The following is a 55711-nucleotide window of genomic DNA, read 5'->3' on the forward strand; positions in this document are numbered from 1 at the left end:
CGGAGCGGCGGATCGTCATTGACATGCCTGTAAAGTGTTTTTACATTCGGATGTAAAGTTACTTTACACAAACGGGAGCCCAGATGGAAGCGGATCATGACAGCCTGGTGCGGATCGGCGCGCTCGAACTGCATTTCAAGGTCGACGAGAGCAACCCGCTCGCCGATGTCACGGTGTTCGAATTCGTCGTGCCACCCGAAGCCCGCGTGCCGGCGCCACACCATCATGTTGGCGTCGATGAATTCATCTACGGCCTGGCCGGCACCATGACCTCGACGGTCAACGGTGTGACGCATGAGATCAGGGCGGGCGAGTCGCTGTTCATCCCGCGCGGCAACACGCATCACCACGCCAACCGGCATGCCGAGACCGCGCGCGTGCTTTCGGTGCTGACACCGGGTTCGATCGGCAAACGCTATTTCGAGGAGATCGCCGAGGTGATGAATGCCGGCGGTAAGCCGGATATCGAGAAGGTAAAGGCGATCATGCTGCGGCACGGGCTGGTGCCCGCGTAAGGATGTGCAGCACGGTTCACGGCACCGTCTGCGTAATCTCCGGCACGGCGAAATCGAAATCGCAGCCGCTATCGGCCTGGGTCACGCTGTCGAAATAGAGTTTTTCATAGCCGCGCCGGCCGTCGCCCGAGGGCAGCGGCGGCAGGGCCGCGCGGCGCTTCTGTAATTCGGCATCACTCACCAGCAGGTCGATGCGGCGGCCGGTCGTGTCGAGCCGGATGTGGTCGCCGGTTTGCACCAAGGCCAACGGTCCGCCGGCCGCAGACTCCGGCGCGATATGCAGAACGATGGTGCCATAGGCCGTGCCGCTCATGCGCGCGTCCGAGATGCGCACCATGTCCTTCACGCCCTGTAACGCCAGTTTCTTGGGGATCGGGATATAGCCGGCCTCGGGCATGCCGGGCGCGCCCTTCGGCCCGGCATTGCGCAGCACCAGAATGTCGTCGGCCGTCACGTCGAGATCGGGCGAGTCGAGACGCGCTGCCAGGTCGGGCAGGCCGTCGAACACCACGGCGCGGCCTTCATGCTGCAAGAGGCTCTGCGTCGCTGCCGCCTGCTTGATGATGGCGCCATCGGGGGCGAGGTTGCCGCGCAGCACCGCCATCGCGCCATTGGCATAAACTGGATTCCCAAGCGGCCGGATCACGTCCTGCTGCCAGGAGGGCGGTGCGGCGTCGATAGTCTCGCCCAGCGTCTGGCCCGTCACGGTGAGGCAGGAGCGGTCGATCAGGCTGCCCAGCTCGCGCAAAATCGGCGTCAGGCCGCCGGCCTTGTAGAGGTCTTCCATGTAATGCTGGCCGGTGGGTTTCAGGTCGACCAGCACCGGCGTCTCGCGGCCGAGTTTATCGAAGCCTTCGAGGTCGATGCCGATGCCTAACCGCCCCGCCATGGCAGTCAGATGAATCAGCGCGTTCGTGCTGCCGCCCACGGCGAGCAGAACGCGCAGCGCGTTCCTGAACGCGGCCGGCGTCATGATCCTGTCGGGCGTCAGGCCCTCGGCCGCCATCGATACGGCGCGCGCGCCGGTCTGTTCGGCCAGGCGGCGGCGTTCGGCATGCACGGCCGGCACGGCCGCGCCGCCGGGCAGCATCATGCCCATGGCCTCCACGGTCAGCGCCATGGTGCTGGCCGTGCCCATCACGCCGCAGGTGCCGATGGTGGGCGCCAGTTCGGCATTCACCTCATTGATCTCGGCGTCCGTCATCTCGCCGGCGCGATAACGCGCCCAGAAGCGGCGGCAATCGGTGCAGGCGCCGAGTTTTTCGCCGCGCCAGCTTCCCGCCAGCATCGGGCCGGTGACCAGCATGATGGCCGGCACGTTGGCGCTGGCCGCGCCCATGAGCAAAGCTGGCACGGTCTTGTCGCAGCCGCCGAGCAGGATCACGGCATCCATCGGCTGGGCGCGGATCATCTCTTCCGCGTCCATCGCCATCAGGTTGCGCAGATACATGCTGGTGGGATTGGCGAAACTTTCCTGGATCGAGATCACGGGGAAGGGCACGGGGATGCCGCCGGCCAGCATCACGCCGCGCGAGGCGGCCTCGATCAGGTCGGGCACGTTGCGGTGGCAGGCATTGTAGCCCGAGGCCGTGTCGACGATGCCGATGATCGGGCGCGACAGCGCCTCGTCGGTATAACCCAGCGCCTTGATGAAGGCCTTGCGCAGGAAAACGGAAAAGCCGGCATCGCCGTAATTGGCGAGGTTGCGCTGCATGCCTTTAGGTGCGGGCTTCGACATCGGGGACTCCTGTGGGACGGGCAGGATCGGAACAACCGTTGCTGCCTGTCAATCTTTTGAGGGCCGATTGGTCCGTTTGGTTCGTCCCGCCTGTGGCTTGCGGGAAACCCAAACCTGCCGCTAGGTTTGCAACTCATATATCAGTTCCATACATCAGTTGCCGGGAGGAGACCATGGCCGTCGAGATCGTGCAGACCACCGCGATGCCGCCGGCGATCCAGCAGGTGCTGGACCGCGAATTCCACGTGCACCGCCTGTGGGAGGCGAGCGATCGCAATGCGCTGCTGAAACAGGTGGCCCCCAACGTGCGCGGCATGGTCACCTCGGGCGGCGTGGGCGCCAACCGCGCGCTGATCGAGGCTTTGCCCAGGCTGGAGATGATTTCCAGCTTCGGCGTGGGGTATGACTCCATCGATATCGATTGCGCGAAAGAGCGCGGCGTGACGGTGACCAACACGCCCGACGTGCTGACCGACGACGTGGCCGACACCGCCATGGCCCTGCTGCTGGCGATGATGCGCCGCATTCCGCAGGGCGACCAGTTCGTGCGCCAGGGGCAATGGCCGAAGGCGAAATTCCCGCTCACCGACAAGCTGGGCGGCAAGAAGATGGGCGTGCTGGGACTGGGCCGCATCGGCCAGGCGATCGCGCGCCGCGCCGAGCCCTTCAATGTCGAGATCAGTTATTTCGGTCCGCGCAGGAAGGCCGACATTCCCTGGCGCTATTACGACAACCTGGTGGCGATGGCGAAAGACGTCGACATCCTGATGATCGCCTGCCCGGGCGGCAAGGAGACCGAGGGCCTGGTGAATCAGGCGGTGATCGACGCGCTGGGGCCGAAGGGCTATGTGGTCAACATCGCGCGCGGCTCGGTGGTGGTAGAGCCGGCGCTGGTGACGGCGCTGGTGGAGGGCAAGCTGGCCGGAGCGGGGCTGGACGTGTTCGCCGACGAGCCGAATGTGCCCGAGGCCTTGTGGAAACTCGACAGCGTGACGCTGGCGCCGCATGTGGGGTCGGCCACCCATGCCACGCGGCAGGCGATGGGCGATCTGGTGCTGAAGAATATCCTGGCGTTCTTCGCCGGCCAGCCGGTGCTGACCAAAGTGGTGTAAGCCGGGGTGGTGTGAGGCTTACCAGCTGCTGTCGGTGTCGCCGCTGCGGCCGAAGGCGTTGGTGCGGCTGAGCATCATCTTGTGCAGCATTTCCATCGCCATCATCTTCACGCTGGCATCGGTGAGGCGGCGCTGCTCGTCGAGCTGGCTCTGCAGGGATGACTGGCCGCCGTTGCTGCGCGCGATGGTGGCGGCATCGTCCAGCGGCACGGCCTCCAGGCCGGTGGCCTTGCTGTCCAGCTTGGTCTTGAAGAAGGCGTAGATCTCGCCCAGCGAGCGCGCCTTGCCCTCGGCGGTATAGAACACGCCCTGATTGGCGGCGGCGGCCTCGGGCAGCAGGCTGGCGGCATTCTGCGCCGGATTGTCCTTCAGGCCGGCGAGGAATTTGGTGGCGCCATTGGCGCCGAGGAAATGGCCGAGATAGAGATCGACCTTCTGCGTATCCACGCCGAATTCACGCGACAGGATCTGCTGGTTGCTGCGGGCATATTCGGCCGCCATCGCGGCGGCGACGCGCGGATCGTCGCGCAGGGCCAGGATGGATTTGCGGGTATCGGCATCGGCCACGCGCGGGCGGCCGTCGCTGCCGGTGGAAATCTGGCCGGCCTGTTCGGTCAGGCCGTATTTGGCGCCGTGGTCGCGCACCAGTTCCAGCCAGGTGCTTTCGATGAACTGGAACAGGCCGCGGGCCGAGCTGGTCTTCGCCTGGGCATCGGCGCGAAAGCCGCTTTCCTGTCCGGCCTGCGCGACCAGATAGGCAAAATCGACGCCCGTGCGGCTGCTGGCCTGCTTCAGCGTGCTGAGCAGCTCGTAGCTCACCTGATGGCCGCCGACGCGGTAGCTGTCGGCGCGGGCTGAGTTGAGGGCGGCGGAGAAGGGCGGCAGCGGGGCCATGATTCCGGAAAGCCTGTTTTGATCGCTTCCTGCTTATAAGATGTGGGGCAAAGATTCCGTTAACATCTGGGTAACGGATATTCTATTGTTGTGTCAGTACGTTAGGCGTGGATCAGATCCGGCGGCAGGCGGGGACGGCAGGTGGTGGATCGTTTCGCCCAGATTTGGGCCCAGGTTTTGGCAGGCGTCGACTGGCCGGCGCATGGCCCATGGCTGGCCATGCTGCTGATCCTGGTCAGCGGCATCGGCCTGCCGGCCGGGCTCTATGCGCTGTTCGACCGCTGGGCCGCCCGTCGCCTCGCCATCGATACCGTGGCGCTGGCCACGCGCTATGGCGGCTTCATGAATTCCTGGGCGGTGTTCGGCCGCCATGCCAGCGAATACCGCGACCTGCATCCGCTGTTCCCCGAGGCGCTGGCCGCCGAACTGGCGCGTTTCCATGATGGCACGGCCTGCATCGCGGCGCGCTTCCGCTCGGCGCGCGCGGCCGAGCAGGCCGCCGACCTGCGCTTCGCCAATTTTGCCTCCGCCGGCGTCGAATATGCCGATGCGGGCATCTCGTTCCAGACCGGCGGCGCCAAGACCGCGTCCGGCGGATATGCGCGCGGCCAGTGGCTGCTGATCGGCGACACGCTGTTCGCTTTCTATGGCCCGCACAGCGAAGCCCTGACCCAGCGCCGCCGCGCCACGCCGGCCCTGCGCGCGCGGCGTTTTCCCGGGCCGCTGCGCCTGCTGCACAGCCGCATCGGGCAGGGCGTCGTTGCCCTGCTCTGGGTGGCGCTGCATCTGGCGGTGGCGAGCCTGTGCCTGGAGCGGGCCGCTTTCCGCAGCGGCAATGCGGTGCCGGTGGAACTGGCCGAGCTGCGCGAGCGGCTGGAGGACCTGAACTCGGCCGGCCTGCGCATCGAGGCGCAGTATGATCCGCGCAGCGGCCGCCTGCTGCTGGCCGGCCATGCCGCCGATCTGCGCCGGCAGGACCTCGATCGACTGGCCGGCCGCGACTGGATCACCGGGCTCGATCTCGCCTTCGATTCCGAACGCAGCGTCGTCAATGTCTTGCTGGTGATCGGGCGGCCCGATGCCGCGCGCGAACTGGGCCAGGCGCCAGCCGCGCCGGAGCGCTGGCGCGGCAACACGCTGCTGATCGAAGACAACGATGCGCTGATGGCCGCCGTGCAGAACACCGTGATCGAGTCAGGCTGGGCCTGGCAGCCGCGCCTGTGGCATCAGCATCTCAGCCTGGGGTGGGCATGGTCTGATCTTGGCGGCTGACCTATAGTCGGCGCATCGAATACGGAGGAAACATGATGCGCAAAGGCTACCAGGCCCTGGTGGCGGAAGCGATGGCGGAGATCGTCACGCTCACGCCGCAGCAGGCCGCCGCGAAACTCAGCGATCCGAACGTGGTGTTTGTCGATATCCGCGATCCGCGCGAGCTGGAGCGCGATGGCCTGATCCCCAACGCGCTGCATGCCACCCGCGGCATGCTGGAATTCTGGATCGATCCGGAGAGCCCGTATCACCGCAAGACCTTCGCCGAGGACAAGGAATTCATCTTCTACTGCGCCGGCGGCCTGCGCTCGGCCCTGGCCACCAAGACGGCGAAGGATATGGGGCTGGAGAAGCTCGCCCATATCGAGGGCGGCTTCGGCGAGTGGAAGAAGCAGGGCCTGCCGGTGATTGCATGGCAGCCGAAGAGCCACGGAGACAAGAAATGAGTGGTCCGCTCTCCGGTTTGAAGGTGATCGAGATGCCGGCGATCGGCCCGGTGCCGTTCTGTGGCATGCTGCTGGCCGATCTGGGCGCCGACGTGCTGCGCATCGACCGCACCGGCGATGTCGATCTCGGTTTGCCCATCGAACCGAAATACGAACTGCTCGGGCGCGGCAAACGCTCGCTGGCGCTCGACCTGAAGGATGCCAAGGCCATCGGACTGACGCTCGATCTGATGGCGAAGGCCGATGTGGTGCTGGAAGGATTCCGTCCCGGCGTGATGGAACGCCTGGGCCTGGGTCCCGACGTGGCGCTGCAGCGCAATCCGAAACTGGTCTATGGCCGCATGACCGGCTGGGGCCAGGAGGGCCCGATGGCGCCGGCCGCCGGCCACGACATCAACTACATCGCGCTGACCGGCGCGCTGCATGCGATTGGAAACGTCGGCCAGCCGGTGCCGCCGCTCAATCTGGTGGGCGATTTCGGCGGCGGTTCGCTGTATCTCGCCATGGGCGTGCTGGCGGCCTTGTATGAGCGCCAGCAATCCGGCCGGGGCCAGGTGGTGGATGCCGCCATGGTGGACGGCGCGGCGTCGCTGATGACCATGTTCTATGGCATGAAGGCGGCCGGCCTGTGGAGCGACAATCGCGGCACCAACATGCTGGATGGCGGCGCGCCGTGGTACGGCACCTTCGAGTGCAAGGATGGTCGCTTCGTCGCCATCGGCTCCATCGAGGGCAAGTTCTATGCCGAGCTGATCCAGAAGCTCGGCCTCGATCCGGCCATCCTGCCCAAGCAGCATGACCGCAAGCGCTGGCCCTCGCTGCAGGCGGCCATCGCCGCCACCTTCCGCACGAAAACGCGCGACGAATGGTGCGCCATCATGGAAGGCAGCGATATCTGCTTCGCCCCGGTGCTGAGCCTGGAGGAAGCGCCGAAGCACGCGCATATGGCGGCGCGGCAGAGTTTCGTGGCGCCTGACGGCGTGACGCAGCCGGCGCCGGCGCCACGATTCTCGCGCACGCCGGGCACGATCCGCAACGCGCCGCCCAAACGCGGCGAGGGCGGCGAGGCGGCCCTGCGCGACTGGGGCCTTGCTGCGAAGGACGCCTGACATGCCACGCCTGGACAGCAAGGTGGCGCTGATCACCGGCGCGGCATCGGGCTTCGGCCGTGCCGCCGCCGCGCTGTTCGTGACCGAGGGCGCGCAGGTGATCCTCACCGACCGCAGCGACGGCGCGGCTGCTGCCGCGGCGCTGGGGCCCAGGGCCCGTTTCCTGCCGCTGGACGTGACCAGGGAAGAGCAGTGGCAGTCCGTGGTCGCCGATGTGGCGGCACGGGAAGGCCGGCTGGACGTGCTGGTAAACAATGCCGGCATCGGCCTGCATCGCAACGTCACCGAGATGACGCTGGAGGAATGGCGGCTGGTGCAGGCGGTGAATTCCGACGGCGTCTTCCTCGGCTGCAAGCATGCCATTCCGCTCATGCGCCAGTCCGCATCCGATAAACCGGGCGGCGGCGGCTCCATCGTCAACGTGGCATCCGTGGCCGGCAAGGTCGGCGCGCCGCAGATGGCCGCCTATTGCGCCTCGAAAGGCGCGGTCACGCTGTTCACCAAGGCGCTGGCGATGGAGGCGGCTTACGGCCGCTGGAACATCCGCGTCAATTCGGTGCATCCGGCCTATGTCGAGACCGCGCTGGTGCAGGGCCACATCAATGGCTCGCGCGAACCGGAAAAGACCCGCCGCTTCCTCGAAAGCCTGCATCCCATCGGGCATATGGGCGCGGTGGAGGATGTGGCGCAGGCCATCCTCTATCTGGCCAGCGATGAATCCAAATTCACCACCGGTTCCGAGCTGCTGGTCGATGGCGGCCTGACGGCCCAGTAGTTGCCGCACTGGTACGGTAACGCTATCTGTTGAGCGGTTTAATTCGCCCGATCATCAGGAGAACGAGTCATGGATTTCGGCATCAGGGGCCGCAACGCGCTGGTCTGCGCCGCCAGCAAGGGGCTGGGGCTGGGTTGCGCGGTGGCGCTGGCGAAGGAAGGCGTGAATGTCACCATCACGGCGCGCGGCGCCGAGGTGCTGGAACAGGCGGCGGCGAAGATCCGCGCCGAGGCGCCGGGCGTGACGGTGAAGACCGTGGCCGGCGACATCACCACCGAGGCCGGCCGCCAGCAGGCGCTCGACGCCGCAGGCCAGATCGACATCCTGGTCAACAATGCCGGCGGCCCGCCGCCGGGCAATTTCCGCGACTGGGGCCGCGAGGACTGGATCAAGGCGGTGGACGCCAACATGATCACGCCGATCCTGCTGATCAAGGCGGTGGTGGATGGCATGGCGGCGCGCAAGTTCGGCCGCATCGTCAACATCACCTCCAGCGCGGTGAAGGCGCCGATCCCGATCCTGGGGCTTTCGAATGGCGCGCGCTCGGGCCTGCATGGCTTCGTCGCCGGCGCGTCGCGCCAGGTGACCAAGGACGGCGTCACCATCAACAACCTGCTGCCCGGCCGTTTCCTGACCGACCGACTGAAACAGACCATCGGCGCGCAGACCGGCAAGGCCGGCGCGGAACTGGAAGCCGAATTCGAGAAACAGGCCGCCAGCATCCCGGCCGGCCGGTTCGGCACGGCCGAGGAATTCGGCCAGGTCTGCGCTTTCCTCTGCTCGGTGCAGGCGGCCTACATGACCGGCCAGAACGTGCTGCTGGATGGCGGCAATTATCCAGGCAGTTTCTGAATTGAGGACAACGGAGAAGGGGCCGCCGGGCCCCTTTTTCTTTGGCCTTGTCATAATTAGACCAGTCTATATAATTCGGGCATGGCCAGATCAGCCGCCGCCAAATCGCCCCGCAGCTCCGCCCGCGAGCGCTTCGTCGCCATGACGGCGAAGCTGATGTCGCGGCGCGGCTATGCCGGCACCGGCCTGAACGAGATCGTCGAGAAGAGCGGCGCACCGAAAGGCTCGCTCTATCACTATTTCCCGGCAGGCAAGGAGCAGCTGGCCGCTGCCGCCGTAGCCTGGGCGTCGGCGCGTTTCATGGCCACGCTGCGGGATGAACTGGCCGGCAGCGCCACCGTGGCCGAAGCCATGGGCAACCTGGCCGAGACCATCGCCGGCTGGCTGGAGGCATCGAAATTCCGCGACGGCTCGCCGCTCACCATCGTCGCCGTCGAGACCGGACCATTCATCGAACCGCTGCGCCTGGCCTGCGACGCCGGCTATCGCGACTGGGCGGATGCGATTGCCGATGCCCTACGCGCCGAGGGTCGCAAGCCGGCCGAGGCCGCTGATCTGGCGCTGCTGGCCGTCACATCGCTGGAAGGCGCCGTGATCCTGGCGCGGACGCAGCATTCCGCCGAACCGCTGCGGCAGATCGGCCGCCTGCTGAAAAGGAGCCTGAAATGACCGGAGCCGCGACGAGCCATCCCGCGACGGCCAATCCCAATCCCGAACTGACCCGCGCCCATCTGGAGCAGGCGATCAGGATCAGCCCCTTCACCAACTGGGTCGGCACCAGGCTGGTGGATTTCGCGCCGGGCGAAGTGAAGATCGCCATCGATGTGCGGCCCGACATGACGCAGCATCATGGTTTCGCCCATGGCGCCATCGTCGGCTACATGGCCGATACGGTCTGCGCCTGGGCGGCAGCCTCGGTGGTGGGCGATGTGGTGACGTCGGAATACAAGCTCAACCTGCTGGCGCCGGCGGTGGGCGACAGCCTCACTGCTACCGGTACGGTCGTGAAGGCCGGCAAGCGCCAGGTGGTGACGCGCGCCGATGTCTTTGCCGTGAAGGACGGGCAGGCGCGGATCGTCGCCACGGCACTGGCGACGATCGCGCGGGTCTGAAACATACAATGCGTCATCCTCGGGCTTGACCCGAGGATCTCTTGCAAGGCGGAGGAAGATGCCCGGGTCAGGCCCGGGCATGACGCGTTGTATTCACGGTAACGGGTCTGATCACGCCACCGCCTTGTCCTTGGCATCCACCGGATGCGAGGCGCGGAAGCCGACCTGCAGGCGGTTCCACACGTTGATCGCGCCAATCAGCAGGGTGAGCTGCACCTGTTCGGCTTCCGAGAACTGCGCCTTGACCAGCTCGTAATCGGCATCCGGCGCGCCGGTCTGCGGCAGCAGGGTGAGCGCCTCGGTCCAGGCCAGGGCGGCCCGTTCGCGGTCGCTGTAGAGCGGGCTTTCGCGCCAGGCATTCAGCATGTAAAGCCGCATCTCGCTGTCGCCATGCTTGCGGGCGTCGGTGGTGTGCATGTGGATGCAGAAGGCGCAGCCATTGATCTGCGAGGCGCGCAGCTTCACCAGATGACGCAGGCTTTCTTCCAGGCCGCTTTTCTCGAAACTGGCTTCCAGGGCCATCATGGCCTTGATGCCGTCGGGGGCGGATTTGTGCGGGTTCTTCAGTCGGGGGATCATCGCTTTTCTCCGGCGCGCACCATGCGCGTTCAGGACAAAGACGGGGCAGGGGCGGCCGGTGTGACAGCCGGCCAGGGCAAATCGCGTCCTTCCGCCCCGTTAAGCTTTGGGGACAGGCTGCTCCGGGGCCATTCCGGCCATTGTGCCGGCCTGCGGGCGGCGTTAGACTCCATCGCTTTCCAGTGCCAAGAGGCCAAAAAACATGAGCTGGGAAGCCGAGATCGCCGAGTTGCGGCGGCGTGAAGACCTGGCCCGCCGGATGGGCGGGCCCGACAAGATCAAGCGCCAGCATGACGGCGGCAAGCTGACGGTGCGCGAACGCATCGAGCGCCTGCTCGATCCGGGCTCCTTCCATGAAATCGGTGCCATTGCCGGCCGGGCCGTCTACGACGCCCAGGGCCAGTTGCAGGATTTCTCGCCCACCAACTTCGTGTTCGGGCGCGGCAAGGTCGAAGCGCGGCCCGTGGTGGTGGGCGGCGACGATTTCACCGTGCGCGGCGGCGCGGCCGATGCCGCCATCTGGCAGAAGCAGGTGATGGCCGAACAGATGGCGCATGAACTGCGCATCCCGATGATCCGCCTGGTGGACGGCACCGGCGGCGGCGGCTCGGTCAAGTCGCTGGAGATGGAAGGCCGCACCTACGTTCCGCTGCTGCCTGGCTGGGAACATGCGGTGACGAACCTGAGTACCGTGCCAGTGGTGGCGCTGGCGTTGGGCTCGGTGGCGGGCCTGGGGGCTGCGCGCACGGTCACCAGCCATTTCTCGGTGATGGTGGAAGGCATCTCGCAGATGTTCATCGCCGGGCCCCCAGTTGTGGCGCGCACCGGCGTGGAGATGACCAAGGAGGAACTGGGCGGCAGCGACATCCATGCGCGCGCCGGCGCCATCGATCTGGCGGTGGCCAGCGAGGAGGAGGCTTTCGCCGCGGCGAAGCGTTTCCTGTCGTATCTGCCGCAATCGGTTTACGACCTGCCGCCGCGTGTCGCGCCGCAGGACGATCCGCAGCGCCGGGTCGAGAAACTGCTCTCCGTCATCCCGCGCGACCGCCGCCGCGTCTACAAGACGCGCGAGATTCTGGATGCGGTGCTGGACGAAGGCAGCTTCTTCGAGATGGGACGGCTGTATGGCCGTTCGGTGATCACCGGCCTGGCGCGGCTGGATGGCTGGCCGGTCGCCATCCTCGCCAGCGATCCGTATCATTATGGCGGCGGCTGGACGGCCGATGCCTCACACAAGATCACGCGGTTCGTCGATCTGGCCGAAACCTTCCATCTGCCGGTGGTGCATTTCGTCGACATCCCCGGTTTCCTGATCGGTCCCGAAGCCGAGCAGAGCGGCACCATCCGCCATGGCGCGCGTGCCCTGACGGCGGTGTATCAGGCCAGCGTGCCCTGGTGTTCGATTATCCTGCGCAAGGCTTTCGGCGTTGCCGGCGCGGCCCATTCCAATCACACCCGGCTGCGCTACCGTTATGCCTGGCCGTCGGGCGACTGGGGCAGCCTGCCGCTGGAAGGCGGCATCGAAGCGGCCTATCGCGCCGATCTGGAGAAGGCCGCGGATCCTGCCGCGTTGCTGAAGGATATCGAGGAACGGCTGAACCGCGTGCGCTCGCCGTTCCGCACGGCAGAGGCCTTCCTGGTGGAAGAAATCATCGATCCGCGCGACACACGGCCGCTGCTGTGCGAATTCGCCAACCTTGCCGCGCCATTGCGTAAAACAGGTCCCTCTAGCTTTGGGTACAGACCATGAGTACGACCGATATCCCCAATATCCCGAACGAAAAGAAATCGGCGCCGAAATCCATCGTGCTGACCTCGCACCCGAGCAGCACGGCGGGTTCCAAGCCCCTGCCGGTCGAATGGGGCGCCGCCGATCCGCAACAGCGCGGTCCGGTGGTTGCCACGCTGAAGAATCCCGGCGGCAAGAATGCCATCGGCACGCATTCGGGCGCCTATTCGCTGTATCGCGCCTTGGCGATTGCGGCGGGCCAGCTCAAGGCCGAGCACAAGCCGGACCTGACCAACACTGCGCCGGCCGAACCGATCGGTCCGTTTCCGCAATGGGCCGACCCGGAGAAGATCGTCTCGCTCGATCCCTGGGGGCATATGACCACCGAGGTCTTCTCCCGCGAGATCGCCGCCGGCTGGGATATCCGCCCGACCATTGCGGTGACCAAGGCGCATATCAACATGCCGGAGCTGCAGCAGGCGATCCAGGCCGGCCGCCTGAAGCCGGACGGCGATATCCTGGCCGCCAACGGCGATGTGAAAGTCACCAAGATGGCGGTCGAGCCGGTCTGGTGGCTGCCCGGCGTGGCGAAGCGGTTCGGCATCAGCGAGACCGAGTTGCGCCGCGGCCTGTTCGAACAGACCGGCGGCATGTTCCCCGAACTGGTGACGCGACCCGACCTGAAGGTGTTCCTGCCGCCGATCGGCGGCATGACCGTCTACCTGTTCGGCGAAGTATCGAAGCTGGGCAAGACGCAGACCAAGATCGCCTGCCGCATTCATGATGAATGCAACGGCTCGGACGTGTTCGGTTCGGATATCTGCACCTGCCGGCCGTATCTGGCGCATGGCATCGAGGTCTGCATCGAGACGGCGCAGCAGGGCGGGGTGGGCGTGATCGTCTATAACCGCAAGGAAGGCCGCGCCCTGGGCGAGGTGACGAAGTTCCTCGTCTACAACGCGCGCAAACGCCAGGAAATGGGCGACCGTGCCGAGACCTATTTCCAGCGCACCGAATGCGTCGCCGGCGTGCAGGACATGCGGTTCCAGGAACTGATGCCGGATATCCTGCACTGGCTGGGCATCAGCCGGATCGACCGGCTGGTCTCGATGAGCAACATGAAATACGAACCCATCGTCGCCAGCGGCATCCAGGTGGTCGAGCGCGTGCCGATCCCCGACGAGTTGATCCCGGCCGATGCCAAGGTTGAAATGGATGCCAAGAAGGCAGCCGGCTATTTCACCGACAAGGTGCCGGATGAAGATGAATTGAAAAAGGCCAAGGGTCGTGGTCTTGAAGAATAATGGGTCTTGAGGAGTAAGTCGCGTGGGTAACCTGAACGATCCGGCCCAGGCCGTTGCCTGGCTGCGTACGCCGCAGGCGGTGCGCGCACGCTGCAACCAGCTGTTCCTGCTGGCCGAGCGCGATGCACTGCCGAATTTCAACCTGCATCTCGATGCCATGCCGGCAACCGCCCAGTATGTGGCGCAGGTGATCCGCGAGAATTATCCGACCCTGCAGATTCCCTATCACGCGCGCTGGCGCCATTTCGCAGCCAACGGTGTCGACCGCTGGGGCCAGCTTGCCGCCACGCTGAAGGGCGTGGATGCCGACGAGATCGCCCGCATCCGCTTCGACCTGTGCGTGGTGAGCGTGCTGCTGGATGCCGGCGCCGGGGCAAAGTGGGCCTTCACGGAAGAAGGGCGCAAGATCGCCCGTTCCGAAGGCCTGGCCGTGGCCAGCCTGCACGCCTTCAGGGCCGGGCTGTTCTCAGGCGACAAGGCTCAGCCCCTGCGCGCCGATGCGGCCGGACTGATGCCGCTGGCGCCGAACGCCATCGCCCATGCCTTCCAGGCCGACGATGCCAATCCGCTGCTGGGGCTGGATGGCCGCGCGGCGCTGATGCGCAACCTGGGCGCGGCCCTGAAGGCCCGGCCCGACCTGTTCGGACCGCAGGCCCGCATCGGTGGCCTGTATGATTATCTCAAGACGCAGGCCAAGGGCGGCAAGCTGCCGGCCAGCACCATCCTGGCGGCGGTGCTGGAAGGACTGGGTCCGATCTGGCCGTCGCGCATGACGCTGGATGGCGTCAATCTGGGCGATGTGTGGCGCCACCGCGGCATCGTCAGCGGCGACCTCACCTCCGGGCTGGTGCCGTTCCACAAGCTGTCGCAATGGCTCAGCTACTCGCTGGTGGAAATCTTCGAGGATGCCGGCATCGCGGTGACCGGCCTGGACGAGCTGACCGGCCTGCCGGAATACCGCAACGGCGGCCTGTTCATCGACATGGGCGTGCTGAGCGTGCGGCACGAGGCGCTGCTGAAATACCCGATCCCGGTCGAGGACGAGGCGGTGGTGGAATGGCGCGCGCTGACCGTGGCCCTGCTGGACCGCATTGCCGATCCGGTGCGTGCCATCCTGGGCAAGACCGCGGCCGAGATGCCGCTGGCCCGCATCCTGGAGGGCGGCACCTGGGCGGCCGGCCGCAGGATCGCCAAAGAGAAGCGCGTCGATGGCGGCCCGCCGCTCACCATTGCCAGCGACGGCACGGTTTTCTGATTTCCGACACGATTTCCTGATTCCGATTGGGGGAAGACACACAATGAACGCCTTTCCGAATGCCACCGTGGTCGGCCATCCGCTGGTGCAGCACAAGCTCACCCTGCTGCGCCGCAAGGAGGTCTCGACCGCCGAATTCCGCCGGCTGGTGCGCGAGCTGAGCCTGCTGCTCTGCTACGAGGTCACCCGCGACCTGCCGCTGGAGAAGGTTTCCATCGAGACACCGCTGGAGCAGATGCAGGCACCGATCCTAGCCGGCAAGAAGCTGTGCTTCGTGTCGATCCTGCGCGCGGGCAACGGCATCCTGGACGGCATGCTCGACCTGGTGCCCTCGGCCCGCGTCGGCCATGTCGGGCTTTACCGCGACCCGCAGACGCTGGTGCCGGTGGAGTATTACCTCAAATTGCCCGAAGACGTGCGGGAGCGCCTGGTGATCGTGGTCGACCCCATGCTGGCGACCGGCCACTCGGCGGCGGCGGCGGTCAGCCGCCTGAAGGAGGCCGGCGCCACGCAGATCAAGTTTGTCTGCCTGCTGACGGTTCCCGAGGGGCTGCGCGTCATGCGGGACGAGCATCCCGACGTGATGGTCTATACCTGCGCCATCGACCGCCAGCTCGACGACCATGGCTACATCCGGCCTGGTCTGGGCGATGCCGGCGACCGTATCTACGGCACCAAATAGCCCGAAGGCCTGTCGCCGCGCGCAGCTTCGTAGCTGCCGTCACAGTTTCCGGGCTGGCATCCCGCTGCGGGGATACCAGATGGGTTGCAGACTATCTGCAACCCGTCACAACCCCGGAGCCGTGTCATGGCTGTCGTCTTCCGTCGCGCCCTCCGCGTCACATTCACCCTGGCTGCCGCCGCTGCGGCAGGTCTGGCTGCCAGCAGTTGGGCCGCCGATAGCCGTGCGGCGTCGGAGCGGATCGAGCTGGCGGCCGAGCTTCCGGCCGTGCCGGTGGCTGCCGTTGGCTCGGTCGCCAAGGTGGTGGGCCAGGAAAGTCGCCGCGGCCAGCCGGTCACCCTGGGCAGCCGTATCGTCAGTGGCCCAGGCTCGGGGATCAAGTTCGCCCTCAACGACCAGAGCGTGGTGATCATCGGTCCCAACAGCGCCATCAGCGTCGAGGAATTCGCCGCCGACCGGGTCGTGCTGCGGCTCGAGCGCGGCAGCTTCCACCTCGATTCGGCCAATCCGGGCAGCGTCTATGTGGTGTTCCCGACCGGCAGCGTGACGGTGAAAAGCGCCGTCGTGGCCGGCCGGCTGGGGCCCGACAGCGCCGAAATCGCCCTGCTGAGCGCCGGTCGCGCCGAGGTGAGCGGCTTCGGCGGCCAGAGCGTGCGGCTGGAAAAGATCGGCGATGCCACCCGCATCCTCGGGCTGGGCGCGCCGAGCCAGCCGGCCCAGCTTTCACCGCAGCATCTGCAGGACATGATCGGCCTGACCAGCCAGATCGCCGCTCGCTGACTCGCCTGCGCGCGGGAGAGACTCGTCGCGGCGACGCCCCGCTGAAGAGCGCGGCGAGGCCCGCAGCAGACATGGCGCAGAGGAAGGTTATTGTTTTTTTATCACACTGCCGCTCGCCGCCGATCTGGGGCCGCGCCGAAGTCTGAGTGAGGAAAAGCCGCATTTCATGCGGCTTTTTTGTTTGTCGCTGCGACGCTGCGCGCGCGTGGCGGAGCGGCCGCCCGCCGGCGCCGCGGAAAAAATTTTGGCCGGCCCGCGATTTCCTATTGCAATGGGGGGGGGATGTTGTAAATAGCGCTTCAACGACGCACCCGCACGTGCCGATGGCCCCTGGCAGGTTATGCAACGACGAACGCGTCCTTTTTGGTCGCACAGCGTGAGCTGTGCCGGTTCAAAGCCGGTCCGAGAGGGAGGTTTCGATGCTTGCAGCCGCTGGCCGCACCAACACCCGTCTGCGACGTTCTTCGTCCAAGTCGCGTATTGAGCCGGGTCAACTCACCCCGAAGATGCAGAAGTTCCTCGCCGAGGCGAAGGACTCCGAGCCGTTCCTGGTGGTCGACGTCGATATCGTCGAACACAACTACCGCGAACTGCGCCGCCTGCTGCCGCTGGCCAAGGTCTACTACGCCATCAAGGCGAACCCGGCCCCGGAAATCCTGCGCCGCCTGCGCTCGCTCGGCTCCTGCTTCGACACGGCCTCGGCCAACGAAATCCAGCAGTGCCTGAACCAGGGCGTCTCGCCGGACCGCATTTCCTTCGGCAACACCATCAAGAAGAAGCGCGACATCGCCTGGGCCTTTGAGCAGGGCGTGCGCCTCTATGCCTTCGACTCGCTGTGCGAGCTGGAGAAGCTGGCCGAGGCCGCGCCCGGTTCGCAGGTCTTCTGCCGCGTGCTGATGCAGTGCGAGGGCGCCGAATGGCCGCTGTCGCGCAAGTTCGGCTGCGCGCCGGAGATGGCCGCCGACCTGCTGGTGAAGGCCCGCGAACTGGGGCTCGACCCCTACGGCATCTCGTTCCATGTCGGCTCGCAGCAGACCGACCTGTCCCAGTGGGACAAGGCGGTGGCCCAGGTCGCCCAGATGTTCACCGTGCTGCAGCAGGCCGATGTCGATCTGCGCATGATCAACCTAGGCGGCGGCTTCCCGGCGCGCTATCGCTCCGACATCCCGATGCTGGAAGCCTATGCCCAGGCCGTCAGCCAGGCGATGACCAAGCATTTCGGCAACAACCTGCCGGAAATGATCATCGAGCCGGGCCGCAGCCTGGTGGGCGATGCCGGCGTGATCCAGGCCGAGGTCGTGCTGATCTCGCGGAAGGATTACGAAGAGGACCGCCGCTGGGTTTACCTGGATATCGGCAAGTTCTCGGGTCTGGCCGAAACCATGGACGAGGCGATCAAGTACCGCATCGTGACCCCGCGCGACGGCGGCCCGACCGGGCCGGTGTCGCTGGCCGGTCCGAGCTGCGACAGCGCCGATATCCTGTACGAGAAGAACGCCTACGAGATGCCGCTGGCTCTCGAGGTGGGCGACAAGATCCAGATCCTGTCCACCGGCGCCTACACGACGACCTATTCGTCGGTCGGCTTCAACGGCTTTCCGCCGCTGAAGAGCTACTGCATTTGACGTAGCAAATCCGACGGTTCCGGTGGGAGCAAAAAGCCGGCCGCGCAAGCGGCCGGCTTTTTTATGGTCATTGCTACCTCTGTGCGCATCAGCCGCGGGCTTCGGCCAACCCGTATTTGCCTTAATCCATTGTCTAAACGCGGAAAGCCCGATTTCCAGTTGCGGCGGACGGCGGCCTGTGTGACAAATTTGCGCCCGGAAAACGCGTAAAACGATAAGAATTGGCTTAAACAGTCGGGAGGTTGCGGGAGGAGGCGGTTGCAGGACCGTCCTGGCCCCACCTTGAACGATTGTTCCGAACAGGCGCTCCAGACAGGGATGGCCGCGCGGCTGCGCTTTACGTGACCGGCAAGGGGGGTGAGGTGAGCGAACCGCCTTTTGGCGAGGACCGATTTCTGTCTTCTCTCGCGCGTCATCGCGAGGCGGCCGACGAGTCTCCGGCGGCCCCGGAAACGCCCAGCGAAGACTCTTTGCTGTATGCGGCCCTCGACACGATGGGCGAGGGTCTGGCGGTCTGGGATGCCGGCCCGAACCTGATCCATTTCAACCGCCGCCTGGCCGAGTTGTTCGGACTGCCCGACGATGCGCTCTGGCGCGGCCTGCCGGCCCGGGATTTCCTTGGGCTTCTGGTGTCGCGCGGCGCACTCACCATCCGCGCCGAAGAGGCGACGGCCTGGATCAATGCCTATATCGACGCCTCGACCAAGGCCGACCGCAAGCAGGAAGTCCGGCTCACCGACGGCACCTGGCTGAATTTCGATTGGCGCCGTCTGTCGCCAAATGTGAATGGGGGCGGAGGGTATGTCTCGGTCTTCACCGACATCACCCTGCGCAAGCGCGCCCAGATCCGCCTGCGGCAGGCCGAGGCGAAATACCGCCAGATCTTCGACAATGTGCATGAAGGCATCATCCAGGTGACGCCGGAGGGGCGTGTGCTGGCGGTCAACCGGGCCGGCGCGGCGATTTTCGGTTTCCATTCGCCGGAAGAGATGCTGGCCACGGTGACGCGCGCCGGCGAGCAGCTCTATGTGAACCCCGAACGCCGCCGCGAGATGATGCGCCATCTGGAGCGCTACGGCCTGGTTCGCGATTTCCGGTCCGAGATGCGCCGCCGTGACGGCAGCACGATCTGGGTTGCCAAGACGCTGCGGCGCGTGGCCGACGACCAGGGCAGCGTCGTCATGATCGAAGGCATGTTCCGCGATGTCAGCACGCAGCGTCGCGCCGAGTTGCAGTTGCTGCAGGCCAAGGAGCAGGCCGAGGCCGCAAACCGCGCGAAATCCGACTTCCTGGCCAATATGAGCCATGAACTGCGCACGCCGCTGAACGCCATCCTGGGCTTCAGCCAGGTGCTGCTGGACGAGATGATGGGGCCGCTGGGCAATGCCAAGTATCGCGAATATTGTCGCGATATCGTGCAGAGCGGCGAGCATTTGCTGGCCCTGATCGGCGATATCCTCGACATGGCGAAGGTCGAATCCGGCAAGATGGCGCTGGACGAGGAATGGCTGGATCTGAACGAAAGCCTTGAGGCCGCTTTGCTGCTGGTGCGCGAGCGAGCCCTGGGAGGGCAGATCGCATTGCGCAAGACGCTGCCCGATCCGGCCCCGGCCGTATGGGGCGATACGCGCCGCCTGCGCCAGATCTGGATCAACCTGCTCAGCAACGCAGTCAAATTCACGCCGCAGGGCGGCAGCGTGGACGTACGTTGCGAGATTCTGGCCGATGGCCGGCTGGAAATCTCGGTCGCCGATACCGGGATCGGCATCGCCGACGAAGACATCGAACGCGTGCAGCAGCCCTTCAGCCAGGTTGCCAATGCCCTGTCGCGCAGCCATGAGGGAACCGGGCTTGGGTTGTCGCTGTCGCGCAACCTGATCGCGCTGCATGGCGGCGAGCTGCATCTGGAGAGCCGTTTGGGCGAGGGCACCACCGTAACGGTGACATTGCCGGCGGAACGCTGCCGGCCCGGCCCTCTGGGGGGGATGCTAGCCGACGCGCAGAACGATTTTACCGATGGCCTGTCGTTCGGCCATGCGGCGCAGCGCGGCCCCAGCCTGATCAAGCTGGTAGACAGCGCCGAGCCGAGGCCGCCCCTGGCTGCCGACTGATGGGCCGCCGATTGATGGGCTGCTGATTAGCCACTCCCGCAGCGCTTTTTCCTGTTCGGCTCCGGCGGCCGGATCGCGGCGGCCCTGTTCGCCGGCCCGCACGCCGATCAGCTCGGCCTCGCGCAGCAGCAGGCGGTTGGCGGGTGGCGACGGGGCTGCGCCGCCGGCAAACCCGACCACCAACCACCGCCCGCCGGGCGCCAATGCGCGAAAGGCCGTCTCGAACAATGCGCCGCCGACCGGATCGAACACGACATCGGCGCGCACATCCTGCCACCAGTCCGGCTGGGCCGGATCGAGGCTCAGCCCTGCGCCGGCCGATTGCGCTATCGCGCGCTTCTCAGCCGACGAGGCCACCGCGATGACGCGGGCACCGAGCGAGGCGCCAAGGGAAACGGCCGCCAGCCCGGTTCCACCGCCGGCCCCCAGCACCAGCAGGGTTTCACCCGGCTGTAGCCGACCGCGATACACCAGCGCGGTCCAGGCCGTGACGGCGCCGACCGGGAAGGCTGCCGCTTCCTCGAAGCTCCAGTCCTCCGGTTTGCGCAGCAGGGTTGCCGCTTTCACGACCGCTTCCTCGGCATAGGCGCCGCCGCGCAGCCGCAGGATCACCGCATCGCCGGGTTTGTAGCCGGACACGTCTGCCGCCGTTTCGACGATCTCGCCGGCAGCCTCCAGCCCCGGCACGAAGGGCAGGGGCGGCTTGTGCTGATATTCGCCTGCCACCTGCAGCAGGTCGGGGAAATTGACGCCCGCGGCCCGGATGGCCACGCGCACCTCGCCCGGTTGCAGTCCACGGCGTGCCAGTTGCGCTCCCTCCAGCACTTCCGGCGGCCCCAGCCGGCGACAGACCATGGCGCGGTAGGTTTCCGTCATGGTGTGGCTTTCGGGTGGATCGCGCGCCAGCCGAACAGCAAGGTCAGCGCCAGCAACGCCCCGCCGATCCAGTAGGGGATGTTGATTCCGATATTGAACAGCCAGCCGCCCCAGAGCGGACCCACAGCACGGCCCAGCGCGGCGAGGGATTCCATGGTGCCAAGGGCGATGCCCTGCTGGTGGTCCCCGGCGGCGCGCGAGGCCAGGCTGTTGATGGTCGGGCCGATCATGGCAACGCCGGATGCCGTGAGCAGGATCGACACTCCCATCATCGGCGTCGAGGTGATCCAGTGCGCCATCGCCATGCCGACGGCAAGATTGATCATTCCTGCGGTCAGTAGACGTCGTTCGCCAAACTGCCGGGTCAGCGGACCGATCAGGAAACCCTGCATCGACAGTACAATGGTGCCAATGAAGGTGAAGGCGATGCCAACCTCGTAGGCGTGCCAGTCCAGTCGCGCGGCCGAGAAAAGCGGGAACAGGACTTCGATCTGGGAAAAGACGAAGTTGATGCAGCAGTTGATGGCGATAAAGGCGAGCACCGCCGGGGCCAGTTGCGACAGCGGCGCCAGGGGATTCCGCCACAGCCGCAGTCCGGTCAGGGTATGGGGCGCATCCCGTCGGGTTTCGCGCACGGCGACCAGGGCCAGCAGCAGCGCCAGGCTTGACGTGCCAGCGGCGACGAAAGCGGGAAGGGAATAATTCGGCCGCAGAGGGTCCGGCCCGATCAGCAACCCGCCGAGCAATGGTCCAAGGATCATGCCGATGCCAAAGGCGCCGCCGATCAGCCCCATGCCTCGGGCGCGCTGTTCGGGTGGGGTGCTGTCGGCGATGATGGCGCGCGCGACGCCGATCTTGCCGCTGCCGATGCCGGCGACGATGCGGGCGAGGAAAATGGCCAGCAGGCTGTCGGCGAAGGCCAGCCCGACATAGCCAATCACCGTCAGCGACATGCAGCCCAGGAAAACCGGACGGCGGCCGATCCGGTCCGACAGGCCGCCGAGGGGCGTTGCCGAAAGGAACTGGGCAATGGAAAACATGGCCGCCAGCAGCGCCACCGTGAACGGCGAGGCACCAAAATGGACGGCATAAAACGGCAGCAGCGGCAGGATCAGGCCGAAGCCGATCAGGTCGATCACGACGGTCAGCAGCAGAACCGGCAACATGGCTGATCTCTTGGGGGGAAACCTGTGTGACAACGCGGTTTTGGCCGGTATCCGGCATTGCCCCAGGGGGCCGGGTCCGCTACTTTCCGCGCGGTTTTTGGCCGCGCGATTTTCGGGCCGCTATTCCAAGGGCGAGACATGAAGGTTAAGGGCGTAGCCTACCGCACGATCTGGGTCAACGACGACGGCTGGTCGGTCGGGATCATCGACCAGACCCGGCTGCCGCATGCCTTCGTCACCACCAGCCTGAAAACCTGGGAAGAGGCCGCTCATGCCATCAAGGCGATGATCGTGCGCGGCGCGCCGCTGATCGGGGCGACCGGCGCCTATGGTCTGGCGCTGGCGATGCGCAGTGATCCGTCGGATGCCATGCTGGACAAGGCGTATCACGTGATCAACGAGACGCGCCCCACGGCGATCAACCTGAAATGGGCGCTGGATCGTGTGCGCAACGCGCTGCATAACCTGCCCATCGAGCAGCGCGCGGCGGCGGCCTATAAAGTGGCGGCCGACATCTGCGACGACGACGTCGCCACCTGCTCGGCCATCGGCGACCACGGCCTGAAGATCATCGAAGACCTGTACGAGAAGGCGGGTCGCAAACGCACAATCAACATCCTCACCCATTGCAATGCCGGCTGGCTGGCGACGGTGGACTGGGGCACGGCGATCGCGCCGATCTACAAGGCGCATGACAAGGGCATTCCGGTGCATGTCTGGGTGGACGAGACCCGGCCGCGCAACCAGGGCGCATCCTTGACCGCCTGGGAACTGAACAGCCATGGCGTGCCGCACACCGTGATCGTCGACAATGCCGGCGGCCACCTGATGCAGCATGGCAGCGTCGACATGTGCATCGTCGGCACCGACCGCACCACACGCGACGGCGATGTGTGCAACAAGATCGGCACCTATCTCAAGGCGCTGGCCGCGATGGACAACAATGTACCGTTCTATGTCGCGCTGCCACATTCCACCATCGACTGGACCATCCGCGACGGCGTGAAGGAAATCCCCATCGAGGAACGCGCGCAGGAAGAAGTCACCGTGATGAGCGGTCGCACGGCGGCGGGCGAGGTCATTCCCGTGACCATCACGCCCGAAGGCACCAGGGCCGCCAATTTCGGCTTCGATGTCACGCCCGCGCGTCTCGTCTCCGGCCTGATCACCGAACGTGGCGTCTGCGCCGCTTCCGAGGCCGGCCTCACCAAGCTCTATCCCGAATTCGCGTAAACGTTAGGAACCGTCCCATGAAGAACCTTTGGTCCGACCGCGACGCCAAGGCCGCCATCGCCCATTACGCCAAGCAGGGTGTGAACGAGGATCTGGCCCTGCGCACCTACACTACACGCCTGCTGGGCGGCGTGCCCGATCTGGTGCAGCATGGCGGCGGCAATACCTCGGTGAAGACCTCGATGCCCGATCCGCTGGGCAAGCCGGTGGATGTGCTGTGCGTGAAGGGGTCGGGCTGGGACATGGCGGTGATCGAGCCGCCGGGCCTGCCGGCGGTGAAGCTGAAGCCGCTGCAGGACCTGATCGCGCTGAAAAACCTCACCGACGAGGACATGGTCAACATCCAGCGCTGCAACCTGCTGGACAGCACCTCGCCGAACCCGTCGGTGGAGACACTGTTCCATGCTTTCCTGCCGCACAAGTTCATCGACCACACCCATGCCAGTGCGGTGCTGGCGATCACCGACCAGCCGGATGGCGCCGAGATCTGCAAGAAGCTCTACGGCAACCGCGTGGCGTTGGTGGATTACGAGATGCCGGGCTTCGGCCTGGCCAAGAAGGCGGCCGCAGCCTACAAGGCCAATCCGCAGGCCCAGGGCCTGATCCTGCTCAAGCATGGCATCTTCACCTTCGCCGAGACGGCGAAGGAAGCCTATGACCTGATGATCGAGTTCGTCTCCAGGGCCGAGCGTCATCTCGCCAAGGGCAAGAAGACGGTGTTCGTGCCGGGCAAGGCGCTGCCGAAGAAGGTGGCTGCGGCGGAAGACGTGCTGCCGATCCTGCGCGGCCTGCTCAGCCTGCCTGCTGACGATGATGGCGCCTATACGCGTTGGGTCTTCAACCTGCGCGACAGCGACGAGATCCAGGCCTTCGCGCGCGGCAAGGATGTGATGCGCTACAGCCAGGCCGGCACGGTGACGCCCGACCACGTGATCCGCACCAAACCTTGGCCGCTAGTGCTGCCGGCGCCGGAAGCCGGCAAGCTCGATGCCTTCAATGCCGCCGCGGAGAAGGCGGTGGATGGCTATATCAAAAAGTACAAGGCCTATTTCGAGCGCCACAATGCCAAGGCGCAGCCGAAGAAGATCATGCTCGATCCGATGCCGCGCGCCCTGCTGATCCCGGGCCTTGGCCTGGTTGGCATCGGCAAGACACGCAAGGAGGCGGTGATCGCCGGCGACGTGGCCGAGATGGCCGTGAGCATCATCACGAAAGCCGAGGCCATCGGCCGCTTCACCAGCATCAAGGAGCGCGACATCTTCGACGTCGAATACTGGTCGCTGGAACAGGCCAAGCTGGGTAAGGGCGGCGAGAAGCCGCTGTCGCGCCAGGTTGTCGTCATCACCGGCGGCGCCGGTGCCATCGGTGCCGCAACGGCGAAGGCTTTTGCCGCCGAGGGCGCGGAAGTGGCGGTGTTCGATCTGGACGGCGCCAAGGCATCTGAAGTGGCGAAGAAACTGGGCGGCATCGGCATCGCCTGCGACGTGACGAAACCCGAAGCGGTGAAGGCGGCCTTCGCAAAGGTCGTGCAGCATTTCGGCGGCGTCGATATCGCGGTGTCGAATGCCGGCAATGCCTGGGGGGGCAGGATCGGCGAGGTTTCCGACGAGCTGCTGCGCAAGTCGTTCGAGCTGAACTTCTTCAGCCATCAATATGTGGCGCAGGCAGCGACGAGGATCATGCTGGCGCAGAAGACCGGCGGCTGCCTGCTGTTCAACGCTTCCAAGCAGGCGGTCAATCCAGGCCCCGATTTCGGCCCGTATGGGCTCCCGAAGGCGGCGACGCTGTTCCTGTCGCGCCAGTATGCGCTGGATTACGGCGACCAGGGCATCCGCTCTTCCGCCGTGAATGCCGATCGCATCCGCTCGGGGCTTCTCACCGACGAGATGGTCGCCAAACGCTCGAAGGCGCGCGGCGTGTCGGAGAAGGACTACATGGCCGGCAACCTGCTGAAACGCGAGGTGAAGGCCGCCGACGTGGCCCAGGCCTTCGTGCAGCTTGCCGTGGCGGCCAAGACCACGGCCGCCGTGGCGACCGTGGACGGCGGCAATATCGCGGCGGCCCTGCGTTAGGGACGGTTCATGCACCGCGCCGCGCCGCGCTGGCTCAAACCCGCCACCGAATACGGGCCGCTGGCGCTGTTCTTCATCGTCTACAGCGCCGAAGGCCTGCTGCCGGCGACGGCGGTGCTGCTGGCGGCGACCGCTCTGGGTTTGCTGCTGTCGCTGTTTTTCCTGCGCCGCGTGCCGATGATGCCGCTGTTTGCCGCCGGGATGGTTGGCATCTTCGGCGGCCTGACCCTGTGGCTGCAGGACGAGACCTTCATCAAGGTGAAGCCCACCATCATCAATGCCATCTTCGCCGCCATCCTGCTTGGCGGCCATGCCGTCCGCCGGTATCCGCTGCAGCTGGTGCTCGGCACGTCGCTGCAGATGACCGAAACCGGCTGGCGCAGGCTGACCCTGCGGCTCGGCCTGTTCTTCGCCGTGCTGGCCGGCCTGAACGAACTGGTCTGGCGCACCCAGAGCACGGACTTCTGGGTCGCCTTCAAGGTCTTCGGCCTGATCGGGCTGACGGTGGCCTTCATGATGGCGCAGACACCGCTGATCCTGCGTCACCGGCCCGGGGAGAACTCGCGGGAGAACTGAGGCGCGCGGGAACGGCCCCTTCCGGCGGTATGGCCGGGCCTGGACCGGCCGTTTCAAGGGGGAGGGCCAAAGGGCCGGTTTTCCCGGGCTTTGCCATCGTATGGCCATGGTTCGGGCCTTGCCCGAACCGCCCCGCCGGGCTATCCCTTCGGCCACCTTTTTCCTGCTTTCCAGCCTCAAGAGGACCTTCGGCATGAGCGGCATCACCGACATCGTTGGACGCGAAATTCTCGACTCCCGCGGCAACCCGACCGTCGAGGTCGACGTGATCCTGGAAAGCGGCGCCTTTGGCCGCGCCGCCGTGCCGTCGGGCGCCTCGACCGGTGCCCATGAAGCCGTGGAACTGCGCGACGGCGACAAGGGCCGTTATCTGGGCAAGGGCGTGCTGAAGGCGGTGGAAGCCGTCAACACCGAGATCTATGACGCCATCGCCGGCTTCGAGGCCAGCGAGCAACTCAAGATCGACCGCACCATGATCGCGCTGGACGGCACGCCCAACAAGTCGCGCCTGGGCGCGAACGCGATCCTCGGCGTCTCGATGGCCGTGGCCAAGGCGGCGGCGCAGGAAGCCGACCTGCCGCTGTATCGGTATGTCGGCGGCGCGGCCGCCCATGTGCTGCCGGTGCCGATGATGAACATCATCAATGGCGGCGCCCATGCCGACAATCCGATCGACGTGCAGGAATTCATGATCATGCCGGTGGCGGCCCAGACCGTGGCCGATGCCGTGCGCATGGGTGCCGAGGTGTTCCACACCCTGAAGAAGAAGCTGAAGGATGCCGGCCACAATACCAATGTGGGCGACGAGGGCGGCTTCGCCCCGAACCTGCCCAGCACCCGGGGCGCGCTGGATTTCATCATGCAGGCCATCGAGGCGGCGGGCTACAAGGCCGGCGTTGATGTGATGATCGCACTGGATGCCGCCAGCACCGAATTCTTCAAGGACGGCAAGTACCACCTGGACGGCGAGAACCTGAAGCTCGATCCGGCCGGCATGGTGAAATACTGGGAGAAGCTGGTGGGCGATTATCCGATCGTCTCCATCGAGGACGGCATGGCCGAGGATGACTGGGCCGGCTGGAAACAGCTGACCGACGCCATCGGCGCGAAATGCCAGCTCGTCGGCGACGACCTGTTCGTCACCAATCCCAAGCGCCTGGCCGACGGCATCGCCAAGGGCGTGGGCAATGCCATCCTGGTGAAGGTGAACCAGATTGGCACTCTGACCGAGACACTGGAAGCGGTGGAACTGGCGCACAAGAACGGCTATCGCGCCGTGATGTCGCACCGTTCGGGCGAAACCGAAGACAACACCATCGCCGACCTGGCGGTGGCGACCAATTGCGGTCAGATCAAGACCGGCTCGCTGGCGCGGTCCGACCGCATGGCCAAGTACAACCAGCTGATCCGCATCGAGGAGCAGCTTGACGTGGCAGCCAGGTACCCCGGCCTGGCGGCGCTGAAGCGCTGATGTGGCGCGTCGCATTCATTGCCATGGCGGCGGCGCTGGTTTCCGGCGCCGCCATGGTCCAGGTCGCCATGGCCCAGTCTGCCCTGCCGGTGCAGGGGAAATGGGCCGTGAGCCAGGAACGCTGCGCGACCGAGAGCATTGAATTTGCCGCCGATGGCAAGTTCGTCTCGACGCTGGATGCCGCCGAGCCGCGCCAGGGGACTTACAAGACCGGTCGCGACCGCATCATCCTGCTGGACGAAGCCGAACCCGACCGCGAGCTGGCATTGATCATTCTCGACCTGACAGCGACGCGCCTGGTGGCCTTCGATGAAACCATCGAAGCCGATCGCCGCCTGGTGAAATGCCGGTAACACCGGCTGTTCTCCGACCGGCTTCCGCCAGATATGCGGCCGGCGTCACAGCCTGGTCTCACACCACCGCTATGATTGGCGTCGCACAGCGCTAGAATGTCGCCGGATCGTGATCCGGATCGGCGGGAGGCGCGGCATGGGCGGAGAATGGAACCTGACGACGCCAGTCGACTGCACGGGCGATCGCGCGGGGCTGTCATGATGTTCTGGCCCCGACGCCAGCCCCGCACTTCTCTGGGTATCCGGCTTGGCCGCGCCATCACCGACGAGGAGCAGCGTGGCCTTGTCTTCGCTTTCCGGGCCCGCGTCATCGCGGTCATCGCGGTGATGCTCTGGCTGGTGCTGCTGATCGAGCCGCAGCGCCAACTGTATTATCTCTCAGTCAGTTTCGCCTTGCTGCTGCTCGGGGTGATCCCGCATCTCCTGCGGCACCATCGCCACGCGGTTCTGGTCCGGTTCGCCTTCGTGCTGCTGGATGCCATCCTGATCACGGCGGTGATCATTCTGACGCCGCCCGGCGAGATCGATTCCGGGTTCCCGATCCAGATGCGGGTGCGTGGTCCGGAATTCCTCTATCTCATGCTGCTGATCGTTGGCGCGGCGCTGTCTTATTCACCGCTACAGGTGATCTGGACCGGCTTCTGCGTTGTGATGGCCTGGGGCATCGGTGTTCTGCTGGTGCAGATGCGTGCCGATACCCTGCAATATGATCCGGCCGCCGAGAATTCGCCGGAAGCCATACTCCGGCTCGTCACCGATCCTCATTTCGTCGGTTTCTTCAATTTGATGAACCAGGTGGTGCTGGCCGTCATCGCTACCGCGATTCTGGCTGCCGCCGTGTGGCGCTCGCGCCGCATGCTTCTGCGTCAGACCCGAGCCGAAATCGCCCGTGCCGACCTCGCTCGTTACGTCTCGCCCGATGTTGCCGATGCCATCATCGAGTCCGATCAGGCCTTCGGCGCGCCAACCACGCGCGAGGTCACGGTCTTGTTCGCCGATATCGTCGGCTTCACCGCGCTATCGGAACGATTGCCGCCAGACCGGGTGGTGCGGCTGCTGAAAAGTTTCCATGAGCGCGGCAGCCGTGTGGTGTTCCGCCATGGCGGAACGCTCGACAAGTATATGGGCGACGGGTTTCTCGCCACCTTTGGGGCGATCTCCGATGTTCCTGATGCCGCCGCCCGGGCCGTGCGCTGCGCGCTCGACCTGCAAGATGAAATCGAACGCTGGAATGCCAAGCGGGCCGCGCGCGGCGCCGAGACGATCCGGCTATCGACCGGCGTGCATTGCGGGCCGGTCGTGGTGGGCAATATCGGCAGCGACCGGCGGCTGGAATTCTCGGTCGTTGGCGATGCCGTGAACATCGCCAGCCGCCTGGAAACCCTGACTCGCCAGCTTGGGTGCCGCATTGCAGTGTCGGCGCATTGCCTGGAGACGGCGCGGCGGCATGCCGCCGATCTGCCAGAATTCGCCTCGGCGGGTGATGTGCGTCTCGATGGCCGGGAGCAGAGCGTGGCCGTCTGGGTGTGGCCCGTGGCCTTGCCAGATACTCAGTAAGTCATACTCGCCGCATTCAGCAGGCCCACCGTCAGCGACAATGCGGCGACGGCGATGGCGGCGGCGGTTTCGCCACGGCTGATGCGCTGTGGCAGGCCGGAGAACAGGAAGCGGGCGGCGACGAAGGTGAGCGCCTGCACGATCAGTGCGACGGCACCCCAGACCAGCATGTCGATCAGGCTCTGCGAGTTCATGATCGCACTGCCCAGCGGCATGGCGAAGCCGAGCATGGCGCCACCCAGCGAGATCGCGGCGGCCTGGTTGCCGTCCTTGATCAGGCGCCATTCGCGCTGCGGCGTCAGACGGGTATAGATCGCCAGGAACAGCATCAGCATGATCAGCGCGCAGACGAAATACAGCGCAAAATCCGGAAGCGTGACAAGGTAGCGGCTGAAATTCGGCGGCGTGGTACTGATCATCGGTATCCCCAGAATCCTTTTGTGTTGTTGTGTCGTCTTATTCGAACAGGTGCGGCACGAAGCGGCTGGTGTTGCGTGTGATCGGGCTGCGGTCCTCGCGGATGCCAAGGCCGCAGGCACGGGATGCCACCACCCACACACCCAGCACCGGATAGAAGCCGTCGAAGCACGGCATGTCGATGGCCTGCTGATAAATCCGCAGTTCGGGCGCGGGGTCGCCCTGTACCGGCACGCTGTCCAGCGTCGCGCCGGTCTCCGACAGGCGGCTGATGCCGGCGCCCTCGCGGCCCCAGAAGGGCTTGGCCATGCATGGCCCCCTGATGGCGGCGCGGTCGAAGCTGGCGGGCAGCAGGTTTTCGTGATCGGGCCATGCCTGCCATAGAAGCGGCAGGATCGCCTTGGTGGAGAGCAGCATCTTCCAGGCCGGCTCGATCATGCGGATGCCGGAAGACTGGATATTGGCCGCGAACTCTTCCTGCAACAGCCATTCCCAGGGATAGAGCTTGAACAGCACGGTGATCGGCCTGGCGGCCAGATCGACGAAGCGTTTCCCGTTCCAGCCGATCTCGTCGATGTAGAGGCGGTCGGTATCCAGTCCGGCCTGTATCGCCGTGTCGCGCAGGTATTCGGCGGTGCCGAAATCCTCTTCGTGATCGCGGACGCAGGTGAAATGCACGCGGTGGCCCCAGAGGCCAAAATGTTTCCACGCCTCGATCAGGGTCTCGTGAATGCCGTTGAACTGGTCGCAGTGATTGCAGAAGCTGTCGAGCCATTCCCATTGCACGACGCTGGCTTCATACAGCGCGGTCGGCGTGTCGGCGTTGTATTCGAGCAGCTTCGGCGCGCCGGTGCCATTCCAGGCCAGATCGAAGCGGCCATAGAGGTTTTTGTCCTGCCGCTGCCAGGATTGCTCGATCAGGGCGATGGCGGTGTCGGTCAGATGGAAGGGGGCGTAGTCGCCGCGCTGGATGATGCCGTCGACCAGTTCGAGGCACATATCCTCCAGCCGCTGTGCGGCATCGTCCAGTTCATCGATTTGTGCCGGGGTGAAACTGTAGGCCGCGTCTTCGCACCAGTAGGGTTCGCCATTGATGGTATGAAAGGCGAACCCGATCTTTTCGGCGCGCTCGCGCCAGTCGGGGCGGGGCTCGACGGCAAGGCGCTCCATGTTGTGCGGCCTTGCTGCTAGCTGGCGGCGGAATAGCTGGTGCCGGTGCGGCCGAAGCCGCCGCGGCTGACGTAACCCGGCGCGGCCTTGGGCGCATCGGGGAAGCGGTTCGCGCTGAGCTGGCCCAGCGGCTTGCTGCCGGTATAGGCGGTGTTGCCCGGGTCGCGATAGAGCGGCTGGGCGGCACCGGGAGCGCTCCACGGGCTGGGGCCGGCCAGACTGCGGCCGATCATGTAGCCCATCAGCATCGGCATGAATACGCCACCCGAGGACTGGGCCTGCTGCTGCGGCTGGGGCGCCGGCTGGCTGGGGTCGCCGGCGGGCTGGGCCGTGGAGAAGGCGTCATTGGCGCTGAGAATCTGCTGCGGCGTGCCGCAATTGCCCAGGCCGAACTGGGTCTCGCATTCCTCCCGGGAGGTGAAGCGCGGGGCGGTCTGCACATGCTGGGCGCGGGCATCGGCCAGGGCGATGCGGCAGCCATCGGGATCGGGACGCGAGGCGCATTCCTTCTGGTCGCGCAGAACGTCGTGGCCGGCCAGCGGGTCGCTGTCGTCACAGCCGGCAAGGCCAACCAGGCCGACAGTTCCAAGAAGGGCTAGGCGGATGACACGGGATTTACGCATGCGGTGAAGATAATGGCCGCTTCCCGGCAAGGAAAGGGCAGTTGCGACCGGGACGCCGAAATTTCATCTAATTATTTGACTCTCTGGCAAGAATCGCCGGCGCGACTCGGAAACGCGTTGACCCCGCGACTCGGATGTGATTCGATTCGAATCACCATGAGCGCCCTGCATGAAATCCGCCGTCACTCCCTGGCCGCCGTCATTCCGGTGATCTGTTTTGCCGCTATTGGCTATTTCGCCTACCACGCCATGGAAGGCGAGCATGGCATCAATGCCTATACCCGGCTGACCCTCCAGATCCGGGATACCCAGGCCGCTCTGGCCGAGGTGACCGCCGAGCGGCGCACCCTGGAGCGCCGCGTCGGCCTGCTGCGGGCCGACCGGCTGGATACCGACATGCTGGACGAGCAGGGCCGGCGGGTGCTGGGCCTAGTCAAACCTGGCGATCTGGTAATTCTCGGCCGCTGAATGCCGGCCTCCGGGCAATGGAATTACCTGAATTAACCGAAATCAGGTTAATTATAGAAAAATCCTTGTTTTAACTAAAGTTAGTGGCCATCTTCCGGTCCCATTGATGGTATTGATCAAGCAATGCCGTAAGGGAAGTCGGGAGGAAAACCATGGCGAAACCGGGCAAGGCGGCTGAGTCCGCTGCGGGTAAAAAGGCGAAATTGCCGCCCGCCGACGAGATGCTCCGCTATTACCGCGACATGCTGCTGATCCGCCGTTTCGAGGAAAAGGCTGGCCAGCTTTACGGCATGGGCCTGATCGGCGGCTTCTGCCACCTCTATATCGGGCAGGAAGCGGTGGTGGTCGGCCTGCAGGCCTGCGCCAAGCTGGGCGACGCCGTCATCACGTCCTACCGCGATCACGGCCACATGCTGGCAACCGGCATGGATGCCGGTGGCGTGATGGCCGAACTGACCGGCCGCATCGGCGGCTATTCCAAGGGCAAGGGCGGCTCGATGCACATGTTCAGCCGCGAGAAGCATTTCTACGGCGGCCACGGCATCGTCGGCGCCCAGGTGCCGCTGGGCACCGGCCTGGCCTTCGCCCAGAAGTACAACAAAACCGACAACGTCACCTTCTGCTATTTCGGCGACGGCTCGGCCAACCAGGGCCAGGTTTATGAAAGTTTCAATATGGCCGAGCTGTGGAAGCTGCCGGTCATCTATGTGATCGAGAACAACCAGTATGCCATGGGCACCGCCATCACGCGGTCCTCGGCGCAGCCGGCGCTTTATAAGCGCGGCGAAAGCTTCGGCCTGCCGGGTCGCCAGGTCGACGGCATGAATGTGCTGGCCGTGAAGGAGGCCGGCGAGGAGGCCGTGGCCTGGTGCCGCGCCGGCAAGGGGCCGATCATTCTTGAAATGATGACCTATCGCTATCGCGGCCATTCGATGTCGGACCCGGCGAAGTACCGCAGCAAGGAAGAAGTGAACAAGATGCGCGCCGAGCATGATCCGATCGATCAGGTGCGCAGCATGCTGCTGGGCAACAATCTGGCCGATGAAGATGCGCTGAAGGCCATCGACAAGGAAGTGAAGGACATCGTGCAGAAGGCGGCCGATTTCGCCCAGGAAAGCCCGGAGCCCGATCCGTCGGAACTCTGGACCGATGTGTATGTGGAAGCCTGAGCGGGCCGGGAGGATTTGAAGATGTCCATCGAGATTCTGATGCCCGCCCTCTCGCCCACCATGACCGAAGGCAAGCTGGCCAAGTGGTTTGTGCGCGAAGGCGATACGGTGAAGGCCGGCGACATCATGGCCGAGATCGAGACCGACAAGGCCACGATGGAATTCGAGGCCGTCGACGAGGGTGTGATCGAAAAGATCCTGGTGCCCGAAGGCACCGAGGGTGTTGCCGTGAACACGCCGATTGCCAAACTGCGTGGCGAGGGTGACGCTAAAAGCGCCGCGCCGGCCACGCCGAAAGCCGAAGCCAAGACGCCGGCTGTGCCTGTCGCACCAGTCGCTGCGGCAGCTCCGGCTGTGGTCAAGGATCTGGCCGATCCCGATATCCCGGCCGGCACCGAATTCATCACCATGACGGTGCGCGAGGCGATCCGCGAGGGCATGTCGGAAGAGATGCGCCGCGATCCGCGCGTGTTCCTGATGGGCGAGGAAGTGGCGCAGTATCAGGGCGCCTACAAGATCAGCCAGGGCATGCTGGACGAATTCGGCCCCGAGCGCGTGATCGACACACCGATCACCGAGCAGGGTTTTGCCGGCCTGGGCGTCGGCGCCGCCTTCGGCGGCCTGCGGCCCATCGTCGAGTTCATGACCTTCAATTTCTCGATGCAGGCCATCGACCAGATCGTCAACTCGGCGGCCAAGACATTATATATGTCCGGCGGCCAGATGGGCTGCCCCATCGTGTTCCGCGGCCCGAACGGCGCCGCCGCCCGCGTCGCCGCGCAGCATTCCCAGTGTTATGCCGCTTGGTATTCGCATATCCCGGGCCTGAAAGTCGTGGCGCCGTATTCGGCGGCCGACTTCAAGGGTCTGATCAAGGCCGCCATCCGCGACCCCAACCCGGTTGTGTTCCTGGAAAACGAAATCCTCTACGGCCGTTCCTTCGACGTGCCGAAGCTGGACGATTATGTCGTTCCCATCGGCAAGGCGCGCATCGCCCGCGAGGGCAAGGACGTGACGCTGGTTGGCTATTCGATTGCCGTGGGCCATGCCCTGGCGGCAGCCGAGAAGCTGGCCGCCGAAGGCATCGAGGCCGAGGTGATCGATTTGCGCACCATCCGCCCGATGGACAAGGATGCCATCGTGAAGTCGGTGCAGAAGACCAACCGCCTGGTCACGGTGGAAGAGGGCTTCCCGCAATCGGGCGTCGGCGCGGAAATTTCGGCCGCCATCATGGAGGCGGCCTTCGACTATCTCGACGCGCCGGTGACCCGCGTGACGGGCAAGGATGTGCCGATGCCCTATGCCGCCAACCTGGAAAAGCTGGCGCTGGTGACGGTGGACGAGATCGTGCAGGCGGCCAAGACCGTCTGTTACCGCTGAACGGGAGGCGCATCATGCCGATACAGATCCTGATGCCCGCCCTGTCGCCGACCATGACCGAGGGCAAGCTGGGCAAGTGGCTGGTCAAGGAAGGCGACATGGTCAAGGCCGGCGACATCATGGCCGAGATCGAGACCGACAAGGCCACGATGGAATTCGAGGCCGTGGATGAAGGCCGGATCGGCAAGATTCTGGTGCCCGAAGGCACCGAGGGCGTCGCCGTCAACACGCCGATTGCCGTGCTGCTGGAAGAGGGCGAAAGCGCCGGCGATGTGAAGGCTGCCCCGGCGCCTCAGCCTGCCGCCAAGCCGGCTGCGGTTGTGCCTGCCGCACCTGCGGCAGTGGCCGCGCCGGCCCCGGCTGCTGTCCCGGCCGCTGTTCCGTCTGCACCGGTCAAAACCGGCGAGCGCGTTTTCGCCTCGCCGCTGGCGCGCCGCATCGCTGTGCAGAATAACATCGACCTGAAGGCCGTGACTGGCAGCGGGCCGCATGGCCGCATCGTGAAGGCTGATGTGGAGAAGGCGCCGAAAGGCGTTGCCGCTCCCACCGCGAAGGCTGCGGTTGCCGCGCCGGTCGCCGCCGGCCCGGGTGCGCGGCAGCTCGCCGACCTGCTCAAGATGCCCTATCGCGTCGAGCCGCTGTCGGGCATGCGCAAGACCATCGCGCGCCGCCTCACCGAGTCCAAGCAGACGGTGCCGCATTTCTATCTCACCATTGATTGCGAGATCGACGAGCTGCTGGCCCTGCGCAAACGCCTGAACGCCAAATCGGAAGCCAAGGTCAGCGTCAACGATTTCCTGATCCGCGCCGCCGCCCTGGCCCTGAAGAAGGTGCCCGAGGCCAATGCCAGCTATGACGAGAGCGGCATGCTGTATTACGAGCATGCCGATATCTCGGTGGCGGTGGCCACGCCGAACGGCCTGATCACGCCCATCGTCAAGCAGGCCGAACAGAAGGGCCTGACCCAGATCGCCACCGAGATGAAGGATCTCGCGGCGCGTGCCCGCGACGGCAAGCTCAAACCTGACGAATACCAGGGCGGCACCTTCTCGATATCCAATCTCGGCATGTTCGGGATCAAGCAGTTCGAGGCGGTGATCAATCCGCCGCAGGGCTGCATCCTGGCTGTCGGCATGGGCGAGGAACGTGCCATCGTGCGCAAGGGCCAGATCGTGCCCGCCACCATCATGACGGTGACGCTGTCGGTCGATCACCGCGCGGTTGACGGCGCGGTGGGCGCGCAGTTCCTGCAGGCCTTCAAAGGTTATGTCGACGACCCGCTGACCATGCTGCTGTGAGGCCCTGACGATGGTTGAGAAAGTTGCCATCGTCACCGGCGCCGGCAAGGGCATGGGCGCGGCGGTGCTGAAGAAGCTGGCTTCTGACGGTTATCGCGTTGCCGCCATGTCGCCGTCCGGCGCGGCCAAGACGCTGGCAGAATCGCTCGGCGGCGTCGGCGTGGCCGGTTCGAATGCCAGGGTCGAGGATATCAAGGCGCTGGTTGACCTGACGCTGGATAAATACGGCCGCATCGACGCGGTGGTGAACAACACCGGGCATCCGCCCAAGGGCACGCTGCTGGAACTGGACGATGCCGCCTGGCTCACAGGCTTCGAGCTGGTTCATCTGGCCGTGGTGCGCATGGTGCGGCTGGTGACGCCGGTGATGCTGCAGCAAAAGTCGGGCGGTGCCTTCGTCAATCTGCTGACCTATGCCACCTTCGAGCCGGAAGCCGATTTCCCGATTTCCGGTCCGGTGCGGGCGGCCGTGGCGAGTTTCGCCAAGGTCTATGCCGACCAGTATGCGGCGCAGGGCATTCGCATGAACAACGTGCTGCCCGGTTTCATCGACAGCCTGCCGGCGAAGGAACAGCGCGTGGCGCGCATTCCGATGAAGCGTTACGGCACCACGCGCGAAATCGCCGATGCCGTTGCCTTCCTGCTGTCGGAGCAGGCCAGTTACATCACTGGCCAGAGCCTGCGCGTGGATGGCGGCATCACCCGATCTGTTTAAGAATTGGCCGTTTGAGGAGACCATCATGTCTGACACCAGCTTCGATGTGATCGTGGTCGGCAGCGGCCCGGGCGGCTACACCACGGCGATCCGCGCCAGCCAGCTCGGGATGAAGACGGCGATCATCGAGCGTGAACATCTGGGCGGCATCTGCCTGAACTGGGGCTGCATCCCCACCAAGGCGTTGCTGCGCTCGGCGGAAATCTACTCACATATCAAGCATGCCGAAGCCTTCGGGTTCACCGTGGAAGGCAAGGTGACGATCAATGCCGCCAAGGTGGTGGAGCGGTCGCGCAAGGTGGCGGCGCAGCTTTCCGGCGGCGTGAAGCACCTGATGAAGAAGAACAAGGTCACCGTGTTCGACGGCCATGGCACCCTGAATGGCCCCGGGAAGGTGAAGGTGACCAAGGACGGCAAGCCCGTCGCCGACCTGACCGCCAAGCACATCATCCTCGCCACCGGCGCGCGCGCGCGCGCGCTGCCCGGTCTGGAACCCGATGGCAAGCTGGTCTGGACCTACAAGGAAGCGATGGTGCCGCCCGCTTTGCCAAAATCCCTTCTCGTGATCGGCTCGGGGGCTATCGGCATCGAATTCGCCAGCTTCTACCGCACGCTGGGCGCCGAGGTGACGGTCGTCGAGGTGATGGACCGCGTGCTGCCGGTGGAGGATGAGGAGATTTCCGGCCTCGCCAAAAAAGCCTTCGAGAAACAGGGCATGAAGATTTTCACCGGCACGACGGTCACGGCGCTGAAGAAGGGTACCGACAGCGTGACGGCCACGCTGAAGGACAAGGCTGGCAAGGAAAGCCAGGTCACCGTCGAGCGCGTGATCCTCGCCGTCGGCATCGTCGGCAATGTCGAGAATATCGGCCTGGAGACCACCAAGGTGAAGGTCGAGAAGACCCATGTAGTGATCGACGAATACAGCCGCACGGCGGAACCCGGCATCTATGCCATCGGCGACCTGACCGGTCCGCCCTGGCTGGCGCATAAGGCCGGCCATGAAGGCGTGATCTGCGTCGAGAAGATCGCCGGCGTGAAGGACGTGCATCCGCTGAATGTCAGCAACATCCCGGGCTGCACCTATTGCACGCCGCAGATCGCCAGCGTCGGCCTTACCGAGGCGGCCGCCAAGGCCAAGGGCCATGAGGTGCGGGTGGGGCGGTATCCCTTCCTCGCCAACGGCAAGGCCATCGCACTGGGCGAGCCGGAAGGCCTGGTCAAGACCGTGTTCGACGCCAAGACCGGCGAGCTGCTCGGCGCCCATATGATCGGCGCCGAAGTGACCGAGATGATCCAGGGCTTCGGCATCGCCAAGACGCTGGAGACCACCGAGGCCGAGCTGATGCATGCCATCTTCCCGCATCCGACGCTGTCGGAAATGATGCATGAATCGGTGCTGGACGCGTATGGCAAGGCGCTGAATTACTAGGATTCTCCGCCCCGGGCGGGCAGGTGCCAGAACCGGGGCTTTTCTGTATAATCCGCCGCGCTACCTCGGAATCCGGGGCCAGCAAGAGGATTGCATCGTGGTCGTCAACATCCATCCCGTTCCCGTCCGTCATCCCGAGAAGGCACACAAGCCCGACAAGCCGGTGCTGCGCAAGCCGGACTGGATCCGCGTCAAGGCGCCGACCTCGGAGGAGGCGGCCGAGACGCGCCGGCTGATGCGCGACCTGAAACTGCATACCGTCTGCGAGGAAGCGGCCTGCCCGAACCTGGGCGAATGCTGGAAGCAGAAGCACGCCACCTTCATGATCCTGGGCGCGATCTGCACCCGCGCCTGTTCCTTCTGCAATGTCGCCACCGGCAAGCCGCTGGCGGTGGATGCCGACGAGCCGCAGCATGTGGCCGAGGCGGTGGGCCAGCTTGGCCTGCATCATGTGGTGATCACCTCGGTGGATCGCGACGACCTGGCCGATGGCGGCGCCTCGCAGTTCGTGCGGACGATTGAGGAAATCCGCAAGGCCTCGCCCGGCACCACCATCGAGATCCTGACGCCCGATTTCATCCGCAAGCCCGGCGCCATCGAGGCGGTGGTGGCGGCACGGCCGGATGTGTTCAATCACAATCTGGAAACCGTGCCGCGGCTCTATCCCACGATCCGGCCCGGCGCGCGCTATTTTGGTTCGCTGCAGCTGCTGGCGAAGGTGAAGGAACTCGATCCGGCGATGTTCACCAAATCTGGACTGATGGTCGGCCTGGGCGAGGAGAAGATCGAGATCATGCAGGTGATGGATGACCTGCGCGCCGCCGATGTGGATTTCCTCACCATCGGGCAATACCTGCAGCCGACCCGCAAGCATGCCGAGGTGAAAAGCTTCGTCACGCCGGACGAGTTCGCCTCCTATACGACGATTGCCAATTCCAAGGGCTTCCTGATGGTCTCGGCTTCGCCGCTGACCCGCTCGTCGCATCATGCCGGCGCCGATTTCGCCCGGCTGAAAGCGAACCGCGCCGCAAGGCTGGCACAGGCCGGGGCCTGACCGGGCCGTGCCCACCCACGCCGAAAAGCGCATCCTGCCCTACACGCCGGACCAGCTTTATGCGCTGGTGGCCGGCGTGGAGCATTACCCGAAATTCCTGCCCTGGTGCCTCGGCGCCCGCATCCGCGAACGCAGCGAACGGCTGATGGTGGCCGACCTGATCATCGGTTTCAAAATGTTCCGCGAGCGGTTCACATCGAAAGTGACGCTGAACCCGGAAGCGAAGCGGATCGACGTCGAATACACAGACGGCCCGTTCAAATACCTGAAGAACCACTGGATATTCCTGCCGCATAGCCAAGGCTGCGAGATCGATTTCTATGTCGATTTCGAATTCCGCTCGAAACTGCTGCAAAAGACCATCGAACTGCTGTTCAACGAGGCCGTCAAACGCATGGTCGGCGCCTTCGAGACCCGGGCGCGGCAGCTTTACGGCGAGAATGGATTATCCCTGGCGCCCGGTGCTACGATAACGGCACTCTGAAACGTCCCGGACGTTTTATCCGGGCCCAGAACGGAAAGCCCGCCAGAACGGAGTGTCCGATGGTTGCCTTGCCGACGCTTCCCAATATCTCGATGTCCGGCACCTTGTTGGAACGCGGCCTGCGCAGTCTGGTCGGTGCGTGGCGCGGCATCGCCGGTGGCGACGAGACGGCCCAGCTCGGCCGTAACGGTGAACTGGATGCCAGGGATATCGAGCGCCTGCGCGGCCTGTTCAACGATTGCCTGGAGGCGCGCGGCGGCGAGGTTTCGGCGCGTGCGCGCGCCGCTGCCCTCGGCCGGCTTTACCTGGGACTGAACGATGCCGGGAAGGTCAGCTTCCTGAAGGTGCTGGCCGGCGGCTTCGGCGCCGATCCCGCTTTGCTGGACAAAAAGATCGGCGAGGTGCAGCAGGCCGCCGATCCGGTGGCGCGGCATAAGGCCGAGCGCAAATTGCGGCAGGCCCTGACGCCACCGCGCCAGCGCTTGCTCACCCAGTTCACGGCTTTGCCGCAGGGCGTCAAATTCCTGGTCGATCTGCGCGCCGATGCTTTGCGTTTCCGCAAGGAGGCACCGGAACTGGGCATTGTGGATGCCGATCTGGAAGACCTGTTCATCGCCTGGTTCGATGTGGGTTTCCTGGAATTGCAGCGCATCTCGTGGAACAGCCCGGCGGCCTTGCTGGAGAAACTGATCGCCTACGAGGCCGTGCATGCCATCGAAAGCTGGGACGACCTGCGCAACCGGCTGGATGCGGACCGGCGCTGTTATGCGTTTTTCCACCCGCGCATGCCGCTGGAACCGCTGATCTTCGTGGAGGTGGCTCTGGTGAAAGGGATCGCGGGGAATGTGCAATCCCTGCTGGATCAAAGCCAGCCGGTGCTCGATCCACGCGAGGCCGATACGGCGATCTTCTATTCGATCTCGAATACGCAGACCGGCCTGCGCGGCATTTCCTTCGGCAATTTCCTGATCAAGCGCGTGGTGGACGACCTGAGCCGCGACCTGCCGAACCTGAAGCAGTTCTCGACGCTTTCACCCATCCCGGGCTTCCGCGCGTGGCTGGACGAGATCATTGCGGAAGGCGCCCCCGACCTGGTGGATGCCAAGGCGCGCGATCAATTGCGCGAGGTGCTGGGGCAGCGTTTCTCCAAGGGGATGCTGCCCGGTCTGCTGCAGGATCGCGGCTGGGTAGAGAACGCGGCCCTGGCCGATGCGCTCAAGCCGGTTCTGCTCCGGCTCTGCGCGCGCTATCTGCTCTCGGCCCAGGACAAGACCGGCAAGCCGCGCGATCCGGTGGCGCGTTTTCATTTGAGCAACGGCGCCACCGTGCATCGCCTGAACTGGCTGGGCGACCGCTCGAAAAACGGCCTGAAACAGTCGGCCGGCATGATGGTGAACTATCTGTATCGCCTGGATGACATCGACCAGAACCACGAACGCTTCGTGCGCGACGGCACTGTGGCGGCGTCCGGCGAGGTGCGGCGGCTGGCCGATCTTTAATCGGCGGCCGCCACCATCTGCTTCAGCATTTCGCCGGCCAGCGTGAGGGCGTCTTCCACGGTGGCGGCGCGCACGGCGGCGCGGCCGATATCGCCATAGGTCATGCGCTGGTGCATGGTTTCCTGCCCCGTGCCGGCAACCGCGATATGCACAAGGCCGACAGGTTTCTCAACGCTGCCGCCGCCCGGGCCGGCGATGCCGGTGCAGGCGATGGCGATGTCGGCTTCACTTTTGCGCAGGCAGCCTTCCGCCATGGCACGCGCCACGGCTTCCGAAACGGCGCCATGGCCGGCGATGATTTCCGCCGGCACGCCCAGCGAGGCCGATTTCGCCGCATTGGAATAGGTGACGAAGCCGCGATCGAAAGCCGCAGACGAGCCGGCGATTTCGGTCAGTGTGGCGGCGATCAGTCCGCCGGTGCAGGATTCAGCAGTGGCCAACATGGCACCGTGTTTGTGGCATTCGGCCAACAGGGTTTCGGCCAGGCGCAGCAGAGTGTCATCCATCATGTCACCACCAGAAATGCATCAGCGCCAGCATCATGCCCATGCCATAGAGGCCGGCAAACAGGTCGTCGATCAAAACGCCCGGCGCGCCGTGCAGGTTGCGGTCGGCCCAGGAAGCCGGCCAGATTTTCGTCATATCGAAAAAACGGAAAACGATGAAGCCGATCAGGTAGAGCAGGGGGTCGAGCGGCACGAAGACCAGTGTCAGCCATTGGCCGGCCACTTCATCGATCACGATTTCGCCCGGATCCTCGCCGGGCCAGTGCGTCAGGTATTCGCGGATGGCCCACAGCGACAGCAACGCAGCTGTCATGGCGGCAACAGCCAGCAGCCACGGCCCACCCAGGGATTGCAGCACCCAGGCGAAGGGCAGGGCGCCGGCCGAACCCCACGTGCCCGGCATTTTCGGCAGCTTGCCAAGGCCGAACCAGGTGCAGAGCAGGAAGGCGATATTGCGCATCATGCCGGCAGCCGGATGGTGGCCATGGCCTGTGCGGCAATGCCTTCACGTCGTCCGGTGAAACCGAGCTTCTCCGTGGTTGTCGCCTTCACGCTCACGCGATCCACGGCAATACCGAGGATGCTTGCGATACGCGCGCGGATCGCCTCGCGGTGCGGGCCGATCTTCGGTGCCTCGCAGATGATCGTGATATCGCAATGGGCGATGATCCCGTTGCGCGCCACGATCTTGTCGGCGGCATGGCGCAGGAAGGCTGCAGAGTCGGCATTCTTCCAGCGCGCATCGGAGGGCGGGAAATGCTGGCCGATATCGCCATCGGCCAATGCGCCCAGGATGGCATCGGTCAGGGCGTGCAGGGCCACATCGGCATCGGAATGGCCGGCCAGACCATGATCATGAGCGATTTCGATGCCGCCGATCATCAGCTTGCGGCCGGGCTGGTCACTGAAGGCGTGTACGTCGAAACCCTGGCCGATGCGGATATCGGCCAGTTGCATCAACACCTGCCGTTCGGCGCGAACGAAGTCTGCCGGCTCGGTCACTTTGAAATTCTCCTCTGAGCCGGGCACAAGGCGCACGCCCAAGCCGGCATGTTCGGCCACCGCCGCATCGTCGGTGAGGGCGAGGCCGGCATTTTGGCGATGGGCGGCCAGGATATCGTTGAAGTGGAAAGCCTGGGGGGTCTGGGCGCGCCACAAGCCCTGACGGTCGACGCTGCCATGGGCAAGGCCCTGACCATCCTGTTTCAGGGTGTCGACCACGGGAATGGCCAGAATGGCACCTGGCGCCTGCTTGAGCATATCGAGCAGGGCATCGATCCGGTCCTGCCGCAGAAATGGGCGGGCTGCGTCATGAATCAGCACAACGGAGGGCGGATCATGGGCCAATGCTTCCAGACCCAGGCGTACGCTATCCTGCCGGGCGGCTCCGCCCAGGCAGGGCGGCAACAAGCGGGTTTCGTTTTCCAGGCCCTTTGTGGCGGCGCGATAGTCTTCCATATCACTGGGGTGGATCACGACCATGACCCGTGCTATTGCCCCGTGGGCCAGGAAGGCATCAATACTGTGGCGGAGCAGGGGTTTTCCACCAAGCCTATGGTATTGCTTGGGCTTTTCCCCGCCGGCGCGGCTTCCGCGGCCGGCGGCGACGATCAGGGCCGTGGCTGTCATGGCTGCACCCTAGCCTGAGCGGCGCAAGCCGGCAAAGGTCAGGCCCTTGGCGATGTCCGGACCCGGATTTAATCCGGTCGCGGAATGATGTTGCAGCGCAGTAAGAAACCGCCTAGAGTGAACAACAACTGGGCACCCAGGAATGTGTGCAAAAAATGAGCATAAAAATTGGTCCCGTCTCGATTGAAGACCCCGTGATCCTGGCACCGATGTCAGGCGTCACCGATTTGCCGTTCCGTCGCTTGGTGAAGCGCAGCGGCGCGGGTCTTGTCGTATCTGAAATGATCGCCTCCGAGGCCATGGTGCGGTCGTCGCGGCAATCCCTGAAAATGGCCGAGGTCGCGCCGGAAGAATTCCCGATGTCGGTGCAGCTCGCTGGCTGCGAAGGCCATGTGATGGCCGAGGCCGCGAAGCTGAATGAAGACAAAGGCGCGGCCATCATCGATATCAATATGGGTTGCCCGGTGAAGAAGGTGGTGAACGGTCATGCCGGTTCCGCGCTGATGCGCGACCTGCAGCATGCCAAGGGCCTGCTTACCGCCACGGTGAAGGCCGTGAAGCTGCCGGTGACGCTGAAGATGCGCACCGGCTGGGACGAAGCCAACCGCAATGCGCCGGAACTGGCGCGCATCGCCGAGGGCGAGGGCATCCGGATGCTCACCGTTCATGGCCGCACACGCAACCAGATGTATAACGGGCGCGCCGACTGGGCCTTCGTGCGCAAGGTGAAAGAAGCGGTCTCCATCCCGGTCGTGGTCAACGGCGATATCACGACACTGGAGGAGGCGCAGGAGGCGCTGGCGCAGTCCGGCGCCGATGGTGTGATGATCGGTCGTGGTGCCTATGGTCGCCCGTGGTTCCTGCGTCAGGTGATGGAATTTCTGAAATCCGGCGCACGTCTGCCCGATCCGTCGCTGCAGGACCAGCGCGATACGGTGCTGGAGCATTATGACGCCATGCTTGAGCATTATGGCGTGCAGACCGGTCTGAAAATCGCGCGCAAGCACGTGGCGTGGTATTCCAAGGGGCTGCCCGGTTCGGCCGAATTCCGCACCCGCATCATGCAGATCGACGAGCCGGCGCAGGTGCGTCAGGCCGTGCGTGATTTCTATGCGCCACAGCTCGACCGGATGGCCGCCTGATGCAGTCGGCTGAACAACAGATGGTCGCGCCGCCGATCGACGCCACCCAGGTTCTCGGCGCCATCCCCAATCCAATCCTCGTGGTCGGCCGGCAGGGCGACATCACTTACGCCAATCCGGCGGCGGAACAGTTTTTCGATTCCGGCGCGGCCGTGCTGGCCCGGCAGAACCTGCGCGATCTGGTGCCTTTCGGCAGCCCGGTATTGCAACTGGTCAGCCAGGTCTTCCGCGAGCGCTACAGCGTGTCGGAATACGATGTGGATCTCGGTTCGCCGCGACTGGGGGAACGTCTGGTCGATGTTCAGGTTTCACCGGTTCCGGAAGCGCCCGATCATGTGATCGTGCGCTTTGACGAACGCAGCATGGCGGCCAAGATCGGCCGGGCGCTGACGCATCGCGGCGCCGCCCGTTCGGTGACCGGCATGGCGGCCGTGCTGGCGCATGAAGTGAAGAACCCCTTGAGCGGCATTCGCGGCGCGGCGCAGTTGCTGGAGCTGAACGCCAGCCAGGCGGATCGCGAGCTGACGCGGCTGATCTGCGATGAGACGGATCGCATCTGCGCGCTGGTCGACAGCATGGAGGTGTTTTCCGACAAGCGCCCGATCGAGCGCGGCCCGGTCAACATCCATCAGGTGCTCGAGCATGTGCGCAAGGTGGCCCAGGCGGGGTTCGGCAAGCATATCCGCTTCGTCGAGCGCTACGATCCGTCGCTGCCGCCTGTCTATGGCAACCGCGACCAGTTGGTGCAGGTCTTCCTCAATCTGGTGAAGAATGCCGCCGAGGCGATCGGCGACGATCCGGGCGGTGAGATCGTGCTGACCACGGCCTACCGCCATGGCGTGCGGCTGGCCGTGCGCGGTTCGCGCGACAGGTTGCATCTGCCGCTGGAAGTCTCGGTTCAGGATAACGGCCCCGGCGTTCCGGAAGACATCCGGCCACATTTGTTTGATCCGTTTGTGACAACCAAGGTCAGCGGTTCTGGCCTCGGTCTTGCATTGGTTGCCAAGATCATCGGCGACCATGGCGGCGTGATCGAGTGCGACAGCCGCCCGCGCCGTACCGTTTTCAGTGCGCGTTTGCCGGTTCATAACCCGGCCGTGGAAGCATCCGGAGAGTCTGAATGAGTCAAAAGGGCACCATTCTCGTCGCCGACGACGACCGCTCGATCCGTACCGTTCTGGATCAGGCGCTGGGCCGGGTCGGTTATCAGGTGCGCTCCACCGGCAATGCCGCAACCCTGTGGCGCTGGGCGTCTGAAGGTGAAGGCGAGCTGATCATTACCGACGTGGTGATGCCCGACGAAAACGGCCTCGACCTCCTGCCGCGCATCAAGCGGATCCGGCCTGATCTGCCCATCATCGTGATGAGCGCGCAGAAAACCCTGCTCACCGCTGTCAAGGCCGCCGAACGCGGCGCCTATGATTACCTGCCCAAGCCCTTTGACCTGAAGGAACTGCTGCGGGTCGTCGAGCGTGCCCTCAGTCAGCCCAAGGCCGCGCCGCAGGAAGATGCCGAAGCCGCCGCGGATGAGGAAAAGTTGCCGCTGATCGGCCGTTCGCCGGCAATGCAGGAAATCTACCGCGTGATGGCCCGCCTGATGGGCACGGACCTCACCGTGCTGATCTATGGCGAGTCCGGCACCGGCAAGGAACTGGTCGCCCGCGCGCTGCATGATTACGGCAAGCGCCGCAACGGACCATTTGTCGCCATCAACATGGCGGCGATCCCGCGCGAACTGATCGAATCCGAATTGTTCGGCCACGAGAAGGGGGCCTTCACCGGCGCCGCCAATCGGTATGCCGGCCGTTTCGAGCAGGCCGAAGGCGGCACATTGTTCCTCGATGAAATCGGCGACATGCCGATCGAGGCGCAAACCAGACTGTTGCGCGTGCTGCAGCAGGGCGAATACACCACGGTTGGCGGCCGCACGCCGATCCGCACGGATGTCCGCATCGTTGCCGCCACCAACCGCGACCTGCGCCAGGCCGTGAACCAGGGCCTGTTCCGCGAAGATCTTTTCTATCGACTGAACGTCGTGCCGCTGCGCCTGCCGCCGCTGCGCGAACGCAGCGAGGATATTCCCGATCTGGTGCGGCATTTTCTGAACCAGTCCGCCGCCCAGGGGCTGCCGACCAAGACGGTATCGCCGGAAGCCATGGAGCGTATCCGCCGCTACCGCTGGCCGGGCAATGTGCGTGAACTGGAAAACCTGGTCCGCCGTCTGGCCGCCTTGTATGCCGATGATGTCATCGGCATCGAGGTGATCGACAATGAACTGGCCGAGCCGCCGCAGGCGCCGCGTCCTGCCGAGCCGGGCGAGGAAGAGACCCTGACCGGTGCCATTGAGCGGCACCTGACCAAGTATTTCGCCACCCAGGGCGACGACCTGCCGCCTCCGGGCCTGTATGACCGGATGCTGCGCGAACTGGAAATTCCCCTGATTTCCCTCAGCCTGGCGGCCACCCGTGGCAACCAGATCAAGGCCGCCCATATGCTGGGGCTGAACCGGAATACCCTGCGCAAGAAGATCAGGGATCATAACATCCAGGTGATTCGGGGCCTCAAATAGGGGCGCTTCCGGACTGGTGCTAGCCGGACCGGCCTGGGGTATGATCCCCGGATGTTCCGGCCAGCGATTCATCAGCCATGACCGACGAGACGATCCACGCTGCCAATGAGCAGCCGGCGGGTCCTCCGGCCCTGCGTCTGCTGCGTCGGGGGATCGACTGGTTCCGCCGCCATCGGCTGATCCGTCATCTGGAAATCTCGCTGGCTATCGCGGCCCTGGTGGCCGGCACCCTGACCTATCTGGCGATGACCCCGGGCGCCAACCGGGACCTGACCCCGCGCGACGTTCAGATCCTGCTGCTGAGCGATCTGGTGATCCTGCTCGGGCTCACCAGCCTGGTGGCGCGCCGCCTGGTGGTGCTGTGGATGCAGCGACGGCGCGGCGCGGCGGGATCGCGCCTGCATGCCCGCATGGTGATGCTGTTCGCCACCGTTACGGCGCTGCCCACGGTGATGATGACGGTATTCGCCGTGTTGTTCTTCAATCTCGGTCTGCAGACCTGGTTCAGCGAACGGGTCAATTCTGCGGTGAAGGCGTCGGTTGCGATTGCCGAGGCGTATATCCAGGAGCACCGCAAGACGATCCGCGCCGACGTTCTGGCGATGGCCGTGGATCTCAATCGCGAAGCGCCCCGTCTGACGCGCAGCCCGGCCACCTTCCAGCAGGCGGTGCGTCAGCTTTCGCGCTTGCGTGGCCTGGGCGAAGCCATTGTTTTCACGTCCACTGGCGAAATCCTGGCCAGAAACGAACTCAGCCTGTTGATGGAGTTCGAACGTATTCCCACCCGCGCCATCCAGGACGCCAATGCCGGCCAGGTGGTTATCATCACGGCGGAAACGGATGACCGTGTGCGGGCCCTGATCCGGCTGGATGGCTATCTCGATGCTTATCTCTATGTGGGGCGTTTCATCGATGCGAAGGTACTGGGCGAGCTGGAGCGGACCCGGGTCGCCGCCCAGCAATACAGTCGCCTGGAACAGGCCCGCTCGGCACTGGAAATCAATTTCGCGATCCTGTTTCTCCTGGTTTCGCTGCTGCTGCTGCTGGCGGCGATCTGGTTTGCACTGCTGATCGCCAATCGCCTGGTGGCGCCAATCGGCGAGGTTGTCGGGGCGGCCGAACGGATTCGCAGCGGCGACTTGACGGCACGTGTGACGGAGCGCGCCGACGACGATGAAATTGCCACCTTGGGGCGCACCTTCAACCGCATGACCGGCCAGCTGGCCGCTCAGCAATCCGAGCTGATCGCCGCGAACCGTCAGCTTGATGAGCGTCGCCGCTTTACCGAAACAGTGCTGGGCGGCGTATCGGCCGGCGTGATCGGCATCGATCCGCAGGGAAGGGTGACGTTGCCGAATCCATCGGCCCAGTCCATGCTTCAGAAAGATTACGACGACATGGTCGGGCGGCCCTTCGCCGAAGTGGCACCCGAGATGGCCGAATTGTTTGATCGATTGGCCGGCAATACCAGCGAAGCGGTGGAACGCGGGCAGGTTGTCGTATCGCGGCCGGACGGAAACCGCACGCTGCTGGTGCGTATCGCCCGTGAATCGACTGGCAACGAATTGCTTGGGTACGTCGCCACGTTTGATGATGTCAGCGAGCTGATGGCGGCACAACGCAATGCCGCCTGGGCCGATATTGCCCGTCGCATCGCTCATGAAATCAAGAATCCCCTGACCCCGATCCAGCTTTCCGCCGAACGGCTCAAGCGCAAGTATCTGAAGGAAGTGCAGACCGATCCGGAGATTTTCTCACAGTGCACCGACACGATCATCCGCCAGGTGGGCGATATCGGCCGCATGGTGGATGAATTCTCCACCTTTGCCCGGATGCCGCGCCCGGTCTATCGGGAAGAAGACCTGGGGCAACTGGTGCGCCAGGGCGTATTCATGCAGCAGGTGGCGCGCAACGATATCCGGTTCGAAAGTTTTGTTCCCGCCGATCCCGTGCACTTAAGCTGCGATGCGCGCCAGATCGCCCAGGTTCTGACCAATATCCTGCAGAATGCCATCGACGCTATTGATGGGCGCGAGCGTCAGGCCGGGGAAACCCTGCCGCCGGGCCGGATCGTCATTTCTCTGGCGGTTGCCTCCGGTGCGGCCGAGATCACGGTGCGGGATAATGGGCGCGGTCTTCCGGTCGAGAACCGCGATCGCCTGTTCGAGCCGTATGTCACAACCCGCAGCAAGGGTACCGGTCTCGGCCTTGCGATTGTGAAAAAGATCATCGAGGAACATGGCGGCAGCATCACGCTGACCGATGCGGCGGCTGTTGATCCCGCTGCGGGAAGTGGTAGTTTGGCGCGGATTCGCCTGCCGCATCTTGTTATCGGGAATGCCGATGCCGCAGAGACGGCCGCCCGCAGCGAGGCGGACCGCAAGCTAGGATCGAGTAGTCATGGCGCGTGATATTCTGATTGTCGACGATGAAGCCGACATCCGCAATCTGATTGCGGGCATCCTGCAGGACGAGGGTTATGAAACCCGGATGGCTTCCGATTCCGACAGTGCGCTTCGCGAGATTGAAGCGCGGCGCCCCAACGCGGTGATCCTGGATATCTGGCTGCAGGGCAGCAAGCTGGACGGCATGGAAATACTGGATCGCATCATCCGCGACCATGCCAGCGTACCGGTGATCATGATTTCCGGCCACGGCAATATCGAAACGGCGGTGTCAGCGATCAAGCGCGGCGCCTATGACTATATCGAGAAGCCGTTCAAGAGCGACCGTTTGTTGCTGCTGGTGGAGCGTGCGCTCGAACAGGCCCGGCTGAAACGCGAGAACGAGGACCTGCGTCAGCGATCAGGCACCATAGCCGAGCTGATTGGATCGTCGCCGGCGATTGTGGCTTTGCGCCAGGCTATCGACCGGATTGCGCCCACCAACAGTCGGGTTCTGATCTCTGGCCCTGCGGGCGCGGGCAAGGAGTTGGTCGCCCGTCTTCTGCACAAACGGTCGCGCCGTGCTGGCGGGCCGTTCGTCAGCCTCAATGTGGCGGCAATGACCTCCGAACGTGTCGAGGCCCAGCTTTTCGGCGTAGAGGAATCGGTGAATGGACAGCGCCAGCATAGCATTGGCGTGCTGGAAGAGGCCCACGGCGGCACGCTTTTTCTTGATGAAGTGGCGGAAATGTCCGGTGAGGCGCAGGCCAAGCTGCTGCGGGTTCTGACCGAGCAGGGCTTCGAGCGTGTTGGCGGCCGTACGCGCGTCCAAGTGGATGTGCGGATCATTTCGGGTACCACGCATGATCTTTCGATGCGCGTGGGGCAGGGCATATTCCGGCAGGATCTGTTCCATCGCCTGAACGTTGTGCCGCTGAAGGTGGCTGCCCTGCGCGATCGGCGGGAAGATATCCCGTTGCTTGCCCGGCATTTTGCCCGCATCGAGGCGCAGCGGCAGGGCGTGCCTGAACGCGAATTGGCCGAGGACGCGCTGCTGGCTCTGCAATCGGCTGAATGGCCCGGCAATGTGCGCGAACTGCGCAATGCGATCGCACGGCTGTTGATCATGATGCCCGCCGATCAGAAGGGCGCCATCCACGCCGACATGCTGCCATCCGATCTGGGGGCGACACCGCCGGTTGCCCTGCGGCCCGAAACCACAACGGAAGTGATGAGCCTGCCGCTGCGCGATGCGCGAGAGATGTTTGAGCGGGAATATCTGCTGGCGCAGATCACACGCTTTGGCGGCAATGTTTCGCGCACGGCCAGCTTCATCGGCATGGAGCGCTCGGCGCTGCACCGAAAATTGAAAGCCTTGGGCGTGGTCAATCTCGACCGTAACGGATAACGGGAGCGGGAGTTTGCCATGAAGGTGATCGTGTGCGGCGCAGGTCTGGTGGGAACGACCATCGCGCGACAGCTTGCCGCGGATGGCAACGAAGTCACGATGATCGACGTTTCGTCCGACCGCGCCAACAAGGCGGCGGAAAGCTATGACCTGCGAGGCATCGTTGGTCATGCCTCGCATCCGGATGTCCTGGAGCAGGCCGGCGCGGCGGATTCCGACATGCTGATCGCGGTTACCTTCGCCGACGAGGTGAACATGGTGGCCTGCGAAGTGGCGCATGCATTGTTTAACGTGCCCACAAAAATCGCGCGCGTTCGCGCCCAGAGCTACCTGAAACCGGAATGGGCGGATCTGTTCAACCAGAAGCACATTTCTATCGACTATATCATTTCACCCGAGATCGAGGTGGCGCGGGCCATCCATCGCCGTATCCTGACGCCCGGCGCCTTTGACATGATCCCGTTTGCCGATGACAGGCTGCGCCTGATCGGCGTGCGGCTGGATGAAGACTGCCCGGTGCTGAACACGCCGCTGCGTCAATTGACCGGCCTGTTCCCCGATCTGGCCATCAATATCTGCGGCATCAACCGCAACGGTGCCTTGCTGGTGCCTGATGCCAACGACCATCTGGAGGCCGGCGACGAGATCTATTTCTGCGCCCTGAAAGACCATGTCCAGCGTGGCATGCGCCTGTTCGGCCATGAGGAGCGGGAAGCCCGCCGCATCGTGCTTTGCGGAGGCGGCAATATCGGCATGTTCCTGGCGCGCGAAATCGAGGCTGCGCAGCCCTCGGTTCTGCTGAAAGTGGTGGAGGCCAACCGGGATCGCGCTGAATTCGTCGCGGGGCAACTCAAGAATGCCGTTGTGCTGAACGGCGATTCCCTCGACATGGATATCCTGAACGAAGCGAAGGTTGGCGCCGCGGAAGCCATCATCGCGCTGACCAACGACGACGAGGTGAATATCCTCACCTCCCTGCTGGCGAAGCGGGCGGGCGCCCAGCGTGCGATCACTCTGGTCAATAACCCGGCCTATGAGCCGCTGATCGGCTCGCTTGGCGTCGATGTCGTGGTCAATCCGCGCTCCACCACCGTATCCTCAATCCTCCAGCATGTGCGACGCGGCCGCATCCGTGGTGTTCATTCCCTGATGGACGGCGCGGCCGAGGTGATGGAAGCCGAAGCGGTGGAAACCAGCGCCCTGGTTGGCCGGCCGCTGGCCGAGCTGAACCTGCCGGATGGCCTGATGATTGGAGCCATCATTCGTGGCGATGCGGTGATGATCGCGCGTGGCGACAGTGAAATCGAAGCTGGCGACAGGGTGATCCTGTTCGTTCGGCGCGATGCGGTGAAAAAAGTCGAGAAACTCTTCGCCGTTCGCCTCGAGTTCTTCTAATCCCCAGAAAAGGTATCACGCGATGGCACGCGTTGCTTATGTCAATGGCCAGTATGTTCCCTACGGTCAGGCCGCCGTTCACGTCGAGGATCGTGGCTTTCAGTTTGCCGATGGCGTCTATGAAGTGATCGCGATTCTGAATGGCCGGCTGGTGGATGCGGAAGGGCATCTGGTCCGGCTGGAACGCAGTCTCGATGAGTTGCGCATCCGTCACCCGATGAGCCGCGCTGCCCTGACGGTAGTGCTGAATGAAACGGTCCGCCGCAACCGGGTTAAACAAGGCAATATCTATCTGCAGATCACGCGCGGCGCGGCGCGGCGGGAATTCGCCTTCCCCGGCGATATTCCGCCGACGGTGGTGGCCATTGCCCGTAGTGTCGATATGACCAAGGCGGCCGCCAACGCAGCCAGGGGCGTGGCGGCGATCACCCGCCCGGATATCCGCTGGGGCCGCTGTGACATCAAGTCGGTGGGTCTGCTGCCGGCCGCGCTGGCCAAGCAGGCGGCGAAGGAGGCCGGCGCTTACGAAGCCTGGCTGGTCGACCGCGACGGTTATGTGACCGAAGGCAGTTCCTCCAATGCCTGGATTGTGACGAAGGACAATGTGCTGGTGACCCGGGCGCTCAGCACCGCGATTCTGGGCGGCATCACCCGCAGCGCCATGCTGGAACTGGCCCGCCGGGAGGGGCTGACAGTGGAAAACCGGGCTTTCACGGTGGCCGAGGCGCTGGCTGCCAAAGAGGCTTTTGTCACCTCGACGACCTCTTATGCCATGCCCGTGGTCAGCCTCGATGGCCAGCCGATCGGCAATGGTGGCCCCGGCGTGGTGGCGTCCCGGCTTCGGGCGCTTTACGAGGCTCATGCCGCAAGTCACGGCGCCGGCGACGCGGACTGGGAGGCCGGTTTTCTCGCGCCCTGACAGGCGGTTTCGGCGCACAGGTTTGGTGACGACCGTCACGGTCAGGCGCGCGGTATTCCGTGCCGGGAAGCCGCCATTGTTTTGCCACTTTCGCGATTTAGTGATTTAATCTGCGAATGCGTGGGGCTGCGGCCGCCGCCTCCGCAGACGCGATCCGGTGCGACTTGGCCGGATTGCGTAAAAAAACAAAACAAAGACAACAAGATAAGAAAAGAAAGGTCCAAGAATTATGGCCGCCGACAAGCCTCAAAACGTCCAGGATGTCTTCCTCAACCACATCCGCAAAACCAAAACCCCGGTCACTGTATTCCTCGTCAACGGCGTCAAGCTGCAGGGTATCATCAGCTGGTTTGACAATTTCTCGGTGCTGCTGCGCCGGGACGGTCACATGCAGCTGGTCTACAAGCACGCCATCTCCACGGTGATGCCGTCCGGCCCGATCCAGCTGTTTGATCCGGCCGCCCAGGGCGGCGCCGGGCAGGCCCAGGGAGAGCAGGGCTAAGCTTTTTTCCTGCTGATGGCGATGTCCCGGTTGGTTATCCCGTGGGCATTGCTTATATGGCAGTGATGCCAGATCACATTGAAGGCGGCGACGAGCGCACCCGGCGTGCGCTCGTCCTGCATCCCACACTCAAATCCCCCGGTCCCAAGGCAACGGCAGCCGACATGCGTCGGCGCCCGGAGGCGCGGCTGGCCGAAGCGGTTGGCCTGGCCGCCGCCATCGAGCTTGAAGTCGTGCATGCCGAGGTGGTCTGGCTGTCGGCCTGGCGGCCTGCCACCCTGATCGGCAGCGGCAAGACCGAGGAACTGGCGGCCTGGATTGCCGAGCATCCGGTCGATGTCGTGATCGTGGATGCGGCCGTCACCCCGGTGCAGCAGCGCAACCTGGAACGTGCCCTGAAGGCCAAGGTGATCGACCGCACCGGCCTGATCCTTGAAATCTTTGGCGCTCGAGCCCGCACGCGAGAGGGTCGCCTGCAGGTCGAACTGGCGCATCTGAATTATCAGCGTTCGCGTCTGGTCCGGTCCTGGACCCACCTTGAGCGCCAGCGCGGCGGCTTCGGCTTCCTCGGCGGCCCGGGCGAAAGCCAGCTGGAAATCGACCGCCGCCTGATTGGCGAGCGCATCGCCCGCATCAAGCTTGACCTTGAGCAGGTGGTGAATACCCGCTCCCTGCATCGGCGGGCCCGCCAGAAGGTGCCATACCCGGTGGTGGCTCTGGTCGGTTACACCAATGCCGGCAAATCAACGCTGTTCAATCGCCTGACCGAAGCCGAGGTGCTGGCCAAGGACCTTTTGTTCGCCACCCTCGATCCAACCATGCGCACGGTGCGGCTGCCGTCTGGCCGGAACGTGATCCTCAGCGACACGGTGGGCTTCATCTCCGAACTGCCAACTCATTTGGTGGCGGCGTTCCGCGCCACGCTGGAAGAGGTGATCTCGGCCGATCTGATCCTGCACGTGCGCGACATGTCGCATCCCGATTGCGAGGCTCAGGCTGGAGACGTGCGTGATGTATTGGCATCCCTGGGCATCACGGATGACAGCGGCCACCGCCTGCTCGAAGCCTGGAACAAGGCCGACCAGCTTGAACCCGAAGCACGCGAGGCGCTGCAGAACCAGGCGGCGCGACAGCAGGACGCCATCGTGATCTCCGCCTTGGAGGGCACGGGCTGTGACGCATTGCTGCAACGGATCGATGCCATGCTGGGCGATGATCGAGTCGAGCTGGCTGTTACGCTGGATGCCGGCGATGGCGCGGCTTTGGCCTGGTTGCACAGGCATGGCGAAGTACTGGGCATGCAGGAACAGGACGGCCATCTCAAGCTGTCGGTGGCATTGTCGCAGGCTGAAGCCGGCAAATGGCTCAAACGGCAGGAGGGACAGCGGGCATGACCGCAAGGATAGACATGGATGCGGTGCGGCTGCTGATCGAGGAGGCGGCGCGCACGGCGATCATGCCGCGGTTTCGCCAGCTCAAGACAGGCGATATCGACCAGAAAGCAGGGCCGCATGACGTTGTCACCATTGCGGACAAAGACTCCGAGGCTTTCCTGACTCCGCGGTTGCAGGCCCTGATCCCGGGCTCTGCCGTGGTGGGCGAGGAGGCCGCCAGTGCCGATGAGACGATCATGGATGCCCTGCGCCGCCCTGGTGCGGCATGGCTGATCGATCCGGTGGATGGCACGGCCAATTTTGCCGTCGGCAATGCCCTGTTCGCCGTGATGGTGGCGCTGGTGCAGGATGGCGATGCCGTGGCGAGCTGGATCCACGATCCGGTGCGCGGCATCACCGCGATGGCCGAGAAGGGCGCCGGCGCCTGGATGCGCGAGGCCGATGGCAGCCAGCGCCGGCTGGCCACGCCGAAGCCGCCTTCGCTGGCGCATCTGTCGGGTGCCCCCAATATCCGCTACGGCGACCGCGATTTTGCCGCCCGTATCGGTTATCGCGCCGACAAGACGGCCGGTGTGCTGATCCTGCGCTGCGCCGGGCAGGAATACCTTGCCATCGCCGATGGCCATATCCATTACGCCGTCTATAACCGTGCCCTGCCATGGGACCATGCGGCCGGCTGCCTGCTGATCACCGAGGCAGGCGGCATTGCCAAAAGACTGAATGGCGATTTCTATCGTGCCGCCGACAAACCCTTCGGCTCTCCCCTTGTGGCGGCCTGCGGCGAGGATCAGTGGAACTGGCTCAAGGCCGGTATCTTCGATCCCTGATGACAACGTCCATCGACATGCAGGCGGTGGCCGATCTGCTTCTTGAGGTCGGCCGTGACATCGTCATGCCGCGTTTTCGCTGCCTGCGCGCCGAGGATGTCGCCGAAAAGACAAGTCACAAGGATCTGGTGAC

General features: G+C 64.7%; 54 protein-coding genes and 1 pseudogene (2 of these 55 only partly in view). 42 read left to right on the forward strand and 13 right to left on the reverse strand.

Annotated features, from left to right (window positions below; translation table 11 throughout):
* Positions 1-19: the 5' portion of a MarR family winged helix-turn-helix transcriptional regulator gene (locus ACE3OO_RS16425; RefSeq protein WP_374304519.1), read on the reverse strand. 551 nt of this gene lie to the left of the window's left edge; the window shows 19 of its 570 coding nt (coding positions 1-19); the start codon lies at positions 17-19; its stop codon lies off the left edge, out of view.
* Positions 20-83: 64 nt separating this feature from the next.
* Here ACE3OO_RS16425 and ACE3OO_RS16430 point away from each other — a divergent pair, with 64 nt between their 5' ends.
* Positions 84-515: a cupin domain-containing protein gene (locus ACE3OO_RS16430; protein WP_374304520.1), complete on the forward strand. Its 432-nt coding sequence runs from the start codon at positions 84-86 to the stop codon at positions 513-515.
* 16 nt (positions 516-531) lie between these two features.
* On the opposite strand, the gene ACE3OO_RS16435 is transcribed toward ACE3OO_RS16430, so the two are convergent.
* On the reverse strand, positions 532-2253 hold the full coding sequence (locus ACE3OO_RS16435; protein ID WP_374304521.1) for an IlvD/Edd family dehydratase: 1722 nt from the start codon (positions 2251-2253) through the stop codon (positions 532-534).
* A gap of 173 nt (positions 2254-2426) precedes the next feature.
* Here ACE3OO_RS16435 and ACE3OO_RS16440 point away from each other — a divergent pair, with 173 nt between their 5' ends.
* Positions 2427-3365, forward strand: coding sequence for a 2-hydroxyacid dehydrogenase (locus ACE3OO_RS16440; RefSeq protein WP_374304522.1), 939 nt, complete (start codon positions 2427-2429; stop codon positions 3363-3365).
* Between the two features lie 18 nt (positions 3366-3383).
* Here ACE3OO_RS16440 and ACE3OO_RS16445 read toward each other — a convergent pair whose 3' ends face one another.
* Positions 3384-4259, reverse strand: a complete 876-nt coding sequence (locus ACE3OO_RS16445) for a transglycosylase SLT domain-containing protein (protein WP_374304523.1) — start codon at positions 4257-4259, stop codon at positions 3384-3386.
* A 144-nt stretch (positions 4260-4403) separates the two neighbouring features.
* On the opposite strand from ACE3OO_RS16445, the gene ACE3OO_RS16450 reads away from it, so the two are divergent.
* From ACE3OO_RS16450 to ACE3OO_RS16480, 7 genes are all read left to right on the forward strand, one after another.
* Positions 4404-5531 carry a hypothetical protein gene (locus ACE3OO_RS16450; RefSeq protein ID WP_374304524.1) on the forward strand — a complete coding sequence of 376 codons (1128 nt, stop codon included), beginning with the start codon at positions 4404-4406 and terminating at the stop codon, positions 5529-5531.
* A gap of 32 nt (positions 5532-5563) precedes the next feature.
* The gene (locus tag ACE3OO_RS16455) at positions 5564-5977 is read left to right on the forward strand and encodes a rhodanese-like domain-containing protein (protein WP_374304525.1); all 414 of its coding nucleotides are present in this window, start codon (positions 5564-5566) and stop codon (positions 5975-5977) included.
* Positions 5974-7086 (forward strand): CaiB/BaiF CoA transferase family protein, encoded by a 1113-nt coding sequence (locus tag ACE3OO_RS16460; protein WP_374304526.1) that lies wholly within the window; start codon positions 5974-5976, stop codon positions 7084-7086. The genes ACE3OO_RS16455 and ACE3OO_RS16460 overlap by 4 nt, the downstream gene beginning before the upstream one ends.
* A gap of 1 nt (position 7087) precedes the next feature.
* Positions 7088-7861 (forward strand): glucose 1-dehydrogenase, encoded by a 774-nt coding sequence (locus tag ACE3OO_RS16465; protein WP_374304527.1) that lies wholly within the window; start codon positions 7088-7090, stop codon positions 7859-7861.
* A 69-nt stretch (positions 7862-7930) separates the two neighbouring features.
* The gene (locus ACE3OO_RS16470) at positions 7931-8713 is read left to right on the forward strand and encodes an SDR family oxidoreductase (RefSeq protein WP_374304528.1); all 783 of its coding nucleotides are present in this window, start codon (positions 7931-7933) and stop codon (positions 8711-8713) included.
* An 81-nt stretch (positions 8714-8794) separates the two neighbouring features.
* Positions 8795-9382 (forward strand): TetR/AcrR family transcriptional regulator, encoded by a 588-nt coding sequence (locus ACE3OO_RS16475; RefSeq protein WP_374304529.1) that lies wholly within the window; start codon positions 8795-8797, stop codon positions 9380-9382.
* A complete protein-coding gene (locus ACE3OO_RS16480) occupies positions 9379-9825 on the forward strand; it encodes a PaaI family thioesterase (RefSeq protein ID WP_374304530.1) in 447 nt (148 codons plus the stop codon). The genes ACE3OO_RS16475 and ACE3OO_RS16480 overlap by 4 nt, the downstream gene beginning before the upstream one ends.
* A 111-nt stretch (positions 9826-9936) precedes the next feature.
* On the opposite strand, the gene ACE3OO_RS16485 is transcribed toward ACE3OO_RS16480, so the two are convergent.
* A complete protein-coding gene (locus ACE3OO_RS16485; protein WP_374304531.1) occupies positions 9937-10404 on the reverse strand; it encodes a carboxymuconolactone decarboxylase family protein in 468 nt (155 codons plus the stop codon).
* 202 nt (positions 10405-10606) lie between these two features.
* Between ACE3OO_RS16485 and ACE3OO_RS16490 the strand changes: the two genes are divergently transcribed.
* The 7 genes and pseudogenes from ACE3OO_RS16490 to ACE3OO_RS16520 all read left to right on the forward strand — a co-directional run.
* Positions 10607-12154 (forward strand): acyl-CoA carboxylase subunit beta, encoded by a 1548-nt coding sequence (locus ACE3OO_RS16490; protein ID WP_374304532.1) that lies wholly within the window; start codon positions 10607-10609, stop codon positions 12152-12154.
* Entirely contained in the window at positions 12151-13437 is a 1287-nt protein-coding gene (locus ACE3OO_RS16495) for a GTP cyclohydrolase II (protein ID WP_374304533.1), read from the forward strand. Before ACE3OO_RS16490 ends, ACE3OO_RS16495 begins: the two co-directional genes overlap by 4 nt.
* A 22-nt stretch (positions 13438-13459) precedes the next feature.
* The gene (locus ACE3OO_RS16500; RefSeq protein WP_374304534.1) at positions 13460-14692 is read left to right on the forward strand and encodes a URC4/urg3 family protein; all 1233 of its coding nucleotides are present in this window, start codon (positions 13460-13462) and stop codon (positions 14690-14692) included.
* 43 nt (positions 14693-14735) lie between these two features.
* A complete protein-coding gene (gene upp, locus ACE3OO_RS16505) occupies positions 14736-15374 on the forward strand; it encodes a uracil phosphoribosyltransferase (protein WP_374304535.1) in 639 nt (212 codons plus the stop codon).
* 126 nt (positions 15375-15500) lie between these two features.
* Positions 15501-16154 carry a FecR domain-containing protein gene (locus tag ACE3OO_RS16510; RefSeq protein WP_374304536.1) on the forward strand — a complete coding sequence of 218 codons (654 nt, stop codon included), beginning with the start codon at positions 15501-15503 and terminating at the stop codon, positions 16152-16154.
* A gap of 506 nt (positions 16155-16660) precedes the next feature.
* Positions 16661-17779: a type III PLP-dependent enzyme gene (locus tag ACE3OO_RS16515; RefSeq protein WP_374304703.1), complete on the forward strand. Its 1119-nt coding sequence runs from the start codon at positions 16661-16663 to the stop codon at positions 17777-17779.
* 362 nt (positions 17780-18141) lie between these two features.
* Positions 18142-19725, forward strand: a pseudogene (locus tag ACE3OO_RS16520) (PAS domain-containing sensor histidine kinase); the annotation flags it as partial.
* 42 nt (positions 19726-19767) lie between these two features.
* Here the strand turns inward: ACE3OO_RS16520 and ACE3OO_RS16525 are convergent.
* Both ACE3OO_RS16525 and ACE3OO_RS16530 read right to left on the reverse strand, forming a co-directional pair.
* Positions 19768-20766 carry an NADPH:quinone oxidoreductase family protein gene (locus ACE3OO_RS16525; RefSeq protein WP_374304537.1) on the reverse strand — a complete coding sequence of 333 codons (999 nt, stop codon included), beginning with the start codon at positions 20764-20766 and terminating at the stop codon, positions 19768-19770.
* The gene (locus tag ACE3OO_RS16530) at positions 20763-21932 is read right to left on the reverse strand and encodes an MFS transporter (protein ID WP_374304538.1); all 1170 of its coding nucleotides are present in this window, start codon (positions 21930-21932) and stop codon (positions 20763-20765) included. Before ACE3OO_RS16530 ends, ACE3OO_RS16525 begins: the two co-directional genes overlap by 4 nt.
* Before the next feature lie 138 nt (positions 21933-22070).
* On the opposite strand from ACE3OO_RS16530, the gene mtnA reads away from it, so the two are divergent.
* The 6 genes from mtnA (at position 22071) to ACE3OO_RS16560 (ending at position 29194) form a co-directional block, all read left to right on the forward strand.
* Positions 22071-23165, forward strand: coding sequence for an S-methyl-5-thioribose-1-phosphate isomerase (gene mtnA, locus ACE3OO_RS16535; protein WP_374304539.1), 1095 nt, complete (start codon positions 22071-22073; stop codon positions 23163-23165).
* 17 nt (positions 23166-23182) lie between these two features.
* Positions 23183-25237, forward strand: a complete 2055-nt coding sequence (locus tag ACE3OO_RS16540) for a bifunctional aldolase/short-chain dehydrogenase (RefSeq protein ID WP_374304540.1) — start codon at positions 23183-23185, stop codon at positions 25235-25237.
* A 9-nt stretch (positions 25238-25246) separates the two neighbouring features.
* A complete protein-coding gene (locus ACE3OO_RS16545) occupies positions 25247-25813 on the forward strand; it encodes a septation protein A (protein WP_374304541.1) in 567 nt (188 codons plus the stop codon).
* 193 nt (positions 25814-26006) lie between these two features.
* Positions 26007-27284: a phosphopyruvate hydratase gene (gene eno, locus ACE3OO_RS16550; RefSeq protein ID WP_374304542.1), complete on the forward strand. Its 1278-nt coding sequence runs from the start codon at positions 26007-26009 to the stop codon at positions 27282-27284.
* A complete protein-coding gene (locus tag ACE3OO_RS16555) occupies positions 27284-27637 on the forward strand; it encodes a hypothetical protein (RefSeq protein WP_374304543.1) in 354 nt (117 codons plus the stop codon). Before eno ends, ACE3OO_RS16555 begins: the two co-directional genes overlap by 1 nt.
* A gap of 198 nt (positions 27638-27835) precedes the next feature.
* Entirely contained in the window at positions 27836-29194 is a 1359-nt protein-coding gene (locus tag ACE3OO_RS16560) for an adenylate/guanylate cyclase domain-containing protein (protein ID WP_374304544.1), read from the forward strand.
* Here the strand turns inward: ACE3OO_RS16560 and ACE3OO_RS16565 are convergent.
* From ACE3OO_RS16565 to ACE3OO_RS16575, 3 genes are read right to left on the reverse strand one after another with little or no spacing between them, the layout of a single operon-like run.
* The gene (locus tag ACE3OO_RS16565) at positions 29188-29613 is read right to left on the reverse strand and encodes a DUF350 domain-containing protein (RefSeq protein WP_374304545.1); all 426 of its coding nucleotides are present in this window, start codon (positions 29611-29613) and stop codon (positions 29188-29190) included. The genes ACE3OO_RS16560 and ACE3OO_RS16565 overlap by 7 nt on opposite strands.
* 37 nt (positions 29614-29650) lie before the next feature.
* The gene (locus ACE3OO_RS16570) at positions 29651-30781 is read right to left on the reverse strand and encodes a glutathionylspermidine synthase family protein (RefSeq protein ID WP_374304546.1); all 1131 of its coding nucleotides are present in this window, start codon (positions 30779-30781) and stop codon (positions 29651-29653) included.
* 17 nt (positions 30782-30798) lie between these two features.
* On the reverse strand, positions 30799-31404 hold the full coding sequence (locus ACE3OO_RS16575) for a DUF1190 domain-containing protein (protein ID WP_374304547.1): 606 nt from the start codon (positions 31402-31404) through the stop codon (positions 30799-30801).
* 156 nt (positions 31405-31560) lie between these two features.
* Between ACE3OO_RS16575 and ACE3OO_RS16580 the strand changes: the two genes are divergently transcribed.
* From ACE3OO_RS16580 to ACE3OO_RS16620, 9 genes are all read left to right on the forward strand, one after another.
* The gene (locus ACE3OO_RS16580) at positions 31561-31872 is read left to right on the forward strand and encodes a septum formation initiator family protein (RefSeq protein ID WP_374304548.1); all 312 of its coding nucleotides are present in this window, start codon (positions 31561-31563) and stop codon (positions 31870-31872) included.
* A 152-nt stretch (positions 31873-32024) separates the two neighbouring features.
* The gene (gene pdhA / locus ACE3OO_RS16585; protein ID WP_374304549.1) at positions 32025-33041 is read left to right on the forward strand and encodes a pyruvate dehydrogenase (acetyl-transferring) E1 component subunit alpha; all 1017 of its coding nucleotides are present in this window, start codon (positions 32025-32027) and stop codon (positions 33039-33041) included.
* Positions 33042-33062: 21 nt separating this feature from the next.
* Positions 33063-34421 carry a pyruvate dehydrogenase complex E1 component subunit beta gene (locus ACE3OO_RS16590; RefSeq protein WP_374304550.1) on the forward strand — a complete coding sequence of 453 codons (1359 nt, stop codon included), beginning with the start codon at positions 33063-33065 and terminating at the stop codon, positions 34419-34421.
* 14 nt (positions 34422-34435) lie between these two features.
* Positions 34436-35719 (forward strand): pyruvate dehydrogenase complex dihydrolipoamide acetyltransferase, encoded by a 1284-nt coding sequence (locus ACE3OO_RS16595; RefSeq protein ID WP_374304551.1) that lies wholly within the window; start codon positions 34436-34438, stop codon positions 35717-35719.
* 10 nt (positions 35720-35729) lie between these two features.
* Positions 35730-36434: an SDR family oxidoreductase gene (locus ACE3OO_RS16600; RefSeq protein WP_374304552.1), complete on the forward strand. Its 705-nt coding sequence runs from the start codon at positions 35730-35732 to the stop codon at positions 36432-36434.
* A 25-nt stretch (positions 36435-36459) separates the two neighbouring features.
* Positions 36460-37866: a dihydrolipoyl dehydrogenase gene (gene lpdA, locus ACE3OO_RS16605; RefSeq protein WP_374304553.1), complete on the forward strand. Its 1407-nt coding sequence runs from the start codon at positions 36460-36462 to the stop codon at positions 37864-37866.
* A 97-nt stretch (positions 37867-37963) separates the two neighbouring features.
* Entirely contained in the window at positions 37964-38920 is a 957-nt protein-coding gene (lipA, locus tag ACE3OO_RS16610; RefSeq protein ID WP_374304554.1) for a lipoyl synthase, read from the forward strand.
* A gap of 7 nt (positions 38921-38927) precedes the next feature.
* The gene (locus ACE3OO_RS16615) at positions 38928-39404 is read left to right on the forward strand and encodes a type II toxin-antitoxin system RatA family toxin (protein WP_374304555.1); all 477 of its coding nucleotides are present in this window, start codon (positions 38928-38930) and stop codon (positions 39402-39404) included.
* 59 nt (positions 39405-39463) lie between these two features.
* Complete coding sequence (locus ACE3OO_RS16620) at positions 39464-40903, forward strand: malonyl-CoA decarboxylase (RefSeq protein WP_374304556.1); 1440 nt, start codon at positions 39464-39466, stop codon at positions 40901-40903.
* Here ACE3OO_RS16620 and ACE3OO_RS16625 read toward each other — a convergent pair.
* Genes ACE3OO_RS16625 through ACE3OO_RS16635 form a run of 3 tightly spaced genes read right to left on the reverse strand, consistent with a single transcriptional unit; the run spans position 40900 to position 43038 of the window.
* Positions 40900-41412 (reverse strand): CinA family protein, encoded by a 513-nt coding sequence (locus ACE3OO_RS16625; RefSeq protein WP_374304557.1) that lies wholly within the window; start codon positions 41410-41412, stop codon positions 40900-40902. The genes ACE3OO_RS16620 and ACE3OO_RS16625 overlap by 4 nt on opposite strands.
* A gap of 1 nt (position 41413) precedes the next feature.
* A complete protein-coding gene (locus ACE3OO_RS16630) occupies positions 41414-41872 on the reverse strand; it encodes a phosphatidylglycerophosphatase A (RefSeq protein ID WP_374304558.1) in 459 nt (152 codons plus the stop codon).
* Positions 41869-43038, reverse strand: a complete 1170-nt coding sequence (locus tag ACE3OO_RS16635; RefSeq protein WP_374304559.1) for a bifunctional 2-C-methyl-D-erythritol 4-phosphate cytidylyltransferase/2-C-methyl-D-erythritol 2,4-cyclodiphosphate synthase — start codon at positions 43036-43038, stop codon at positions 41869-41871. The genes ACE3OO_RS16630 and ACE3OO_RS16635 overlap by 4 nt, the downstream gene beginning before the upstream one ends.
* Before the next feature lie 155 nt (positions 43039-43193).
* Here ACE3OO_RS16635 and dusB point away from each other — a divergent pair, with 155 nt between their 5' ends.
* From dusB to hfq, 8 genes are all read left to right on the forward strand, one after another.
* Positions 43194-44180, forward strand: coding sequence for a tRNA dihydrouridine synthase DusB (gene dusB, locus ACE3OO_RS16640; RefSeq protein WP_374304560.1), 987 nt, complete (start codon positions 43194-43196; stop codon positions 44178-44180).
* The gene (locus ACE3OO_RS16645; RefSeq protein ID WP_374304561.1) at positions 44180-45304 is read left to right on the forward strand and encodes a nitrogen regulation protein NR(II); all 1125 of its coding nucleotides are present in this window, start codon (positions 44180-44182) and stop codon (positions 45302-45304) included. Before dusB ends, ACE3OO_RS16645 begins: the two co-directional genes overlap by 1 nt.
* Positions 45301-46749, forward strand: coding sequence for a nitrogen regulation protein NR(I) (ntrC, locus tag ACE3OO_RS16650; protein ID WP_374304562.1), 1449 nt, complete (start codon positions 45301-45303; stop codon positions 46747-46749). Before ACE3OO_RS16645 ends, ntrC begins: the two co-directional genes overlap by 4 nt.
* A 77-nt stretch (positions 46750-46826) precedes the next feature.
* Positions 46827-49160, forward strand: coding sequence for an ATP-binding protein (locus ACE3OO_RS16655; protein WP_374304563.1), 2334 nt, complete (start codon positions 46827-46829; stop codon positions 49158-49160).
* A complete protein-coding gene (locus ACE3OO_RS16660) occupies positions 49150-50541 on the forward strand; it encodes a sigma-54-dependent transcriptional regulator (protein WP_374304564.1) in 1392 nt (463 codons plus the stop codon). Before ACE3OO_RS16655 ends, ACE3OO_RS16660 begins: the two co-directional genes overlap by 11 nt.
* Positions 50542-50559: 18 nt before the next feature.
* The gene (gene trkA / locus ACE3OO_RS16665; RefSeq protein WP_374304565.1) at positions 50560-51936 is read left to right on the forward strand and encodes a Trk system potassium transporter TrkA; all 1377 of its coding nucleotides are present in this window, start codon (positions 50560-50562) and stop codon (positions 51934-51936) included.
* A gap of 22 nt (positions 51937-51958) precedes the next feature.
* Positions 51959-52855, forward strand: a complete 897-nt coding sequence (locus ACE3OO_RS16670) for a D-amino-acid transaminase (protein ID WP_374304566.1) — start codon at positions 51959-51961, stop codon at positions 52853-52855.
* A gap of 229 nt (positions 52856-53084) precedes the next feature.
* Positions 53085-53357 (forward strand): RNA chaperone Hfq, encoded by a 273-nt coding sequence (hfq, locus tag ACE3OO_RS16675; protein ID WP_374304567.1) that lies wholly within the window; start codon positions 53085-53087, stop codon positions 53355-53357.
* Here hfq and ACE3OO_RS16680 read toward each other — a convergent pair.
* On the reverse strand, positions 53354-53479 hold the full coding sequence (locus ACE3OO_RS16680) for a hypothetical protein (RefSeq protein ID WP_374304568.1): 126 nt from the start codon (positions 53477-53479) through the stop codon (positions 53354-53356). The two genes, hfq and ACE3OO_RS16680, sit on opposite strands and share 4 nt — an antisense overlap.
* Positions 53480-53521: 42 nt before the next feature.
* Here ACE3OO_RS16680 and hflX point away from each other — a divergent pair, with 42 nt between their 5' ends.
* The 3 genes in view from hflX to ACE3OO_RS16695 are tightly spaced (each overlapping or abutting the next) and all read left to right on the forward strand, a layout consistent with a single transcriptional unit that may run on beyond the window.
* Positions 53522-54751, forward strand: a complete 1230-nt coding sequence (hflX, locus tag ACE3OO_RS16685; protein WP_374304569.1) for a GTPase HflX — start codon at positions 53522-53524, stop codon at positions 54749-54751.
* Positions 54748-55578 (forward strand): inositol monophosphatase family protein, encoded by an 831-nt coding sequence (locus ACE3OO_RS16690; protein ID WP_374304570.1) that lies wholly within the window; start codon positions 54748-54750, stop codon positions 55576-55578. Before hflX ends, ACE3OO_RS16690 begins: the two co-directional genes overlap by 4 nt.
* A protein-coding gene (locus ACE3OO_RS16695; protein ID WP_374304571.1) for an inositol monophosphatase crosses the window boundary here: on the forward strand, positions 55578-55711 show its start. It continues 697 nt past the right edge of the window; the window shows 134 of its 831 coding nt (coding positions 1-134); its start codon is at positions 55578-55580; its stop codon lies beyond the right edge, outside the window. Before ACE3OO_RS16690 ends, ACE3OO_RS16695 begins: the two co-directional genes overlap by 1 nt.

The sequence above is a fragment of the Ferrovibrio sp. genome (genome assembly GCF_041906005.1).
Taxonomy (GTDB): Bacteria; Pseudomonadota; Alphaproteobacteria; order Ferrovibrionales; family Ferrovibrionaceae; genus Ferrovibrio.

Coding starts and splice junctions, on each gene's coding strand:
- ACE3OO_RS16440 (WP_374304522.1), top strand. CDS start 2,427: ATGGCCGTCGAGATCGTGCAGACCACCGCGATGCCGCCGGCGATCCAG.
- ACE3OO_RS16600 (WP_374304552.1), top strand. CDS start 35,730: ATGGTTGAGAAAGTTGCCATCGTCACCGGCGCCGGCAAGGGCATGGGC.
- ACE3OO_RS16645 (WP_374304561.1), top strand. CDS start 44,180: ATGCAGTCGGCTGAACAACAGATGGTCGCGCCGCCGATCGACGCCACC.
- ACE3OO_RS16485 (WP_374304531.1), bottom strand. CDS start 10,404: ATGATCCCCCGACTGAAGAACCCGCACAAATCCGCCCCCGACGGCATC.
- ACE3OO_RS16565 (WP_374304545.1), bottom strand. CDS start 29,613: ATGATCAGTACCACGCCGCCGAATTTCAGCCGCTACCTTGTCACGCTT.
- ACE3OO_RS16655 (WP_374304563.1), top strand. CDS start 46,827: ATGACCGACGAGACGATCCACGCTGCCAATGAGCAGCCGGCGGGTCCT.
- ACE3OO_RS16620 (WP_374304556.1), top strand. CDS start 39,464: ATGGTTGCCTTGCCGACGCTTCCCAATATCTCGATGTCCGGCACCTTG.
- ACE3OO_RS16495 (WP_374304533.1), top strand. CDS start 12,151: ATGAGTACGACCGATATCCCCAATATCCCGAACGAAAAGAAATCGGCG.
- ACE3OO_RS16445 (WP_374304523.1), bottom strand. CDS start 4,259: ATGGCCCCGCTGCCGCCCTTCTCCGCCGCCCTCAACTCAGCCCGCGCC.
- lpdA (WP_374304553.1), top strand. CDS start 36,460: ATGTCTGACACCAGCTTCGATGTGATCGTGGTCGGCAGCGGCCCGGGC.
- mtnA (WP_374304539.1), top strand. CDS start 22,071: ATGAAGGTTAAGGGCGTAGCCTACCGCACGATCTGGGTCAACGACGAC.
- ACE3OO_RS16570 (WP_374304546.1), bottom strand. CDS start 30,781: ATGGAGCGCCTTGCCGTCGAGCCCCGCCCCGACTGGCGCGAGCGCGCC.
- ACE3OO_RS16455 (WP_374304525.1), top strand. CDS start 5,564: ATGATGCGCAAAGGCTACCAGGCCCTGGTGGCGGAAGCGATGGCGGAG.
- ACE3OO_RS16430 (WP_374304520.1), top strand. CDS start 84: ATGGAAGCGGATCATGACAGCCTGGTGCGGATCGGCGCGCTCGAACTG.
- trkA (WP_374304565.1), top strand. CDS start 50,560: ATGAAGGTGATCGTGTGCGGCGCAGGTCTGGTGGGAACGACCATCGCG.
- ACE3OO_RS16480 (WP_374304530.1), top strand. CDS start 9,379: ATGACCGGAGCCGCGACGAGCCATCCCGCGACGGCCAATCCCAATCCC.
- hflX (WP_374304569.1), top strand. CDS start 53,522: ATGCGTCGGCGCCCGGAGGCGCGGCTGGCCGAAGCGGTTGGCCTGGCC.
- ACE3OO_RS16525 (WP_374304537.1), bottom strand. CDS start 20,766: ATGACGGAAACCTACCGCGCCATGGTCTGTCGCCGGCTGGGGCCGCCG.
- ACE3OO_RS16510 (WP_374304536.1), top strand. CDS start 15,501: ATGGCTGTCGTCTTCCGTCGCGCCCTCCGCGTCACATTCACCCTGGCT.
- ACE3OO_RS16545 (WP_374304541.1), top strand. CDS start 25,247: ATGCACCGCGCCGCGCCGCGCTGGCTCAAACCCGCCACCGAATACGGG.
- ACE3OO_RS16470 (WP_374304528.1), top strand. CDS start 7,931: ATGGATTTCGGCATCAGGGGCCGCAACGCGCTGGTCTGCGCCGCCAGC.
- ACE3OO_RS16555 (WP_374304543.1), top strand. CDS start 27,284: ATGTGGCGCGTCGCATTCATTGCCATGGCGGCGGCGCTGGTTTCCGGC.
- dusB (WP_374304560.1), top strand. CDS start 43,194: ATGAGCATAAAAATTGGTCCCGTCTCGATTGAAGACCCCGTGATCCTG.
- ACE3OO_RS16515 (WP_374304703.1), top strand. CDS start 16,661: ATGCAGAAGTTCCTCGCCGAGGCGAAGGACTCCGAGCCGTTCCTGGTG.
- ACE3OO_RS16690 (WP_374304570.1), top strand. CDS start 54,748: ATGACCGCAAGGATAGACATGGATGCGGTGCGGCTGCTGATCGAGGAG.
- upp (WP_374304535.1), top strand. CDS start 14,736: ATGAACGCCTTTCCGAATGCCACCGTGGTCGGCCATCCGCTGGTGCAG.
- ACE3OO_RS16490 (WP_374304532.1), top strand. CDS start 10,607: ATGAGCTGGGAAGCCGAGATCGCCGAGTTGCGGCGGCGTGAAGACCTG.
- ACE3OO_RS16460 (WP_374304526.1), top strand. CDS start 5,974: ATGAGTGGTCCGCTCTCCGGTTTGAAGGTGATCGAGATGCCGGCGATC.
- ACE3OO_RS16465 (WP_374304527.1), top strand. CDS start 7,088: ATGCCACGCCTGGACAGCAAGGTGGCGCTGATCACCGGCGCGGCATCG.
- ACE3OO_RS16575 (WP_374304547.1), bottom strand. CDS start 31,404: ATGCGTAAATCCCGTGTCATCCGCCTAGCCCTTCTTGGAACTGTCGGC.
- ACE3OO_RS16660 (WP_374304564.1), top strand. CDS start 49,150: ATGGCGCGTGATATTCTGATTGTCGACGATGAAGCCGACATCCGCAAT.
- ACE3OO_RS16630 (WP_374304558.1), bottom strand. CDS start 41,872: ATGATGCGCAATATCGCCTTCCTGCTCTGCACCTGGTTCGGCCTTGGC.
- ACE3OO_RS16680 (WP_374304568.1), bottom strand. CDS start 53,479: ATGCAGGACGAGCGCACGCCGGGTGCGCTCGTCGCCGCCTTCAATGTG.
- ACE3OO_RS16595 (WP_374304551.1), top strand. CDS start 34,436: ATGCCGATACAGATCCTGATGCCCGCCCTGTCGCCGACCATGACCGAG.
- ACE3OO_RS16530 (WP_374304538.1), bottom strand. CDS start 21,932: ATGTTGCCGGTTCTGCTGCTGACCGTCGTGATCGACCTGATCGGCTTC.
- ACE3OO_RS16560 (WP_374304544.1), top strand. CDS start 27,836: ATGATGTTCTGGCCCCGACGCCAGCCCCGCACTTCTCTGGGTATCCGG.
- ACE3OO_RS16435 (WP_374304521.1), bottom strand. CDS start 2,253: ATGTCGAAGCCCGCACCTAAAGGCATGCAGCGCAACCTCGCCAATTAC.
- pdhA (WP_374304549.1), top strand. CDS start 32,025: ATGGCGAAACCGGGCAAGGCGGCTGAGTCCGCTGCGGGTAAAAAGGCG.
- ACE3OO_RS16625 (WP_374304557.1), bottom strand. CDS start 41,412: ATGATGGATGACACTCTGCTGCGCCTGGCCGAAACCCTGTTGGCCGAA.
- ACE3OO_RS16475 (WP_374304529.1), top strand. CDS start 8,795: ATGGCCAGATCAGCCGCCGCCAAATCGCCCCGCAGCTCCGCCCGCGAG.
- ACE3OO_RS16580 (WP_374304548.1), top strand. CDS start 31,561: ATGAGCGCCCTGCATGAAATCCGCCGTCACTCCCTGGCCGCCGTCATT.
- ACE3OO_RS16635 (WP_374304559.1), bottom strand. CDS start 43,038: ATGACAGCCACGGCCCTGATCGTCGCCGCCGGCCGCGGAAGCCGCGCC.
- ACE3OO_RS16540 (WP_374304540.1), top strand. CDS start 23,183: ATGAAGAACCTTTGGTCCGACCGCGACGCCAAGGCCGCCATCGCCCAT.
- ACE3OO_RS16590 (WP_374304550.1), top strand. CDS start 33,063: ATGTCCATCGAGATTCTGATGCCCGCCCTCTCGCCCACCATGACCGAA.
- eno (WP_374304542.1), top strand. CDS start 26,007: ATGAGCGGCATCACCGACATCGTTGGACGCGAAATTCTCGACTCCCGC.
- hfq (WP_374304567.1), top strand. CDS start 53,085: ATGGCCGCCGACAAGCCTCAAAACGTCCAGGATGTCTTCCTCAACCAC.
- ntrC (WP_374304562.1), top strand. CDS start 45,301: ATGAGTCAAAAGGGCACCATTCTCGTCGCCGACGACGACCGCTCGATC.
- ACE3OO_RS16670 (WP_374304566.1), top strand. CDS start 51,959: ATGGCACGCGTTGCTTATGTCAATGGCCAGTATGTTCCCTACGGTCAG.